47 protein-coding genes and 1 tRNA gene (2 of these 48 cut by a window edge) are annotated in these 57,466 nt (G+C 72.7%); 12 read left to right on the top strand and 36 right to left on the bottom strand.

Features of this window, described 5'->3' with window-relative positions:
* The 8 genes from AB0E98_RS17180 to AB0E98_RS17215 all read right to left on the bottom strand — a co-directional run.
* Positions 1-1,371: the 5' portion of an aldehyde dehydrogenase family protein gene (locus AB0E98_RS17180; RefSeq protein WP_361702973.1), read on the bottom strand. Its footprint begins 138 nt before the window's first position; only the first 1,371 of its 1,509 coding nucleotides appear in the window; it begins with the start codon at positions 1,369-1,371; the stop codon falls past the left edge of the window.
* A 185-nt stretch (positions 1,372-1,556) separates the two neighbouring features.
* Complete coding sequence (locus AB0E98_RS17185; protein WP_361702976.1) at positions 1,557-2,480, bottom strand: hypothetical protein; 924 nt, start codon at positions 2,478-2,480, stop codon at positions 1,557-1,559.
* A 13-nt stretch (positions 2,481-2,493) separates the two neighbouring features.
* Positions 2,494-3,051 (bottom strand): hypothetical protein, encoded by a 558-nt coding sequence (locus tag AB0E98_RS17190; protein WP_361702980.1) that lies wholly within the window; start codon positions 3,049-3,051, stop codon positions 2,494-2,496.
* Positions 3,048-4,730: a hypothetical protein gene (locus AB0E98_RS17195; protein ID WP_361702982.1), complete on the bottom strand. Its 1,683-nt coding sequence runs from the start codon at positions 4,728-4,730 to the stop codon at positions 3,048-3,050. The genes AB0E98_RS17190 and AB0E98_RS17195 overlap by 4 nt, the downstream gene beginning before the upstream one ends.
* Positions 4,731-4,912: 182 nt before the next feature.
* Positions 4,913-5,902, bottom strand: a complete 990-nt coding sequence (locus tag AB0E98_RS17200) for a malate dehydrogenase (protein ID WP_361702985.1) — start codon at positions 5,900-5,902, stop codon at positions 4,913-4,915.
* Between the two features lie 172 nt (positions 5,903-6,074).
* Positions 6,075-7,211, bottom strand: coding sequence for a DUF2690 domain-containing protein (locus AB0E98_RS17205; protein ID WP_361702988.1), 1,137 nt, complete (start codon positions 7,209-7,211; stop codon positions 6,075-6,077).
* A gap of 429 nt (positions 7,212-7,640) precedes the next feature.
* Entirely contained in the window at positions 7,641-8,525 is an 885-nt protein-coding gene (locus AB0E98_RS17210; RefSeq protein WP_361702991.1) for a helix-turn-helix domain-containing protein, read from the bottom strand.
* Positions 8,522-9,355 carry a helix-turn-helix domain-containing protein gene (locus AB0E98_RS17215; protein ID WP_361702994.1) on the bottom strand — a complete coding sequence of 278 codons (834 nt, stop codon included), beginning with the start codon at positions 9,353-9,355 and terminating at the stop codon, positions 8,522-8,524. The genes AB0E98_RS17210 and AB0E98_RS17215 overlap by 4 nt, the downstream gene beginning before the upstream one ends.
* Positions 9,356-9,687: 332 nt before the next feature.
* Here AB0E98_RS17215 and AB0E98_RS17220 point away from each other — a divergent pair, with 332 nt between their 5' ends.
* Positions 9,688-10,128: a hypothetical protein gene (locus AB0E98_RS17220; RefSeq protein ID WP_361702996.1), complete on the top strand. Its 441-nt coding sequence runs from the start codon at positions 9,688-9,690 to the stop codon at positions 10,126-10,128.
* 85 nt (positions 10,129-10,213) lie between these two features.
* Here the strand turns inward: AB0E98_RS17220 and AB0E98_RS17225 are convergent, their stop codons facing one another.
* From AB0E98_RS17225 to AB0E98_RS17235, 3 genes are all read right to left on the bottom strand, one after another.
* On the bottom strand, positions 10,214-11,440 hold the full coding sequence (locus tag AB0E98_RS17225) for an NADP-dependent isocitrate dehydrogenase (RefSeq protein WP_361702999.1): 1,227 nt from the start codon (positions 11,438-11,440) through the stop codon (positions 10,214-10,216).
* 114 nt (positions 11,441-11,554) lie between these two features.
* Complete coding sequence (locus AB0E98_RS17230) at positions 11,555-12,130, bottom strand: DUF3017 domain-containing protein (RefSeq protein ID WP_361703001.1); 576 nt, start codon at positions 12,128-12,130, stop codon at positions 11,555-11,557.
* Entirely contained in the window at positions 12,120-12,998 is an 879-nt protein-coding gene (locus AB0E98_RS17235) for a bifunctional methylenetetrahydrofolate dehydrogenase/methenyltetrahydrofolate cyclohydrolase (RefSeq protein WP_361703003.1), read from the bottom strand. The genes AB0E98_RS17230 and AB0E98_RS17235 overlap by 11 nt, the downstream gene beginning before the upstream one ends.
* A gap of 161 nt (positions 12,999-13,159) precedes the next feature.
* On the opposite strand from AB0E98_RS17235, the gene AB0E98_RS17240 reads away from it, so the two are divergent.
* Positions 13,160-13,798 (top strand): RDD family protein, encoded by a 639-nt coding sequence (locus tag AB0E98_RS17240; RefSeq protein ID WP_361703005.1) that lies wholly within the window; start codon positions 13,160-13,162, stop codon positions 13,796-13,798.
* A gap of 66 nt (positions 13,799-13,864) precedes the next feature.
* Here AB0E98_RS17240 and purH read toward each other — a convergent pair whose 3' ends face one another.
* Positions 13,865-15,412, bottom strand: a complete 1,548-nt coding sequence (purH, locus tag AB0E98_RS17245) for a bifunctional phosphoribosylaminoimidazolecarboxamide formyltransferase/IMP cyclohydrolase (RefSeq protein WP_361703630.1) — start codon at positions 15,410-15,412, stop codon at positions 13,865-13,867.
* A gap of 44 nt (positions 15,413-15,456) precedes the next feature.
* Positions 15,457-16,083 (bottom strand): phosphoribosylglycinamide formyltransferase, encoded by a 627-nt coding sequence (gene purN, locus AB0E98_RS17250; RefSeq protein WP_361703008.1) that lies wholly within the window; start codon positions 16,081-16,083, stop codon positions 15,457-15,459.
* Between the two features lie 262 nt (positions 16,084-16,345).
* Here purN and AB0E98_RS17255 point away from each other — a divergent pair, with 262 nt between their 5' ends.
* On the top strand, positions 16,346-17,131 hold the full coding sequence (locus tag AB0E98_RS17255) for a hypothetical protein (protein WP_361703011.1): 786 nt from the start codon (positions 16,346-16,348) through the stop codon (positions 17,129-17,131).
* 37 nt (positions 17,132-17,168) lie between these two features.
* Here AB0E98_RS17255 and AB0E98_RS17260 read toward each other — a convergent pair whose 3' ends face one another.
* The 6 genes from AB0E98_RS17260 to AB0E98_RS17285 all read right to left on the bottom strand — a co-directional run bounded on the left by AB0E98_RS17260 (position 17,169) and on the right by AB0E98_RS17285 (position 26,417).
* A complete protein-coding gene (locus AB0E98_RS17260) occupies positions 17,169-19,049 on the bottom strand; it encodes a DUF6350 family protein (protein ID WP_361703014.1) in 1,881 nt (626 codons plus the stop codon).
* Positions 19,050-19,254: 205 nt separating this feature from the next.
* Complete coding sequence (gene sucD / locus AB0E98_RS17265; protein WP_361703016.1) at positions 19,255-20,139, bottom strand: succinate--CoA ligase subunit alpha; 885 nt, start codon at positions 20,137-20,139, stop codon at positions 19,255-19,257.
* Positions 20,140-20,159: 20 nt separating this feature from the next.
* Positions 20,160-21,338: an ADP-forming succinate--CoA ligase subunit beta gene (sucC, locus tag AB0E98_RS17270; RefSeq protein WP_311611632.1), complete on the bottom strand. Its 1,179-nt coding sequence runs from the start codon at positions 21,336-21,338 to the stop codon at positions 20,160-20,162.
* Between the two features lie 285 nt (positions 21,339-21,623).
* Complete coding sequence (locus AB0E98_RS17275; RefSeq protein ID WP_361703017.1) at positions 21,624-22,808, bottom strand: VWA domain-containing protein; 1,185 nt, start codon at positions 22,806-22,808, stop codon at positions 21,624-21,626.
* On the bottom strand, positions 22,798-25,320 hold the full coding sequence (locus AB0E98_RS17280; RefSeq protein WP_361703019.1) for a DUF5682 family protein: 2,523 nt from the start codon (positions 25,318-25,320) through the stop codon (positions 22,798-22,800). Before AB0E98_RS17280 ends, AB0E98_RS17275 begins: the two co-directional genes overlap by 11 nt.
* Positions 25,317-26,417, bottom strand: coding sequence for an AAA family ATPase (locus tag AB0E98_RS17285; RefSeq protein WP_361703021.1), 1,101 nt, complete (start codon positions 26,415-26,417; stop codon positions 25,317-25,319). The genes AB0E98_RS17280 and AB0E98_RS17285 overlap by 4 nt, the downstream gene beginning before the upstream one ends.
* A 129-nt stretch (positions 26,418-26,546) precedes the next feature.
* Between AB0E98_RS17285 and AB0E98_RS17290 the strand changes: the two genes are divergently transcribed.
* Entirely contained in the window at positions 26,547-27,905 is a 1,359-nt protein-coding gene (locus AB0E98_RS17290; RefSeq protein ID WP_361703023.1) for an SWIM zinc finger family protein, read from the top strand.
* A 32-nt stretch (positions 27,906-27,937) separates the two neighbouring features.
* The gene (locus AB0E98_RS17295) at positions 27,938-29,554 is read left to right on the top strand and encodes a DUF5691 domain-containing protein (protein WP_361703026.1); all 1,617 of its coding nucleotides are present in this window, start codon (positions 27,938-27,940) and stop codon (positions 29,552-29,554) included.
* Here the strand turns inward: AB0E98_RS17295 and AB0E98_RS17300 are convergent.
* On the bottom strand, positions 29,532-29,939 hold the full coding sequence (locus AB0E98_RS17300) for a cobalamin B12-binding domain-containing protein (protein WP_361703028.1): 408 nt from the start codon (positions 29,937-29,939) through the stop codon (positions 29,532-29,534). The two genes, AB0E98_RS17295 and AB0E98_RS17300, sit on opposite strands and share 23 nt — an antisense overlap.
* A 357-nt stretch (positions 29,940-30,296) precedes the next feature.
* On the opposite strand from AB0E98_RS17300, the gene AB0E98_RS17305 reads away from it, so the two are divergent.
* Positions 30,297-31,196 (top strand): alpha/beta fold hydrolase, encoded by a 900-nt coding sequence (locus AB0E98_RS17305; protein ID WP_361703030.1) that lies wholly within the window; start codon positions 30,297-30,299, stop codon positions 31,194-31,196.
* Positions 31,197-31,379: 183 nt separating this feature from the next.
* Positions 31,380-33,002, top strand: coding sequence for a peptidoglycan DD-metalloendopeptidase family protein (locus AB0E98_RS17310; protein WP_361703033.1), 1,623 nt, complete (start codon positions 31,380-31,382; stop codon positions 33,000-33,002).
* Positions 33,003-33,100: 98 nt separating this feature from the next.
* Here the strand turns inward: AB0E98_RS17310 and pcrA are convergent, their stop codons facing one another.
* Both pcrA and AB0E98_RS17320 read right to left on the bottom strand, forming a co-directional pair.
* The gene (pcrA, locus tag AB0E98_RS17315) at positions 33,101-35,608 is read right to left on the bottom strand and encodes a DNA helicase PcrA (protein ID WP_361703036.1); all 2,508 of its coding nucleotides are present in this window, start codon (positions 35,606-35,608) and stop codon (positions 33,101-33,103) included.
* Positions 35,609-35,713: 105 nt separating this feature from the next.
* Positions 35,714-36,067, bottom strand: coding sequence for a hypothetical protein (locus tag AB0E98_RS17320; RefSeq protein WP_311611648.1), 354 nt, complete (start codon positions 36,065-36,067; stop codon positions 35,714-35,716).
* A 278-nt stretch (positions 36,068-36,345) separates the two neighbouring features.
* Between AB0E98_RS17320 and AB0E98_RS17325 the strand changes: the two genes are divergently transcribed.
* Entirely contained in the window at positions 36,346-37,434 is a 1,089-nt protein-coding gene (locus AB0E98_RS17325) for an NlpC/P60 family protein (protein WP_361703039.1), read from the top strand.
* Positions 37,435-37,482: 48 nt separating this feature from the next.
* On the opposite strand, the gene AB0E98_RS17330 is transcribed toward AB0E98_RS17325, so the two are convergent.
* The 4 genes from AB0E98_RS17330 to AB0E98_RS17345 all read right to left on the bottom strand — a co-directional run bounded on the left by AB0E98_RS17330 (position 37,483) and on the right by AB0E98_RS17345 (position 42,584).
* On the bottom strand, positions 37,483-38,598 hold the full coding sequence (locus tag AB0E98_RS17330; RefSeq protein WP_361703041.1) for an alpha/beta hydrolase-fold protein: 1,116 nt from the start codon (positions 38,596-38,598) through the stop codon (positions 37,483-37,485).
* 101 nt (positions 38,599-38,699) lie between these two features.
* Positions 38,700-39,395, bottom strand: a complete 696-nt coding sequence (locus tag AB0E98_RS17335) for a response regulator transcription factor (protein WP_311611652.1) — start codon at positions 39,393-39,395, stop codon at positions 38,700-38,702.
* Entirely contained in the window at positions 39,392-40,666 is a 1,275-nt protein-coding gene (locus AB0E98_RS17340) for a PspC domain-containing protein (protein WP_361703044.1), read from the bottom strand. The genes AB0E98_RS17335 and AB0E98_RS17340 overlap by 4 nt, the downstream gene beginning before the upstream one ends.
* A gap of 115 nt (positions 40,667-40,781) precedes the next feature.
* Complete coding sequence (locus tag AB0E98_RS17345; protein WP_361703047.1) at positions 40,782-42,584, bottom strand: serine/threonine-protein kinase; 1,803 nt, start codon at positions 42,582-42,584, stop codon at positions 40,782-40,784.
* Between the two features lie 135 nt (positions 42,585-42,719).
* Between AB0E98_RS17345 and AB0E98_RS17350 the strand changes: the two genes are divergently transcribed.
* Both AB0E98_RS17350 and AB0E98_RS17355 read left to right on the top strand, forming a co-directional pair.
* Positions 42,720-44,192, top strand: coding sequence for a PspC domain-containing protein (locus AB0E98_RS17350; RefSeq protein ID WP_361703050.1), 1,473 nt, complete (start codon positions 42,720-42,722; stop codon positions 44,190-44,192).
* Positions 44,179-44,403, top strand: a complete 225-nt coding sequence (locus AB0E98_RS17355) for a hypothetical protein (RefSeq protein WP_361703051.1) — start codon at positions 44,179-44,181, stop codon at positions 44,401-44,403. Before AB0E98_RS17350 ends, AB0E98_RS17355 begins: the two co-directional genes overlap by 14 nt.
* Here the strand turns inward: AB0E98_RS17355 and AB0E98_RS17360 are convergent.
* From AB0E98_RS17360 to guaA, 6 genes are all read right to left on the bottom strand, one after another.
* Entirely contained in the window at positions 44,378-44,941 is a 564-nt protein-coding gene (locus tag AB0E98_RS17360) for a DoxX family protein (protein WP_361703054.1), read from the bottom strand. The two genes, AB0E98_RS17355 and AB0E98_RS17360, sit on opposite strands and share 26 nt — an antisense overlap.
* Before the next feature lie 171 nt (positions 44,942-45,112).
* Positions 45,113-46,138, bottom strand: coding sequence for a L,D-transpeptidase (locus AB0E98_RS17365; RefSeq protein WP_361703057.1), 1,026 nt, complete (start codon positions 46,136-46,138; stop codon positions 45,113-45,115).
* Positions 46,139-46,352: 214 nt separating this feature from the next.
* Positions 46,353-47,159 carry a class II aldolase/adducin family protein gene (locus tag AB0E98_RS17370; RefSeq protein WP_361703059.1) on the bottom strand — a complete coding sequence of 269 codons (807 nt, stop codon included), beginning with the start codon at positions 47,157-47,159 and terminating at the stop codon, positions 46,353-46,355.
* Between the two features lie 74 nt (positions 47,160-47,233).
* Complete coding sequence (locus AB0E98_RS17375; RefSeq protein WP_361703062.1) at positions 47,234-47,848, bottom strand: Uma2 family endonuclease; 615 nt, start codon at positions 47,846-47,848, stop codon at positions 47,234-47,236.
* Between the two features lie 123 nt (positions 47,849-47,971).
* On the bottom strand, positions 47,972-48,532 hold the full coding sequence (locus AB0E98_RS17380) for a carboxymuconolactone decarboxylase family protein (RefSeq protein ID WP_361703064.1): 561 nt from the start codon (positions 48,530-48,532) through the stop codon (positions 47,972-47,974).
* 130 nt (positions 48,533-48,662) lie between these two features.
* Complete coding sequence (gene guaA / locus AB0E98_RS17385) at positions 48,663-50,267, bottom strand: glutamine-hydrolyzing GMP synthase (protein WP_361703067.1); 1,605 nt, start codon at positions 50,265-50,267, stop codon at positions 48,663-48,665.
* A 325-nt stretch (positions 50,268-50,592) separates the two neighbouring features.
* Between guaA and AB0E98_RS17390 the strand changes: the two genes are divergently transcribed.
* Positions 50,593-50,931, top strand: a complete 339-nt coding sequence (locus AB0E98_RS17390; protein WP_361703070.1) for a chorismate mutase — start codon at positions 50,593-50,595, stop codon at positions 50,929-50,931.
* Positions 50,932-51,572: 641 nt separating this feature from the next.
* On the opposite strand, the gene AB0E98_RS17395 is transcribed toward AB0E98_RS17390, so the two are convergent.
* From AB0E98_RS17395 to AB0E98_RS17405, 3 genes are read right to left on the bottom strand one after another with little or no spacing between them, the layout of a single operon-like run.
* Entirely contained in the window at positions 51,573-53,423 is a 1,851-nt protein-coding gene (locus tag AB0E98_RS17395; protein ID WP_361703073.1) for a GMC family oxidoreductase, read from the bottom strand.
* A gap of 7 nt (positions 53,424-53,430) precedes the next feature.
* Positions 53,431-55,095, bottom strand: coding sequence for a succinic semialdehyde dehydrogenase (locus tag AB0E98_RS17400; RefSeq protein WP_361703076.1), 1,665 nt, complete (start codon positions 55,093-55,095; stop codon positions 53,431-53,433).
* A 59-nt stretch (positions 55,096-55,154) separates the two neighbouring features.
* Positions 55,155-56,750 carry a serine/threonine-protein kinase gene (locus tag AB0E98_RS17405; RefSeq protein ID WP_361703078.1) on the bottom strand — a complete coding sequence of 532 codons (1,596 nt, stop codon included), beginning with the start codon at positions 56,748-56,750 and terminating at the stop codon, positions 55,155-55,157.
* A 259-nt stretch (positions 56,751-57,009) separates the two neighbouring features.
* Between AB0E98_RS17405 and AB0E98_RS17410 the strand changes: the two genes are divergently transcribed.
* Positions 57,010-57,082: transfer RNA gene (locus AB0E98_RS17410), tRNA-Arg, on the top strand.
* Here the strand turns inward: AB0E98_RS17410 and AB0E98_RS17415 are convergent.
* On the bottom strand, positions 57,048-57,466 hold the 3' portion of the coding sequence (locus tag AB0E98_RS17415; protein WP_361703080.1) for a GNAT family N-acetyltransferase. The gene runs 85 nt beyond the window's last position; only the last 419 of its 504 coding nucleotides appear in the window; its start codon lies beyond the right edge, outside the window; it ends in the stop codon at positions 57,048-57,050. The two genes, AB0E98_RS17410 and AB0E98_RS17415, sit on opposite strands and share 35 nt — an antisense overlap.

Consider the following 57,466-nt stretch of genomic DNA (forward strand, 5'->3'; position numbering starts at 1 on the left):
CAGGTAGGGGTGGTAGTCGTTGATCCAGACCGTGCCGTGCCGCAGCCGGCCGGCCACCCGGCGGGCCCGGCCCGCGTCCTTGGTCCAGACGGCGCCCGCGAGCCCGTACTCGGTGTCGTTGGCCAGCGCCACGGCCTCGTCCTCGGTGTGGAAGGTCTCGACGGTGAGGATGGGCCCGAAGGTCTCCTCCCGGACGACCGTCATGTCACCGTGGCAGAGGTCCAGAATCGTGGGCGCGTAGAAGTAGCCCTCCGCCGGACGGGTCTCCGACGGCTCGGGGCGCTTGCCGCCGCAGCGCAGGGCCGCTCCCTCGGCGAGCGCGGAGGCGACGTACGCCTCGACCTTGGCGAGCTGCTGCGCGGAGACGAGCGGGCCGCACTCGACGCCCTTCTCGGTGCCCCGGCCGAGCCTGATCCGCTCGGCGCGGCGGGCGAGTTCGGCGACGAAGCGGTCGCGCACCGATTCCTCGATGATGAGCCGGGAGCCCGCCGAGCAGACCTGGCCGCTGTGGATGAAGGCGGCGTTGAGGGCCTGGTCGACGGTGGTGTCGAAGTCCTCGTCGGTGGCGCAGGCGTCGGCGAAGACGACGTTGGGGTTCTTGCCGCCGAGTTCGAGGGCGAGCTTCTTGACGGCCGGCGCGGCGACGCGGGCCACCTTGGCGCCGCTGGCGAGGCCACCGGTGAAGGAGACCAGGTCCACGTGCGGGTGCTCGGCCAGCCGGGCGCCCACCGGGTCGCCCGCGCCGGTGACGAGGTTGGCGACGCCGTCGGGCAGCCCGGCCTCGGCGAGGAGCCGCACCAGGTGCACGGTCGACAGCGGGGTGACCTCGCTGGGCTTGACGACGAAGGTGTTGCCCGCGGCCAGCGCCGGGGCGATCTTCCAACTCGCCTGGAGCAGCGGATAGTTCCAGGGCGTGATCAGCGCGCAGACGCCGACCGGCTCGTGGACGACGACGCTGTGGACGTCGTCCGAGCCCGCGTCGACGACCCGGCCGCCGCCCTCGTTGATGACGAGATCCGCGAAGTAGCGGAAGGCGGAGGTGACATCGTCGACGTCGACCCGCCCCTCCTCCAGCGTCTTGCCGGTGTCCCGGCTCTCGACGAGCGCGAGGCTCTCGCGGTCGCGCTGGAGCAGATCGGCCACGCGCCGCAGCAGCGCGGCCCGTTCGGCGACCGGCGTGCGCGGCCAGTCGCCCTGGCCGCCGCGGAAGGCGCGGCGCGCGGCGGCGACGGCGGCGTCGGTGTCGGCCGCACCGCCCTCGGCCACGACCGCGAGGACGGTGGCGTCGGCCGGGTCGAGCACCTCCCGCTGCGCGCCGGACGCGGCGGCACGCCACACCCCGTCGACGTGGATGGTCTCGGCTGACGCCATGTCTTCTCTGCCTTCCGGTGACGAACGATCCCGTACGTCCCGGCCCTGTCCGGACGAGGCCCAGGGCCGGCAACGGGTCGCGCCTAACCAGAAGGGGTGAACCTATGCCTCTCCCTTCACAAAGAGTGACGCGCATCACTCGGCGTCGCGGGGTGGGGTGTTGACCGGACGGCGTCAGGACGGTGTCATCCGGTGCAGTAGCCCGTAGGGCAGAACGAGCCCACCAGTGACCGCGTGACCAGGCCCTGAGCGGCCTCGCTGCCCACGGGACCGCCCACCAGCAGGGCGTACTGCTTGCCGTCGGGAGCGGTGTAGGCGTGGATCACCACATGCCGGCCGGTGCCGTCACTCAGCGTGTACGTGTACTCGTACTCGGCGGGGTTGCCCTGCCCGGAGACCGCTCTCAGCCTGGTCTTCCGGTAGTTCTTGTACTCGGAGACGTACTTCTCGGTCTCCAGCAGCGAGTCGTACGGCGTCGCCCCCGGCGGACTGAGCGTGAACACCTGGATGAGGCTCAGCCCGTCCGCCGTCCTGTAGAAGACGCTGCCCCGGTCCGTGCTGCGCGACCAGCCCGCCGGTACGTCCAGCCGGAAGCCTGCCGGGTCCGTGGTCCGTACGAAGCCGGACGTGGTGCCCGGGGCGCCGTACGTACCGTAGGTGGTGGCCGTGGGATAGGGGTTGGGGTTGTAGGTGTAGGGGTTGGGGTAGCCCCCGGAGAGGCCGGACGTCGTGCCCGAGCTCGTACCGGACGTCGTGCCGTACGTCGTCCCGTAGGACGAGCCATAGGTGTCCGTCGGGCCGGGTGACGGCCAGGCGGTGGCGGTCGGTACGGGACCCTCGCCGCCCCCTCCGCCGCCGTCGTCCCGGACGAGCGCCCAGACGCCGACGCCGAGTCCGGCCGCCAGCACCACCCCGGCCACGACGCCCGCGAGGATCGAGGCGTGGGAGGGGCCCGTGGGCTGGTCCTCGTACGGATCCGGGGCACCGAGGGTCACTTCGGGCTCGTCCGTGTCGCCGCCGGTTCCAGCGCTCGGCGGTTCCGGCGGCGGCCGCCATCCGGGTGGCGATTCGTCCACCCACTTCTGCGCGTCCGCGTCCCAGTAGCTCATGCGTCTCGCCGCCTCACGCCACTAACCGGCTGATCGCCTCGACGACGGCGGCCAGCGACGCCAGCCCGCCGACGGCCGTGGCGCCGCTGGTCAGCAGCGTCCGCAGGCGGGTCAGCCGGCTGCGCCGGGCCCGGCCGGTCAGCCCGGCCTCCGCCTGGAGCTCCGCGAGCTCCCCGTCGACCTCGTCCAGCCCGTCGCCCGGGGTACGGACGCGGTGGGACAGCTCCATCCGCATCTCCCGGACGGCCGCGAGGAGTTCGGGCGTCACGGTCAGCAACTGCCGCGAGGCGTCGACCGCCCGCGCGTCCCTGCCCTGGGCCAGCGCGCCGCCCGACATCGAGCCGACGGCCATGCCGCCCCGGCCCGGGGCCGGCGGCGGGGGCGTCGCGGCCGCCGCCGCGGGGCGCTCGCCCACCCGCTCGGAGCGGTCCTCGGCCCGGGCGCCGTCGCCCTGGGCCACGGCGCCGCCGCTCAGCGAACCGATGGAGATGCCGCCACCGCCCTGGGTGCTCTCGCGGCGTTCCTCGTCCTCTTCCTGGTGCCGGTCGTTCCTGTGCCGGTCGTCCGTCATCGTCCCCCGCTTCCCGAGAGGTGTTTGGCCTCGGCGCCGGCGCCCTGGGCCACGGCGCCGCCGCTCATCTGGCCGATGTAGATCGCGCCCTCGCTGATCTGCACGATCTGCTGCTCGAAACGGTCCGTCTCAAAGCCCTGGGAGCGCAGCGCCTCCCGGACCCCGCTCGCGATGCGGTCCTGGACCGTCTTCACATAGCGGCTGACGTCCATCTCCTGGAACAGCGAGATCTCCTTCGCCGCCGCCAGTTCCCGCACCGAGTGGGCCGGGCCGTCCGGCGCCGAGCGCCGGGGGTCGGCGAGCCAGGTGCGGAAGCCCGACACGCCGGAGCGGACCGTGGAGACCGCCGCCGCGAAGCCCGCGGCGGGAGCGGTCAGCAGCGCCCGCAGCCCGTCGCGCAGCATGTCCTCCTCGCCCCGGCTCGCGATCACGTCGACCGCGCGGAACTCCGCCCTGACCGGGGTCAGCACGTGCGGGACGACCTCCAGGACCAGCATCCCGCCCTGGGTGTGCACCCGGACCAGCACCGACACCACTACCTGCTCGTCCCACGCGCCGACGCGCACGCGCAGGAAGTAGCGGCGCGCCTCGCCGCCCTCGTTGACGGCCTCGGCCAGGTGCATCCGCACCGTGCGCTCGTCGTAGGACACCATGGGCCGCTGCGGCCCGACGGGGAGATAGACGAACTCGTCGATCTCCAGCTCCCTCAGCCGGTCCCGGCTGGTCGCGGCGGCCGCCTGCCGCAGGGCCTCCAGCCGGGGCCGGATGAGCTCCACGACCGTACGGCCGGTGAAGGGGGCACCGGCCGCGCGACTGGACGCACCGGCCGACGCGCCATTGGCAGCGCCATTGGCAGCGCCATTGGCAGCGCCGTTGGACGCCGACGGCGACTCCTTGCCGCGCTTGAGCTCCAGGGCGAAGGACCAGGGCTCGTAGGGGACGCCCATGCCGATGAACGGCCGGGAGGGGTCGTAGATCGTCAGCCCCGCGTACTGCTCGCGGTCGATGGACCGGGCGATACGGCGGTGGTACGCCGAGTCGGGAAAGGGCCGGGACTCGGCGAAGGCCTTCCGGCTCAGCTCGTCGCGCATCACGGCCGCCACACGCGCCCGGTGCATCCACACCGGCACCACGAGCAGCAGCGGGAAGATGATGCCCGCCCAGTTGCCCGCGCCCTGCGAAAGCGCCCACAGGGCGAACAGCCAGTAGGCGAGGGTGATGAGGGGCAGACCCGGCAGCAGGGCGCGAAGGGCCCGTCGGCCGCCGCTGCCCTGGAGGGCCTCCCGGAGCGTGCGCCGGTCGACGACGTACGCGGCCGAGCCCCGCCCGGCGGCGGCGTGCGCGCCCCAGTGGAGCAGGCAGACCGCGGCGTACGAGAGGGACCAGAGGCCCCCGAACGGGGTGCCCTCCGCGCCCTCGGGAGCCGAGGCGAAGTCGACGGCGATGAAGCCCACCCACAGGCCGAGCAGGAGCAGGGCGGTCAGGGTGTCCTGACCGCGGGCGCGCAGTGCGTGGGTGAGCACCGGCACCGCATCGATCCCCAGGGACGGGGCGATGGGTCTTTCCTCATGTTCCACCAGCTCTTCGATGACACGGCGGCGGAACTCGATGTCGAGGTAGGTCCCCGCGCAGAGTAACCGGGTGGCCTCTGACGGGGATCCTTGGACGGAATGACTCATTTCGGTCCCCCGATCCGTCGAACTCGCCTTCGAACTAGCCGAGTTGACGTATTTTCGGAAGAACCCAGAATAAGCCAACGGGCCCGCCATCGACCCCCCTTGGAGGTGGATGACGGGCCCGAAATCGTCGGGCACGGGTGTACGTCAGTACACCCGTACGGCGACGGGGGTTCCGTACCGGCTCAGATCAGGCCGAGGGCACGCACGGCGTCGCGCTCCTCCGCGAGCTCCTTGACGGAGGCGTCGATGCGGGCGCGGGAGAAGTCGTTGATCTCCAGGCCCTGGACGATCTCGTACTTGCCGTCCTTCACGGTGACCGGGAAGGAGGAGATGAGGCCCTCGGGAACGCCGTAGGAGCCGTCCGACGGGATGCCCATGGAGGCCCAGTCGCCGGCGGCGGTGCCGTTGACCCACGTGTGGACGTGGTCGATGGCGGCGTTGGCGGCCGAGGCGGCGGAGGACGCGCCACGGGCCTCGATGATCGCGGCGCCGCGCTTGGCGACGGTCGGGATGAAGGTGTCGGCGAGCCACTGCTCGTCGTTGACGACCTCGGCGGCGTTCTTGCCGGCGATCTCGGCGTGGAAGATGTCCGGGTACTGGGTGGCCGAGTGGTTGCCCCAGATCGTCAGCTTCTTGATCTCGGAGACGGCCACGCCGGTCTTCTGCGCCAGCTGCGAGATCGCGCGGTTGTGGTCCAGACGGGTCATGGCGGTGAAGCGCTCGGCCGGTACGTCCGGGGCGGCGGCCTGGGCGATCAGGGCGTTGGTGTTGGCCGGGTTGCCGACGACGAGGACCTTGATGTCGTCCGCGGCGTGGGCGTTGATGGCCGCGCCCTGCGGCTTGAAGATGCCGCCGTTGGCCTCGAGCAGGTCGCCGCGCTCCATGCCCTTGGTACGGGGGCGGGCGCCGACGAGCAGCGCGACGTTGGCGCCGTCGAACGCGACGTTCGCGTCATCGGTGATCTCGATGCCGCGCAGCAGCGGGAAGGCGCAGTCGTCGAGCTCCATGGCGGTGCCCTCGGCGGCCTTCAGGCCCTGCGGGATCTCCAGCAGGCGCAGCTTGACCGGCACGTCCGCGCCGAGGAGGTGACCGGAGGCGATGCGGAAGAGCAGCGCGTAGCCGATCTGACCGGCGGCGCCGGTGACGGTGACATTGACGGGAGTGCGGGTCATGGCGATCTCCTGCGCGAGCTTTGGTGGGTGTCCCTGCCCAAGGTGTGCGGATCTCTCTCGGTATCAAGAGATCCGGCGCCAGGCTATCCGACGGGACCCGCCGTCGACCCCACCCCCGGTGTGGGACGCCTCACCGTCGCCGTTTCCCGGGGGCGGAGCCCCCGGGCACCCGTCACCCCTGCGGCGCGCTCTCCGCCGCGCGCGGCGTCGTGCAGCCCTTCCGGCCGGACACGAGCGCCGCGCAGGCCGACGCCCGGCCCGGGTCGGGGACGGGGATCATGCGGGTGTGCCCGTCGGCGCCCTTGTCGACGCGGCCGCTCTCGGTGACGGCCCGGGTGCCGGTGCCGCTTATGCGGAGGGTGTCGCCGGGCGCGGCCTGGGTGATCCGGGCCCACGCGGCGCCGCAGACCTTGCTGTAGCGGACCTCGAGGAACGACGTCCCCACCGTCGCGGAGCCCGCTGTCGTGGCGTGCGCGCCGCCGCAGCCCATCGTCTCGGGGTCCTTGCCCGCGCAGGCGGCGCCCGTGCACTTCACCCCGTCGGGCATGCTCGACGGGCTGCCCGCGCTCGGCGTGGCGATGGCGCCCCGGGCCGCCTGCCCCTCGTCCGGGCCCGTGCCGAGCAGCAGCACGCCCGCCGCGACGACGAGGAGGGCCCCCACCGCGCCGACGGCGAACAGCACCGCGTTGCGGCGCGTGGAGGCGGGGGCCTTGGCCGTCTTCGACTCCTCGGGCCCCTTCGACTCCTTGGGTCCCTTCGACTCCTTGGGTCCCTTCGGCTCCTTCGACTTCCGGACCGGGATGGCCATGTCCCGTACGTCCCGCGACTCCGGATCGCGCGGCAGCCCGGAATCCGGCATCGGAGGCGCCGTGCCCTCGTCACGTACAGCCGTGCGAACCTCCCCGACGGGATCCGGCGAAGGCTCGGCCTGCTTCCTCGCCCGCCCGGCCTTCGGCGACGGCGGCGGTCCGAACTCCCCCAGCGCCGCCCGCGCCTCCGCGACGCGGATCGCCTCCATCGTCACGTCGTGCCGCAGCTCGGAGCGGCTCCACGACCGTTCGGCCAGCTCCCACAGCGTGCCCAGATGGCCGACGTCGGTGCCCGTGACCTCGGCCAGCGCCTCGGCCGCACCGCGCGGGGGCAGCAGCCGGCCGTTGAGATAGCGCTCCCAGGACGTCTTGCTGTAACCGGTGCGGTCCGCCACGGCGGCGATGCCGAGCCCGCTGCGCTCGACCAGTCTGCGCAATTGTTCGGCGAACTCGCGCACCTGTGGGTCGAGTTCCTCCGGTAGCGCCCTCCAGCGAGGCATTGCCCTCCCCTGTCCCCCGTACGTAAGCGTCTGTCCCCGTGCCACTCGCGCCGATGTCCGCCCCTTCTCGGCCCCGCCGCGCCCGCGGCCCCGCTCTCGGCCACCCACGGGGATGCCCGAAACCAGCATGTCAGTTCCCAAAGGGGCGGCGCACGGTGGCACTTGGGGTTGATCAAGGCCATGGGGCGCACGCCCCCGGCGCACGCGGTGACCGTACGGTGACACGCCCCGGCACTTTGGTACGGAAAGGGGACCCGGTACCGGAATGGTCACACCCATGCCACAGCGGCCCGGCGGACCTTGATCCGGATTGTCGCGGTCATGATCCTCTTGGGTGAGCGGCGGGCGGTCCTCCCACGGGGGTGGAGGACCGGCCGCCGGCTCTCCTCCACCCGTCTTCTACCCACATGTCGCCCATCACACGCGGCATCACGCACGTGGAGCGGGCGATTGCGGAACAAAGCACTCCGGGCTGCCGCCCGCGGGCAGTACACAGACCCGCGCCTTGTCCGGGTACTTGGTGGCCGTCATGGCGGTCGACAGATAGACCTCCGTGTCCCGCTGGCTCGCCGCCTTGAGCTCCTTGGGGTCGCTGCCGGGCAGCGAGAGCACGACACGGTCGCCGAGCCGCAGGCGCATGGACCGCACCCACACGGCCGCGCACTTCTCGCTGTAGCGGATCTCGACCCGCTGGCCGCCGGCCGCCCGGCGCTGGAGCAGGGTGACGAGCATGCCCTGGGCGCCGCAGCCCATCTCCGTGGGGTCCGCGCCCTCGCACTCCGCTCCCCGGCAACCGGGTTCGTAGGACTGCGGATAGGAGGACGCCGCGAGGGGGTCGGGGTCCCGGCCGCCGGCCCCGGACCCGCCGCTCGTCAGGATCAGGGAGAGCACCAGACCCGCCACGGCGAGGACGGCGACGCCGGTCAGCAGCAGCACCCGCCGGGCGAAGGACGCCTTCCGCTCCGGCTCCCGCTCCGGCTGCTCCTCCGGCCGCTCCTCCGGTTGTTCCCCCACCACAGGCGGGGGCGCCTGCGTCGGGGCCTCCCCGGCGGCGGCCCGTCCGCTCCACGACTGCTCGGCGAGCTCCCACAGCGCCAGCAGCCGGTCCGCGGGCTCGTCCGCCAGCCGGCACAGCGCCTCGACGGCCTGCCGGGGCGGCAGCTTCTTGCCGTTGAGATAGCGCTCCCAGGACGACTTGCTGTACGGGGTCCGCCCGCCGAGCGCGGCCAGGCTCAGGCCCGTACGGTCCTTCAGCTCCCGCAGTCCGGCGGCCAGCCGGCCGCACTCCGCGGGGAGGAACCGTTCCCCGCTCACCGCCGCAGCTCCTGCCAGGTGTCGGGGCCGACGATGCCGTCGACGACCAGGCCGCGGGCCTTCTGGAAGGCCTTGGCGGCGTTCTTGCTCCGCTCCCCGTAGGAGCCGTCGGAGATCCCGGGATCGAAGCCGTGGTACCGCAGCAGGCACTGGGCCTCCAGGACCTCCCAGCCCGTGCTCTTGAGGTCCATGAGCGTGGTCCGGGTCGCGCTGTAGCCGGCGCGCAGGTCGCCGTCGTGCCGCTGGACGTCGCAGGGGCGCGAGCGGCCCTGGACGAAGACGAAGGGGGCCGTGGAATCGCCGCCGACGGCGTGGTCGTGTCCCGCGGTCGTCCGGTCGTCCTGCCACGGGCGGGTGACCAGCAGGACGGCGACCAGCGCGACCGCCAGGGCGACGACGGCCGCGGCGAGCACGACGGTCGTCGTACGGCGCGGACCGGAGCGCGCGCCGTCCCCGGCGGGGGGCGTCGTGGGCGCGCCGGGCGCCAGGAGGCCCTCGGCGGGCGACCCGGCCGCCCCCGCGGCCCTTCCCGCCCCCGCCACCCCTTCCGTCTCCGCCACCTCGTCCGTCCACGCCTCCGCCGCGACCTCGTGCAGGACCAGCAGCCGCGTCGTATCCGCGCCGCACACCCGGGCCAGCTCCTCGACCGCGTCACGCGGCGGGAGTTGCTTGCCGTTGAGATAACGCTCCCAGGAGGAACTGCTGTACGAGGTCTTGGCCGCCAGCGCGGCCAGGCTCAGCCCGCTGCGGTCCTTGAGCCTTCTGAGCTGTACGACGAACTGCCGCACCCGCTGATCCAGCGAGGCGGGTAATTCCTTCCAACGCGACATGTTCCACCCCATACGCGCCACAAAGAGTCCCCCGAGGCGGTGAGCCGCCTCCTGCCGCACATCATGGCGAGGCGAACGCGCCAATTCCCCCACCCGGGACCGGGAGCCGTGGTTTCCGGCCAGCCCGGCCGTCCCTCACCCGTCCCACCACGGCCTCGTGGGACCCGGCGTCCTCGCAGGTGGGGACGTGGGACGTCCCACGGTGGCCCAATTCCCGGCGATCCTTTGGCAGGAGGGGATGTGGCGCATCACAGTCAATCCTGCAAGCCGGGGACGGCACGGTCCACCCCGTGCCGTCCCCAACCGATCGTCAACGGGGAGGAACCCGGATCATGAACGTACGCAGGAGCGTTGCCGTCTCCGCCGCGACCCTGACGCTGGGCGGCGGGCTCGCCCTGGCGGCCCCGGCCGCGAACGCGGCGCCGACGGGCGCGACCGCCGTCGGCACCACGGCGCAGGCCCAGGAGCACTGGCGGAATCTGTGGAACGCCGACATCTCCGGCGACTACCTCGGCACGCACGGCCACAAGTGGGTCTCCGGGCTCTCGTCGGTGCCCCAGGGGGCGAACATGGCCCGCGGCGTCTTCACCTGCTGGGGCGGCGGCGAGGCCGGCCTGACGGTGAAGGTCTCGGGGGGCGGCTCCAACACCAAGACGGGCCAGTGCAACGGCAAGAAGCACTACGCGACCGTGGCCGCCAAGCCCGGCCAGGCCTTCAACCTGACCCTCAAGGGCGGGAAGAACACCCATGTCGAGGCGTGGGTGAACGGCTGACCCACCGCCGACCTGCTGACGAAGGCCCGGTGGTCCGTCCTCCCACGGGGGAGAGGACGGGCCACCGTCATGCCCGCCCGGGGGGCTACGCCGCCGGCGTCGTCGTCCGCTTCCGCAGGTTCTCTTCGAGGGCCGCCAGGAACTGTTCGGTCGTCAGCCACGGCTGACCGGGGCCGATCAGCTGGGCCAGGTCCTTGGTCATCTGGCCGCCCTCCACGGTCTCGACGCAGACCTTCTCCAGCGTCTCCGCGAACCGGACGACCTCGGGCGTGCCGTCCAGCCTGCCGCGGTGGGCCAGGGCCCGGGTCCAGGCGAAGATCGAGGCGATGGGGTTGGTGGAGGTGGCCTTGCCCGCCTGGTGCTGCCGGTAGTGGCGGGTCACCGTGCCGTGCGCGGCCTCGGCCTCGACCGTCCGGCCGTCGGGGGACATCAGCACCGAGGTCATCAGCCCCAGCGAGCCGAAGCCCTGCGCGACGACGTCCGACTGGACGTCACCGTCGTAGTTCTTGCACGCCCAGACGTAGCCGCCCTCCCACTTGAGCACGGAGGCGACCATGTCGTCGATCAGCCGGTGCTCGTAGGTCAGGCCCGCCGCCTCGAAGCCCTCCCGGTACTCGGCGTCGAAGACCGCCTGGAAGATGTCCTTGAAGCGGCCGTCGTACTTCTTGAGGATCGTGTTCTTGGTGGACATGTACACCGGGTAGCCGCGGTCGAGGCCGTAGCGGAACGAGGCGCGGGCGAAGTCGCGGATCGAGTCGTCCAGGTTGTACATGGACAGCGCGACGCCGGCGCCCGGGAACTCGTAGACCTCCAGCTCGACCGGCTCCGAGCCGTCCTTCGGGGTGAAGGTCATGGTGAGCGTGCCCTCGCCGGGGACCTTGAGGTCCGTCGCGCGGTACTGGTCGCCGAAGGCGTGACGGCCGACGACGATGGGCTTGGTCCAGCCGGGCACCAGCCGCGGCACATTGCTCATGATGATCGGCTCGCGGAAGATCACTCCGCCGAGGATGTTGCGGATGGTGCCGTTGGGCGAGCGGTACATCGCCTTGAGGTTGAACTCCTCGACGCGGGCCTCGTCCGGGGTGATGGTCGCGCACTTCACCCCGACGCCGTGCTCCTTGATGGCGTGGGCGGCGTCGACCGTCACCTGGTCACCCGTGGCGTCGCGGTTCTCGATGCCCAGGTCGTAGTACTTCAGCTCGACGTCGAGGTAGGGCAGGATCAGTTTTTCCTTGATGAACTGCCAGATGATGCGGGTCATCTCGTCGCCGTCGAGCTCGACGACGGGGTTGGCGACCTTGATCTTGGCCATGAGCCGGAACACCCCTTCTCACGCAACCACGGTCCTCAAGGAATACCTTGACATCAAGATATTCGTGGGGCCGACGCACCGGGCGGCCCCACGCCACGCACCTTGCCCTACGACCTACTGCACGGTGAAGTGCAGCATGTCCTCCAGGAACGGGATCTTCAGCCACGCGTGCGGCTGGGCCATCAGGGCGAGCAGCACGATCGCCAGACCCAGACCGCCGTACACGAAGAGGTCGGTGAACCGGGAGCGCACGGCGAGCATGCCCACGGACGGCAGCGTCCAGCGCAGCACCGCGCCGCCGATCAGCGCCAGCCCGATGATCAGTGCCCCCACCCGGAAGGCGTCGAAGGCCACGATCAGCAGGCCCAGGCCGGTGGCCCCCAGGACCGCCAGCAGCGGCCACTGCCGGGCGGGTGCCGGGGCGCCCCCGGGCGCGGCGCGGCCGCCGCCCTCGGGGCGCGCGGTGTCCTGGGTGACCTGCGGGGGGCGGCGGGTGGAGCCGTGCGCGTGAGCCCTGCCGGCGGGCTCGCCGGATGCCTTGGCGGCGGGCTCGCCGGACGGCTTGCCCGGCCCGTCGGCCTTTCGGGAGCCGTTGGCCCCGCTGGACCCGTTGGCCTTTCCGGAGCCGGCCGACCCGCCGGCTCCGTTCGCCGACCCGTTCGCGCCCGGTCCGGTGACCTCAGGCCGCATCGCCGCCTCCGGCGGCCTCGGCGTCCCTCTCGGCGGCATCCACCACGTTGACCAGCAGCAGGGCGCGGGTCATCGGGCCGACGCCGCCGGGGTTCGGGGAGATCCAGCCCGCGACCTCGCGCACGCCCGGGTGGACATCGCCGACGATCTTGCCGTTCTCGTCGCGGCTGACGCCGACGTCGAGGACGGCCGCGCCCGGCTTGACGTCCTCGGGCTTGATCAGGTGCGGCACACCCGCCGCGGCCACGATGATGTCGGCCCGCTTCAGGTGGGCCGCCAGGTCCCGGGTGCCGGTGTGGCACTGCGTGACCGTGGCGTTCTCGGAGCGACGGGTGAGCAGCAGCGGCATCGGACGGCCGATGGTCACACCGCGCCCGACCACGACCACCTCGGCACCGTTGATCTCCACGCCGTGCCGGCGCAGCAGGGTGATGATGCCGTTGGGGGTGCAGGGCAGCGGGGCGGGCTCGTTGAGGACCAGGTGGCCGAGGTTGGCCGGGTGGAGGCCGTCGGCGTCCTTGGCCGGGTCCATCAGGCCGAGGACGCGGTTCTCGTCGATGCCCTTGGGCAGCGGCAGCTGGACGATGTAGCCGGTGCAGGCCGGGTCCTCGTTGAGCTCCCGGACGACCGCCTCGATCTCCTCCTGGGTGGCGGTCGCGGGCAGCTCGCGCTGGATGGAGGCGATGCCGACCTCGGCGCAGTCGCGGTGCTTGCCGGCCACGTACTTCTGGCTGCCCGGGTCCTCCCCGACCAGGATCGTGCCCAGGCCGGGGGTGATGCCCCGGGCCTTCAGCGCCTGCACACGGGTGGAGAGTTCTGACTTGATCGCGGCCGCGGTGGCCTTGCCATCGAGAATCTGGGCGGTCATGGTGCACATCCTCGCGGATCGGGTGGGGTTGGTTCCACTCAGGTCGGAGGTCGTACCGCGCGACGCCGCGCGGTACGACCGTATGTCTACGATTGCGGCCGCCGTGGCCGAGGCCACGGCCGTCCCCTACGAATCAGCCACCGCTCGAAGGACACGTCCAGGTGACCCACCCGAACCCGCCCTACCCGCCGCCCCCGCCGGGCTACGGCCCGCCGCAGCAGCCGGGGCAGCCGTACCCGCAGCACCCGCCGTTCCCCCAGCAGCCCGGGGCGTACGGGGCCTACGGCTACGGCGGCCACCCGCAGGACCCGTACGCCGTGCAGCAGCGCCCGCCGCTGGCGGGCTGGGGGGCGCGCGTGGGCGCGACCCTCCTGGACGGCCTGATCCTGGGGCTGGTGCCGGTGATCCTCATGGTCGCCGGCGTCGTCATGTGGATCACGGGATACGAGGACTGCTCCACGTACGAGGACAGCCAGGGCTACTGCCAGCAGTCGACGGGAATGACGACCGGCGGCCTGGTCATGGTCGGTGCCGGTTTCGTCCTCAGCTTCGTCCTCACCTTCTGGTCCCTCTACCGCCAGGGCAAGACGGGCCAGACGCCGGGCAAGAAGGCCGTGGGCATCAGCGTCCTGCGCGAGCGCGACGGCATGCCCACCGGCTTCGGCATGGCGTTCGTCCGCAGCCTGTGCCACGTCGTCGACAGTTTTCTCTACCTCGGCTACCTCTGGCCGCTGTGGGACGAGAAGAAGCAGACCTTCGCCGACAAGATCGTCGGCACGGTGGTCGTACGGGTCCGCTGAGGCGTTCCCGGAAGGCCGCGCTCCGCTGCCGAGGGGCGCGGCCTTCTTTTTCTTAAGCGTCAAGCGTCAGTGGAAGAAGTGGCGCGTGCCCGTGAAGTACATCGTCACGCCCGCCGCCTTCGCGGCCTCCACCACCTGCTCGTCCCGGACCGAACCGCCCGGCTGGGCCACCGCCTTGATACCGGCGGCGGTCAGCACCTCCAGCCCGTCAGGGAACGGGAAGAACGCGTCGGACGCGGCGTACGAGCCCTGGGCGCGCTCCTCACCCGCCCGCTGGACGGCCAGCTTCGCGGAGTCCACGCGGTTGACCTGGCCCATGCCGACGCCGACGGTCGCGCCGTCCTTGGCCAGCAGGATGGCGTTGGACTTCACCGCGCGGCAGGCCTTCCACGCGAAGGCCAGCTCGGCCAGTTCCCCGGCGGAGAGCGCCTCGCCCGTGGCGAGCGTCCAGTTGGCCGGGTCGTCGCCCTCGGCCTGGAGGCGGTCCTTGGCCTGGACCAGCAGACCGCCCTCGATGGGCCGGGACTCGCCGTGCGCCGCGGGCGCGTCGGCGCAGCGCAGCACGCGGATGTTCTTCTTCCGGGCCAGGACCTCGACGGCGCCGTCCTCGTAGCCGGGCGCGACGAGGACCTCGGTGAAGATCTCCGCGACCTGCTCGGCCATCGCCACCGACACCGGCCGGTTGACGGCGATGACGCCGCCGAAGGCGGACAGCGGGTCGCAGGCGTGGGCCTTGCGGTGGGCCTCGGCGACGTCCGAACCGGTCGCGATGCCGCACGGGTTGGCGTGCTTGATGATCGCGACGCAGGGGTCGGCGTGGTCGTAGGCGGCGCGGCGCGCGGCGTCGGTGTCGACGAAGTTGTTGTACGACATCTCCTTGCCGTGCAGCTGCTCCGCGTTCGCGAGCCCCGTGCCGGTGGGGTCGAGGTAGAGCGCGGCGGGCTGGTGCGGGTTCTCGCCGTAGCGCAGCACCTGCTTGCGGGCGTAGGAGATCCCGATGAAGTCGGGCCACGGGCTCTCGTCCGCGCCGTAGCCCTCCGCGAACCAGTTCGCCACGGCCACGTCGTAGGCGGCCGTGTGCTGGAACGCCTCGGCGGCCAGCCGCTTGCGGGCGGCGAGGCCGAACCCGCCGTCACTGACGGCCTTGAGCACGTCGTCGTAGCGGCCGGGGTTGACGATCACCGCGACGGAGGGGTGGTTCTTGGCGGCGGCGCGGACCATCGAGGGGCCGCCGATGTCGATCTGCTCGACGCACTCGTCGGGCGAGGCGCCCGAGGCGACGGTCTCCCGGAACGGGTAGAGGTTGACGATCACCAGCTCGAAGGGGCTGACGCCCAGCTCGTCGAGCTGCGCGCGGTGCGCCTCCAGGCGCTGGTCGGCGAGGATGCCGGCGTGGACGCGGGGGTGAAGGGTCTTCACCCGGCCGTCCAGGCACTCGGGGAAGCCGGTGAGCTCCTCGACCTTGGTGACGGGGACGCCGGCGGCGGCGATCCGGCCGGCCGTGGAACCGGTGGAGACCAGCTCGACGCCCGCGTCGTGCAGCCCCCGGGCCAGCTCCTCCAGCCCCGTCTTGTCGTAGACGCTGATCAGTGCCCGGCGGATGGGCCGCTTCATGGCCTCGGCTTCGGCGGTGGCTTCGGCGGTCGTACCTTCGACGGTCACGGGATCCTTACCTTTCGTCCCTCTATGCGGTAGCCGTCGCGGGCCAGACGCCCCACGACATCGACGAGCAGCGAACGCTCGACTTCCTTGATCCGCTCATGCAGCGCGGACTCGTCGTCCTCGTCCCGGATCTCCACCACTCCCTGGGCGATGATCGGGCCGGTGTCGACGCCTTCGTCGACGAAGTGGACGGTGCACCCGGTGACCGTCACGCCGTACGCGAGCGCGTCGCGCACCCCGTGGGCACCGGGAAAGCTGGGGAGGAGGGCGGGGTGGGTATTGACGATCCGCCCGCCGAACCGGGCGAGGAACGCCCTCCCCACGATCTTCATAAAGCCGGCGGTGACGACGAGGTCCGGCTCGTACGCGGCCGTCGCCTCCGTCAGCGCCTCGTCCCATCCCTCACGGGTGGGGTGGTCCTTCACCCGGCACACATACGTCGGCAGCCCGGCGCGCCCGGCGCGCTCCAGGCCCGCGATGCCGTCCCGGTCGGCGCCCACGGCCACGACACGGGCGCCGTAGCCGTCGGGGTCGGCGGCGATGGCGTCCAGCAGGGCCTGAAGGTTCGTACCGGAACCGGAGACGAGCACGACGACACGGGCGGGGCGGGCGGGGGCGGCCACGGTGGGGCCCTTTCTCGCGGGTGAAGCGGTTTGTATGGTCGTACGAGTCGGAGGGGTCGCCGATTACGGGGGACTCTACGAAGCCGCCGACCGCCAGCAACGATACCGGCACTCCGAACCGCCCCCACGGGACGGGGGCGGGCACGGGAGGTAGCGTCGGGACCGGACCGGACGGCGGCACGGGAAACGGCACGGGAAAAAGTGCGCGTCACCGTAGGCTCGAAGGTGCAGGACGACCACACCAGGGGAAGACACACTCCACATGCCGGACCGACGCCGCCACGCGGTTCACCGCCCCCCGCAGCCCGGGCAGCCCGCCACGGGCTTCGCGTCGCGTGAGGGCCGGCCCCGGCCGTCCTCCGCCGCGGAGGAGCGGGACAACCCCTTCGCCGCCCCGCCCGAGGGCAGCCCGGACCGCCCGTGGCAGCCGCGCACCCCGGCGACCGGCAACCCCGGCGGCCCCGACAAGGGCGAGGGCGACGGTGAGAACGGTCAGGACTCCGGCTCGGGCTCCGGCCCGGGCGAGGAGCGCCCGGCCTGGGGCAGCCAGTGGAGCAGCCGGCAGCCGGGACGGCAGGGCGGCGGCTTCGGCGGCGGCCAGGGCCCCTCGGGCGGCCCCGGCGGACCCGGCGGCCTCCGCTGGGACCCCACGGACCCGGCCCAGCGGCGCGCCCGCTACGCCCTGCTCGCGGGCATGTGGGGCTTCTTCTTCGCCCTCTTCAGCATTCCGCAGGTGGCTCTGCTGCTCGGCGCCCTCTCCGTCTACTGGGGCATCAGCTCCCTGCGGGCCAAGCCCAAGCCCCGCGACCCGGACACCCCGGCCCCGCCGCCCGCCCCCGGCGGCTTCCGCCCCCAGACCACGGCGGCGGTCAGCGGCCTGGTCACGGGCGGGCTCGCACTGGCCATCGTGGCGGCGACGTTCGCTTTCCACGTCGTCTACCGCGACTACTACACGTGCGTCGACGACGCGCTCACCCAGACGTCACGCACGGCCTGCGAGAACCACCTCCCGAAGCAGTTCCGCCCACTGCTGGGCACGCAGGACTGAGCGCCGGGCGCCCCCTTCCCGCCGCAGGGGCCGGGGCCTACTCCCCCTTCCCCTCCCGCGGCTCGAAGTCCGGCATCAGCCCGCCACCCGAATCCTTGAGCGCCGCCCACCGGTGCCTTCGCGCCGAGGGTTCGTGCCAGTCCGACGCGGCGGCCCCGCGCCGCCGCCCCCGCTTGCCCCGGGGCGGCCGGTGCCGCCCCCGCTCCCGCGGCTCCGGCGGCTCCTCCGCCTCCTCGGCGGCAGCGTCCCGCAGATGCCGCGTCGGCGTCAGCGGCAACGTCTCCGGCTCGTACACGACCGGCTCCGGCTCGGGCACGGGCCGCGCGCTCCCGGGCACCCGGAAGCCGAACCACTCCACCATCGCCGCCCACGACGACCGCGAGGCCTTCGGACCGGGATCGGGGCCGGGCTCGGGATCCGGTCCCGGCCCCGGCTCGGGACCCGATTCCGCAACCCGCGCGCCGGGCTCCGAAGCGGCGGGCTCCGGCGCGGGTTCCGGCGCCACCGGTCCCCCCACCGCCACCGCCAGCCCCAGCGCGTACCCCACCCGCCGCCACCCCGTCAGCGCCTCTCCCTCTCCCCCGCCCCCGCCCTCCGCCCGCGCACCCCGCGCACTCGGCACCGCCCCCCGCCGCCACCGCACCACCAGCGCCCCCGGCAGTCCGATCGCCGCCGTCCAGGCCGCCGCTGCGCCCCCGGTGCGCCAGCACGGCGGGCCGAAGCCGGCGAGCGCGTCGTTGCCGATCGCGCCCGACGACGCGTACGTCAGCACCGTCATCAACACCCCGCACAGCAACGCGCCCAGCACCGCTGTCGCGGCGGCCTCCCCATAGCCCACTCGTGGGGCGCGCCTCGGTACGGCGGTGTGCGCGACCGCGATGCCCGCGCCGGCCGCGAGCGCCGCCGCGCCCGCCAGGACGAGCGGGCTCGCCGCGCCGGGCTCGGGCAGCGCCGCGAGCAGGGGGAAGCGCGGCAGCACAGGCCGGTCCGGCGCGGCGCTCAGCGGGGCGACCAGGCTGCCCGCGCCCACCGTGAAGCCGGGCCCGAGCCCGTACGCCACCGCCCAGACCATCGCGTTGGGCAGCAGCGCCACACTGAGCAGCGCCAGCGCCACCCGTCCGGACCAGCGCGGCGCCAGCTGAATGGCGGCGTCCTGGGCGGTCCCGGCGTGCATGACGAGCGAGGCGGCCACCAGCAGCAGGCCGCCGCCGAGGAGGACGGCCGCCGCCATCGCCCCGGTGCGGGCGATCGCGGTCAGCCGGGCCCGGGTGAACCACCGTCGCAGCCGCGTGGGCAGCACCCGCCGGACGAAGAGCGGCGCCGGGAGGCCCGGCCGCCCGTCGGCCGTCCACACCCCGGCGGCGATGAACGCCGCCGCGACGAGCGGCAGCTGGAGCAGCGTGCTCAGCGGCGCGGGCCGCACCGGGCTGGACCAGGCGTAGACGACGGCCGCCAGGGCCACCAGGAGGTAGCCGCCGAGCATGGCGGTGAACGCCGGGCGGGGCGCGGGGCCGGGGGTGTCCGGGGGCGCGTCCTCGGGGGGCTCAAGGGCGTGGCAGGCGGCGCGGTAGAGCAGGGTGCAGGGCACGAGCGCGCACAGCAGCGGGGTCAGCGCGATCGGCGCGGGCGGCCCGGCCAGCGTCTCGGTCCTTACGAGGCCGGCGCCGTGCGCGAGCAGCCACAGGTCCGCGGCGACGCGCAGCGCGCCCGCGGGGCCGCTGTCGGGGTACGGGGAGGTGATCCACATCGCCAGGACGGCCATGGCGAAGGCGCCCAGCCCCAACCCGGCGGCGAGCACCCCGCCGATGAACGCCGTGCTCGCCGACCCGGGCAGCGCCGGCGCCCAGGGCACCGGGCCCGCCTCCGCGGGCCGGTACTCCGTCGTCGGCGACGGGCCGTGACCGGCGTATTCACTCACAGGGCCATGCTGCCAATAACGCGCCTTTCGGGCGGGTAGCTGGCATTTAACCGTCGTGTCGCTTGTATGGCAGCGAATACGGTTATGAACCTTTTAGTCCAACCAGGTGCTGGTCCGACCAGGTGGGGCGAGCGAATACGGGATACGGGCGTGGGCCCGCACCCCCTGCCGGGGTGCGGGCCCACGCCGTGGAACAGAGGCGGCGTCAGCCGGCCAGCGCGGCGCGCGCGAGGCGGGCCGTCTCGGACGGGGTCTTGCCGACCTTCACGCCCGCGGCCTCCAGGGCCTCCTTCTTCGCCTGGGCAGTGCCGGACGAACCGGACACGATGGCACCCGCGTGGCCCATCGTCTTGCCCTCGGGCGCGGTGAAGCCGGCCACGTAGCCGACGACCGGCTTGGTGACGTTGGCCTTGATGAAGTCCGCGGCCCGCTCCTCGGCGTCGCCGCCGATCTCGCCGATCATGACGATCAGGTCGGTCTCGGGGTCGGCCTCGAACGCGGCGAGCGCGTCGATGTGGGTGGTGCCGATGACCGGGTCGCCACCGATGCCGACGGCCGAGGAGAAGCCGATGTCACGGAGCTCGTACATCATCTGGTAGGTCAGCGTGCCCGACTTGGACACCAGACCGATGCGGCCGGGCTTGGTGATGTCGCCCGGGATGATGCCGGCGTTGGACTGACCCGGGGTGATGAGACCGGGGCAGTTCGGGCCGATGATCCGGGTCTTGTTGCCCTTCGAGCCCGCGTACGCCCAGAAGGCGGCGGAGTCGTGGACCGCGATGCCCTCGGTGATCACGACGGCCAGGCCGATCCCGGCGTCGATCGCCTCGACGACGGCGGCCTTGGCGAAGGCCGGCGGCACGAAGACGACGGTGACGTCGGCACCGGTCTTCTCCATCGCCTCGGCGACGGAGCCGAAGACGGGCACCTCGGTGCCGTCGAAGTCGACGCTCGTGCCGGCCTTGCGCGGGTTCACGCCACCGACGATGTTGGTGCCGTCGGCCAGCATGAGCTTGGTGTGCTTCATGCCCGTGGCACCGGTCATCCCCTGGACGATGACCTTGCTGTCCTTGGTGAGGAAGATAGCCATGGTTGTGGAGTCCTCGTCCCTTACTTAGCCGCAGCCAGCTCGGCGGCCTTGTCGGCCGCGCCGTCCATGGTGTCCACGCGCTGCACGAGCGGGTGGTTGGCGTCCGACAGGATCTTGCGACCCAGCTCCGCGTTGTTGCCGTCGAGGCGCACGACCAGCGGCTTGCTGACGTTCTCGCCCTTGGACTTCAGCAGCTCCAGGGCCTGGACGATGCCCTTGGCGACCTCGTCGCACGCGGTGATGCCACCGAAGACGTTGACGAAGACGGACTTGACGTCCGGGTCGCCGAGGATGATCTCGAGGCCGTCCGCCATCACCTCGGCGGAGGCGCCGCCACCGATGTCGAGGAAGTTGGCGGGCTTGACGCCACCGTGGTTCTCACCGGCGTAGGCGACGACGTCCAGGGTGCTCATGACGAGACCCGCGCCGTTGCCGATGATGCCGACCTGACCGTCGAGCTTGACGTAGTTGAGGCCCTTGGCCTTGGCCGCCGCCTCGAGCGGGTTGGCCGAGTCCTTGTCCTCGAGCGCCTCGTGCTCCGGCTGGCGGAAGTCGGCGTTCGCGTCGAGCGAGACCTTGCCGTCGAGCGCGATGACGCGGCCGTCGGCGACCTTCGCGAGCGGGTTGACCTCGACGAGGAGCGCGTCCTCGGCGATGAAGGTCTTCCACAGGGTCACCATGACCTCGGCGACCTGCTCGGCGACCTCGGCCGGGAACTTCGCCTGGGCGACGATCTCGCGGGCCTTCTCGATGGAGACGCCCTCATTGGCGTCGACCGGCACCTTGGCCAGCTTCTCGGGGGTCGTCGCGGCGACCTCCTCGATGTCCATACCGCCGGCGACGGACGCCATGGCGAGGAAGGTGCGGTTGGTCCGGTCGAGGAGGTACGAGACGTAGTACTCCTCGGCGATCTCCGGAGCGGTCTCGGCGATCATGACCTTGTGGACCGTGTGGCCCTTGATGTCCATGCCGAGGATGTCCGTCGCGCGGGCGACGGCCTCGTCCGGGGTGGCGGCCAGCTTCACGCCGCCGGCCTTGCCGCGGCCGCCGACCTTCACCTGAGCCTTGACGACCGAACGGCCGCCCAGACGCTCAGTGGCCTCGCGCGCCGCCTCAGGCGTGTCGATGACTTCACCGGCCAGCACCGGTACACCGTGCTTGGCGAAGAGGTCCCTCGCCTGGTACTCGAACAGGTCCACGCGCGTCCGTCCCTTTTCCATGGATATCGCGGTTCGTTGTCTGCGCGGGCGTGCCGCGAGGCAGCGTGAGGGTCGCGATCTCCGCAAAGGTCCGGGGGTTTTGCGCCCCGGGGTAGCACGGGCGAGGGCGGCACACGTTCACCGTTGACGCGGCATGTCCGTCTCGCAGGTTATCCCCGAGGGAGGGGCGACCCTAAATCGCAGATCACACTCCGGCCGTGATTACGCTCACAGATCGCGACGACACCCGCACGCGGTCGGCCGCGGTCGGGGCAGCCGGGGCCGTCAGACGGCCGGGTCGGGTACCGGCAGCGGACGCTTCTCCAGGGCGGCGGCCATGACCTCCGGGAAGAGGTCCGGGGTGCAGGCGAAGGCGGGCGCGCCCAGGGCGGCCAGGGCCGCCGCGTGGTCGCGGTCGTAGGCGGGGGCGCCCTCGTCGGACAGGGCCAGCAGGGTGACGAACTGAACTCCGGACGCCTTCATCGCGGCGACCCTCTTGAGCATTTCGTCCCGGATGCCCCCCTCGTAGAGATCACTGACGAGGACAACGACCGTCTCGGCCGGCCGGGTGATCCGTGACTGGCAGTAGGCGAGCGCGCGATTGATGTCCGTGCCGCCGCCGAGCTGGATGCCGAAGAGCACGTCCACCGGGTCGGCCAGCTGGTCGGTGAGGTCGACGACGGCCGTGTCGAAGACGACGAGACGGGTGTCGAGGGCGCGCATGGAGGCGAGGACAGCGCCGAAGACGGAGGCGTGGACGACGGAGGCGGCCATCGAGCCCGACTGGTCGACGCAGAGGATCACCTCCTTCCTCACGGCTCGCGCGGCCCGGCCGTGGCCGATCAGGCGCTCGGGGACGACGGTGCGGTGGTCGGGCAGGTAGTTCTTGAGGTTGGCCCGGATGGTCCGGTTCCAGTCGATGTCGCGGTGGCGGGGGCGGGCGGTCCGCGCGGAGCGGTCGAGGGCGCCGGTGAGCGTGGCGCGGGTCCTGGCGGTGAGGCGGGACTCCAGGTCCGCGACGACCTTGCGGACGACGGCCCGCGCGGTCTCCCTGGTGGCCTCGGGCATCGCCTTGTTGAGGGAGAGGAGGGTGCCGACGAGGTGGACGTCGGCCTCGACGGCCTCCAGCATCTCCGGCTCCAGCAGCAGAGCGGAGAGCCCGAGGCGGTCGATGGCGTCCCGCTGCATCACCTGAACGACGGAGGCCGGAAAGTACGACCGGATGTCCCCCAGCCAGCGGGCGACGCGCGGCGCGGACGCGCCGAGCCCGCCCTGGCGCCGGCCGCCGTCGCCCGTCTCGCCGTAGAGCGCGTCCAGCGTCCGGTCCATGGCGGCGTCGGCGCCGGCGAGGCCGCCGCCGGGGCCGCCCGGTCCGCCCTCCGCGCCGAGGACGAGCCGCCAGCGGCGCAGCCGTTCCGCTTCCGCGGTGATGTGGGTGGTGTGCGTGGTGTGGGTGATGTCAGTGGTCATACGAATGCTCCCCCTGATGGTGCGGATCCCGGCTGCCTTGCTCGAACCCGGCCACCGCTCCCGCCCCCAGCAGCAGCCGCATCACCGGCAGGACGGCGGCGGCACGCTCCGGGTCGAGGCCCGGGCCGAAGCCCGGTGCCGCGCCGTGGCCCGGCGACCGCGGGCCGGCGCCCGGGCCGCCCCGGCGTATCCGCTCGCCGAGCGTCCGCCGCACCGCCGGCTCGAACGCGGCGAACGTACGGCGCAGCAGTGGCAGTACGCCGGTGAACGCCTCGGGCGGCACTCCGGTGAGCCAGCCGTCGACCAGACCGAGCAGCCGTTCGTCGTGAACGAGCAGCATCCCGCCGGACCCGCCACTGCCGACGAACCCCTCGACCCAGGCAGCCGCCTCGGCGGGCAGCGTACCGACGGAGAGAACAAGCCCCATCAACCGTTCCACCCGCTCGTCCGCCAACCGCCCGTCATCGAGCAACAACCGCGCGGCCCGCCCCCGTATCCCCCCGGGCAGCCCGTCCCGCTCGGCGAGCACCTTCAGGACGGCGGCCCAGCGGTCACGGAGCCCGGGCGGGGCGGCCGTCTCGGCCAGCAACGCCACCGCCCGGTGCACCCCGTCCACATGGCCGCGCATCTCCGCCGCCGCATCGGCGTCCAGGCCCGCGCAAGCGGCAGGCAGGCCGATGAAGACGCGCTCGGCCAGGCCGACGGCCACTTCCGCGAGAGCCGCCGTGTCCGTGCGGCGGACATCGCCGTAGCGCACGGAGCGGACGAGGGCGGGCAGGGCCTGGGCCAGGTGGCCGGTGTCGGGGTCGAGGGCGGCGCGGTCGGTGAGGGCTCGCATGACGACGGGCAGGGCGTCGGGCAGGCCCGCGAGCAGGCATCGTTCGGCCAGGGTAGTGATCGCGGCGAGGGTGGTGGCCTCGCGTGCCAGCGACTCCGCTTTGGCGGTCGCCGCGCTCTCCACCGTCGTGCCCCACGCCCCCGCCTCGGCGAGCCGTACGGACAACTCCGGCTCCCAGCACAGCCGCCAGCTCTCCCGGAAGGTACCGAGCCCGCCGCGCGAGGGCAGGGACTCGCCCCAGTCGACGCCGAGAAGGCGCAGCCGGTGCAGCAGCCGGCTGCGGGCCGCGTCCGTGTCCTTGCGCAGGTCGAACTCGCAGTCCCGGACACCCGCTTCGGGCTTGAGCCGCAGGGTGCGCCGCTGCCGGTCCAGGTCGCGCTGGAGGGGTGAGGCGGGCGCGGCGTCGGGGACCTCGCCCAGTACGTCGCCGACGATCAGCCGGTCCCGGACGAGGGCGAGCGGAACGTCCGAGCCGCCGCACATCACGGCGCGGATCGCGTCGACGGTCTCGGCGAGCCCGGCGAGCGGGCGGCCGCGCATCGCGGCGAGGGTCTCGGCGAGGCGTACGGCCTCGATGACGTGCGCGGAGGAGACGGGGTGGCCTTCGGCGCGCAGCAGCCGGGCGACGTCGGTCATCCAGCGCTCGACGGGCCGGTCGGGGGACCGGAAGAGGTGCCCGTACCAGCCGGGCGAGGTGACGCCGGCGCCGTAGCCGCTGTGGCGGGAGAGGCGACGGTGGGTCCAGGGCACCCAGCCGATCTCGACCTTGGCCTTGGGGAGGCCCTTGAGCGTCTGCCGGTCGGCGGCCACGGTCCGCCGCTCGGCGAGGGCGGGCACGTGCCAGGCACCGCACACGACCGCGACGGCGTCCCCGAACTCCCGCCGCGCCTCGCGGAGTCTGAGCCGCATGTGGGCTTCCCGGATCGCGTCGTGCCGGGCGTGGGCGGCGTCACCCTCCGCACCGAGGGCGGACCGCAGTTCGCCCATGGCCTCGGCGACGGCCTCGAACGGGGCGAGCGCGTCGCCCTCGCCGCGCCGGTGTTCGACGACGTCCTCCCACCAGGTCTCGGGGGCGTCGTACCCGGCGGCTCCGGCGAGCACGGCGAGCAGGTCGGTACGCGGCGTCGCGGCCTCCGCCAGGCAGAGGGCGTCCTCGGGACCGGGGGTGCTTCCTGGGCCGGGGGCGGTCCCCCCGCCCGGAGTCGTCCCTGTGCCAGCCGGAGTCGCCCCTGTGCCAGGGGGAGCACCCGCGCCGGGGCGGGTCCCCACCCCCGGGCCGACCCCCGCGCCGGGGGCGCGTCCAGGGCCGGGCCCGGGTTCGGTCTCCGCGCCGCCCAGCGCGAGCGTGTGCGCGGCGGGCAGGTCGATGAAGCGGACCGGTACGTCGTGGGCGAGGGCCCACCGCAGGGCGGCCCACTCCGGGGAGAACCCGGCGAACGGCCAGAACGCGGCGCGGCCCGGTTCCCCGGCGACGTGGGCGAGCAGGGCCACGGGCGGGCGCATGTCCTCCTCGGCGGCGAGGGGGACGAGGGCGTCCGCCTCGGGCGGGCCCTCGATCAGCACTGCCGTGGGCCGGCACCGGTCGAGGGCGGCCCGTACCGCCCGTGCCGAGCCCGGGCCGTGGTGGCGCACGCCGAGCAGCACGGGGGCCGCCGGGGCGGCGGTCCCGGTCACGCGGCCACCTCGCGGCAGGCGCGGTAGAAGTCCTTCCAGCCGTCCCGCTCGCGGACGACGGTCTCCAGGTACTCGTGCCAGATCACCCGGTCGGCGGCGGGGTCGCGGACGACCGCGCCGAGGATGCCGGCGGCCACGTCCCCGGCGCGCAGCACGCCGTCGCCGAAGTGGGCGGCGAGCGCGAGTCCGCCCGTGACGACGGAGATCGCCTCGGCCGTCGAGAGCGTCCCCGAGGGCGACTTGAGCCTGGTGCGGCCGTCGGTGGTGACGCCGTCGCGCAGCTCGCGGAAGACGGTGACGACGCGGCGGATCTCGTCGGTGCCGTCGGGCGCGGCAGGCAGGTCCAGGGAGCGGCCGAGCTGGTCGACGCGGCGGGCGACGATGCCGACCTCGTCCTCGGCGGTGGCGGGCAGCGGCAGGACGACCGTGTTGAACCGGCGGCGCAGCGCGCTGGAGAGCTCGTTGACCCCGCGGTCGCGGTCGTTGGCCGTGGCGATGAGGTTGAACCCGCGGACGGCCTGGACCTCCTGGCCCAGCTCGGGGACGGGGAGGGTCTTCTCGGACAGGACGGTGATGAGGGTGTCCTGGACGTCGGCGGGGATGCGGGTCAGTTCCTCGACGCGCGCGGTCATGCCCTCGGCCATGGCCCGCATGACGGGGCTGGGCACGAGCGCGTCACGGCTGGGGCCTTCGGTGAGCAGCCGGGCGTAGTTCCAGCCGTAGCGGATGGCTTCCTCGGCGGTGCCGGCGGTGCCCTGGACGAGGAGGGTGGAGTCGCCGCTGACGGCGGCGGCGAGATGCTCCGACACCCAGGTCTTGGCGGTGCCGGGCACGCCGAGCAGCAGCAGGGCGCGGTCGGTGGCGAGCGTGGTGACGGCGACCTCGACGATTCTGCGCGGGCCCACGTACTTGGGCGTGATCACGGTGCCGTCGGGCAGCGTGCCGCCGAGCAGATATGTGGCGACGGCCCACGGCGACAACCGCCAACGCTCGGGCCTGGGACGGTCGTCGGACGCCGCGAGGGCCTTCAGCTCGTGGGCGAAAGCGTCCTCGGCGTGCGGGCGCAGGGTATCGGTCTGGATTCCGGGCACGGTCACAAGTCCCCCTCGTCGTGCGGTTCCGGGTGGCGGGAACCACCCTGCACCACCCCACTGACAATCACCCTGACCTGCGGATTCATCCCCGCCGAGGGCCGATTGTCAGTGGGTCCCCCTACGGTCGGTGACATGAATCCGCAGGGGGAACGCTGGACGGCGGAACGCGTGCTGGAGCTGGCACCTGACGCCGCATCACGCAAGGCGGGCGCGAAGCTCGCGACGCCCGGCCCGTGGTCGGGCGCGGGCGCGCACACGGGCGCGGTCTGGGGGGAGTGCGAGGGCAGCGGCGGCAGACCGTACCGGACGGTCGTGGACCTGGCGGGGCCGGGTTTCCACTGTTCCTGTCCGAGCCGCAAGTTCCCGTGCAAGCACGCGCTGGGGCTGCTGCTGTCGTGGTCGGAGGGCCCGGGGTCCGTCCCGGAGGGGACGCCTCCGGACTGGGCGGGGCAGTGGCTGGACAAGCGTCGGCAGCGGGAGGCCGCCGGGTCCGGTGCCGCCGCTTCCGGGACGTCCCAGGGCCCGGCCGATCCGGAGGCCGCGCGCCGCCGGGCGGAGCGCCGCGCGGCGCGGATCGCGGAGGGCGCCTCGGAGCTGGAGCGACGCCTCGCCGATCTGCTGCGGAGCGGCCTGGCGTCGGCCGATGCCGCCTCGTACGGGCGGTGGGAGGAGACGGCGGCCCGCATGGTCGACGCGCAGGCGCCGGGACTCGCCGCGCGGGTGCGGGAGTTGGCGTCCGTGGCGGGCTCCGGTTCCGGAGCCGGCCGGACCTCCCGGCTCTTGGAGGAGTGCGCGCTGCTGCACACCCTCAACCAGGGGTTCCTCCGGTTGGAGGAGTTGCCGGAGCCCCTGGCGGCGACGGTGCGGGCGCGCGTGGGCATCACGCCGGACGCGGCGTCGCTGCTGGCCTCCGCCCCGCTCGTGCGCGACCGGTGGCTCGTCCTGGCCCAGCGCGACGGCGACGACGGCCGGCTGGTCACGCGCCGCGTCTGGCTGCGGGGCCGGGACACGGGCCGGATGGCCCTGCTCCTCTCCTACGGCGCGGCGGGCCGCGCGCCCGAGCTGTCGCTCCCCGTCGGTCTCGCCCTGGACGCGGACCTCGCCTTCCACCCCTCCGCCCGGCCGCTGCGCGCGGTCCTGGGCACCCGGCACGCGGCCCCGGCGCCCGTCCCCGGCCCGCCGCCGGGCGGTGACGCGGAGCAGGCGCTCCGGGCGTACGGCGAGGCGCTGCGGGACGACCCGTGGCTGGAGGGCTGGCCGGTGGTCCTCTCGGGGGTGGTGCCGGTCCCCGGCCCGGACGGCGGCGGTGACTGGCGACTGGCGGACGCGGACGGCCGGTCGGCCCTCCCGGTGGCGCCCGGTGGCGACGAACCGGCCCTGTGGCGGCTGATGGCGATATCGGGCGGGCGCCCGGTGCGGGTGTTCGGCGAATGCGGGCACCGGGGCTTCACTCCATTGCTGGCCTGGGCACCGGAGCCGGTGGCCCTGTGACAGAAGGACCTGCGATGACGGAAGGACCTGCGATGAGCACCACCTGGGACGACCTCGTCACCACCGCCCTCCTCGGCACGGACCGCCGCCCCGCCTCCCCCGGGGCGCTGCTCGACGAGGCCGCGCTGCGGACCGTGCGGCGCCGGGCCGCGCTCCTGCCGGCCGCGCCGCCGGGACCGCTGCCCGAGGCGGCGCCGGAGGACGTCCGGCCGCCATTGCCGGAGGCCGCCCGGCGCCGGCTGGCGCTGCTGCTCGCCGAGCGCGCGGCGGGCCCCGGAGGCTCCGGGCGCCGGGGCGGCGGCCCGGACCTCACCGAGCTGCTGCCCCAGTGGCTGGCGGCCGCCAACGACCACGGCTACCGCGCCCCGGAGGCCCTGCTGCCCGGGCTGCTCGACGCGGCGCGGGCCCGCAGCGACCTGCGGCCCGGGGCGCTGGCCCTGGGCGGTCCCCGCGCCCTGTGGCTGGCGCGGCTCAATCCGCAGTGGAGATACGCGCTGCGCGACGCCCCGGCGTCGAGCGCGGCACCGGCCGCGACGGGCACGGCGGAGACGGCGGACAGCGCCGCGCACCGGGACCAGGTCTGGCAGGAGGGCCTGTTCGCCGAACGCGTGGCCCTGCTGACGTCGATGCGGCGCCGCGACCCCGCCGCCGCACGGGAGCTGCTGGACACGACCTGGCCCCAGGAACGGGCGGAGGACCGGCTGATGTTCCTGGACACGCTGCGCGACGGGCTCTCCCCCGCCGACGAGCCGTTCCTGGAACGGGCCCTGACGGACCGGGGCCGCACCGTCCGGGCCGTGGCCGCCGAACTGCTGTCGGCGCTCCCCGCGTCCGCGCTCGCGGGCCGGATGGCGGTGCGGGCCAGGGCCTGCGTCGCCCTGGACCGCACCAACGGGCGGCCCACGGTGATCGTGGAGGCTCCGCACGAGTGCGACGCCGCGATGCGCCGCGACGGCGTCGTGGCCAAGCCCCCGGCGGGCCGGGGCGAACGGTCCTGGTGGCTGAGCCAGCTCGTGGAAGCGGCCCCGCTGGGGATCTGGTGCGAACGCCTCGGCGTGGCGGGCGCCGCCGAGGCCGTGGCCCTGCCGGTGGCCGACGGCTGGCGGCCCGACCTCCACGCGGCCTGGTGCCGGGCCGCCGTCCGGCAGGGGGACGCGGAGTGGTCACGGGCGCTGCTGGGCCCGGCGGCGTCCCCGCCGGCGCCCACGGGCGCCTCATGGCTGGACCCGGCGAAGCTGCTGTCCGCGCTGCCGCCCGGGGAACGGGCCGGATGGGTGGCGGAGTTCATCGCGGCGCACGGCCTGTCGGAGGCGTTCCGGCTGCTCGGTGTGTGCGCGGTGCCCTGGGCGGAGCCCTTGGGCCGGGCGGTGGTGGACGCGCTGGACACCGCGCGGGAGGCGGGCGGCTACCCCTGGAGCTTCAGCGGGGTGATGGGCATGGCCGAGCGCTGTCTGGACCCGGACCAGGCCGACCTGCTGGAGGAGCTCACCGTCCTCCCGTCCGGGCCGGAGGACGCCGCCGCGACGCATGGCGCGGCGGGCTACTGGGCGGAGGCGTATCAGCGGCTCATAGGCACGCTGCGCCTCCGCGCCGCGATGCGGGAGGAACTCTCGGACGATCCGGCCCTCAGACGGCCTGCCGGACGTTGACGTTGACCCACTCCACGATCGAGGACGTCGTCGCCCCGGGGGTGAAGATCTCCGCGACGCCCAGTTCCTTGAGCGGGCCGATGTCGGCCTCGGGGATGATCCCGCCGCCGAAGACCTTGATGTCCTCCGCGTCACGCTCCTTCAGCAGCTCCATCACCTTGGCGAAGAGGGTGTTGTGCGCGCCGGAGAGGATGGAGAGGCCGATCGCGTCCGCGTCCTCCTGGATCGCGGTGTCGACGATCTGCTCGGGCGTCTGGTGGAGCCCGGTGTAGATGACCTCCATGCCGGCGTCGCGCAGCGCGCGTGCGATGACCTTGGCGCCGCGATCATGGCCGTCGAGCCCGGGCTTGGCCACCACCACGCGGATCGGACCGGTCACTCCCATCACTGCCTCCATGTACGTGCGTGTACGTGCCGTCGGCCGCTGTATTCAGCATCCCGCACCCGGCCGTTTCGCGGTGGAGGCCGAGGGGGAAATCACACGTGGGACACCACGTTCGCTACGCACCGCTCCCGTAACCCCCGTCTCACGGGCCACATCGCCCGCTCCGACCACGAGACGCGCCGGGCCACGAGACGCCGGACCACGGGGCGGCCGCGAGGGGAGCCGCGACGAGGCGGCCGCCCCTCTGTGCCGACAGCCGCACGGCACAGAAGGGTGGCCCGCCACGCGCACAGCTGCCCATGAGGGCACACGGGGGACAGGGTCGCCGCTGTGTGCTGTTCGGGAGGTCGGTCGGCCATGGGGGCCTTGCCCTTTCTCTTTACCCTCATACGCTCCTTCACCGCGGCGCGCCCGCGCCCGTCGGCAGCGCTCGTCCGGTCCACGCTGCTGGAGCTGGCGATCCTCACCGTGCACGTGCTGCTCTACCCCACCGGGATCGCCCAGGAGCGCCGGCCGCCGCCTCTCCCCCCACCGGCCCCCGCGCCCTCACCCTCCCCCGCCGCACCAGTGGAACGGCCCGAACCACCCGAGGTGCCCGGCGCGCCCACCGGAGCGGTGGCGGCGCGCCCGCCCGTCCTGCTCCTCCACGGCTTCATCGACAACCGCTCGGTGTTCGTCCTGCTGCGCCGCTCGCTGCGCCGGCACGGCTGGGACGAGGTGTGGTCCCTCAACTACTCCCTCCTGACCTGCGACATCCGCAAGGCGGCGGCGATGCTCGGCCGGCATGTGGAAGAGGTCTGTCTCAGCACGGGCCGGGAGCGCGTCGACATGGTGGGGCACAGCCTGGGCGGGCTGGTCGCGCGCTACTACGTTCAGCGACTCGGCGGCGACGCCCGCGTCCGTACCCTCGTCACCCTCGGCACCCCGCACAGCGGCACCCTGGTGGCCCCCCTCATGACGGCCCATCCTTTGGTGCGGCAGATGCGGCCCGATTCGGACGTCATCACCGAACTCGCCGGGCCCGCTCCCCATTGCACAACGCAATTCATCGGTTTCTGGAGCGACCTGGATCAAATCATGGTGCCCGTGAAAACCGCCCGCATCGATCACCCCGACCTCCACGCGCGCAACGTCCGGGTGTGCGGCGTGGGCCATCTCGCCCTCCCCGTGCACGGGGAGGTGGCCACGGGCATCAGGCAGGCGCTGACCACGGAAGAGCCGTCGGCGGGCGCGGCGGGAGCCGCCTCGGTCGCCTGAGTTCCACAAAAACTTCGAACGTATATCGAACGTCAAGTCGACCCATCATGGCTCAGTCCACCAAAAGGCGGCTAAATGCCCGACGCTTCGGTGACCGAAACGTGGGGAAGATTGTCGCCGTCGCATACCGCCGGGTACAGTCGCCGCTAATTCTCCTGCTGCCAAGGCGAAATGGATGTGGTGGTGAACGACCGTCACCCGTCGGCGGGCCCGGCTCAGTCCGTGCCCGCTCCCGATGCCCCCTATGGGCACGGGCACTACGTGGCGTACGAGCAGCCATACGCTCCGCAGGGCTACACCGGATACGGCCACCATGCCTCCGGCCACTGGGACACGAACACCGCCGATCAGTGGGGCGCCGGCAGCCACACCCAGACCTGGGACTTCAGCGGTTACGACCTCGGCCACGACGGCACGGGCCAGTACGCCGCCCAGCAGTGGGACACCTCCGGCGGATCCGGTCAATGGGACCTCTCCGGCGCGGCCGCCGCAGCCGCTCATCCACCCGCCCAGCCGTCCGGGCAGTGGGACACGGGTGCCTGGAGCGCCGCCGGTTCGGCAGCAGGGACCTATGACACGGGCCAGCACCACTCCGGCCAGTGGGATCAGTGGGACACCACTGGGCAGAATCAATACTTCACCCAGACCGCCCAGCCCGCCGCCCAGCCGGCCGCCCAGTCCTGGGACACGTCAGGGCAATGGGACACGTCCGGGCAATGGGACTCCGGCCAGTGGGACCTGAGCGCCCAGGCGACCCAGACCTGGGACGCCGGCGCGTACGCGGCCGCCGACGAACCGCGGCCCCAGGACCACCCCCAGGCGGAGCAGCAGCAGCCCGAGGTGGGGCACACCCCCACCGTCATGGTCGACGTCTCCGGCATCCCCGGCCTCTCCGAGGCCGCCGGTGTCGCCGCCGCCGAGACCTGCGCGATGGTGATCCCCCCGCCGCCGGAGGAGACCAAGGGCATCGGGAACGCCGGAGCCACCGGGGACGACGCCGCGCCGGTGTCGTCCCGGGCACGGAACCGTGCCGAGGTCCCGCACCAGTCCCGTGGCAACCGCCGCAAAGGGGCTCCCTCCCGCGCCGGTTACCGCCCGCGTCGCAAGGCGCTGCTCACCATCGCCGTCCCCTCGGTCGCCGTCATGGGGGTGGCCGGGATCGCGGCCGCGTCCGTCATGACCGGCGGACAGAAGGACGCCCAGCAGACCACCGCGGCCTCCGCCCCGGACAACTCCGTCAAGCTCTCCGCCGCCAACAGCAAGCTGGACACCCAGCTCGCCGGCCTCAGCCAGGGCGCCGACGACTTCGCCACCCGCGCCAGCCGCACCCAGGAGCGGATCGACCTCAAGGTCCGCCAGGAAGAGGACCGCAAGCGCCAGGCCGAGGAAGCCGCCCGCAAGGAACGCGAACGTCCCAAGTTCGCCCTGCCCGTCGCCCAGCACGGGCTCAGCGCCTACTTCGGCCAGGCGGGCGTCAACTGGATGTCGGTGCACACCGGCATCGACTTCCCCGTCAGCTACGGCACGCCCGTCATGGCCGCCAACGACGGAACGGTCAGCACGCAGTACAACGTGGCCTACGGCAACATGGCCAAGGTGACGTCATCGGACGGCACCGAGACCTGGTACTGCCACCTCAGCAGCTACAAGCTCCGCTCCGGGCCGGTCAAGGCCGGGGACGTCATCGCCTACTCCGGCAACTCCGGCAACTCCACCGGCCCGCACCTCCACTTCGAGGTACACCCGGGCGGCTCGGCCATAGACCCCCTCCCCTGGCTCCGCAGCCACGACCTGGACCCGACGTAAAGAACCCCGCGCCCCAAAGGGGCGCGGGGCAGTGTCGATGTGCGGCTACCGCCGCGTGGGCGCGCTCAGCCACAACCGGCCCGCAGCCGACCGAACAGCTAGAGCTTCTCCACCGGCGCATACCGCAGAAGCAACCGCTTCGGCTTCTCACCGCCGAAGTCGATCGACGCCTCCGCGTTGTCACCGCTGCCCTTGACCGCCACGACCGTGCCCAGCCCGAACGAGTCGTGCGTGACCCGGTCGCCGATGGCCAGCGCCACGACGTCGCGCTCCTTCGCACGCCGCGTCGCGAAGCCGCTCGACGCCGGCTTGCCGCCGCGCGCCGAGCCGAAGCCGGACGAGAACCCGGACGAGAACCCGGACGTGATGCCGGAACCCGACCGGGGCGACCCGCCGCCCGCGCCCAGCGAGGACGCCGACGGCGTCGCGGGCCCGGTGCGGCGCCACGTCAGGTGCTGCTCCGGGATCTCCTCCAGGAACCGCGACGGCGGGTTGTACGCGGGCTGGCCCCAGGCGCTGCGCATGCTCGCCCGGGTCAGGTACAGCCGCTCGCGGGCGCGGGTGATGCCCACGTAGGCGAGCCGCCGCTCCTCCTCCAGTTCCTTGGCCTGGCCGAGGGCCCTCATGTGCGGGAAGACGCCGTCCTCCATGCCGGTGAGGAAGACGACCGGGAACTCCAGGCCCTTCGCGGTGTGGAGGGTCATCAGCGTGATGACGCCGGTGCCCTCCGCGTCCTCGTCGGGGATCTGGTCGGAGTCGGCGACGAGCGCGACCTTCTCCAGGAACTCGGCGAGCGTGCCGGGGTTCTCGGCGCCCTCTTCGGAAGCCCGCTCCTGCTCGAATTCCAGGGCGACCGCGGCGAGCTCCTGGAGGTTCTCCACGCGGGTCTCGTCCTGGGGGTCCGTGGACGCCTGGAGTTCGGCGAGATAGCCCGTGCGCTCCAGGACCGCCTCCAGGACGGTCGCGGGGCCCGCCCCGGACTCGACGACCGTGCGGAGCTCCTCCAGCAGGACGTTGAAGCGCTTGACCGCGTTCGCCGAGCGGGCGGCCATGCCGTAGGCCTCGTCGACGCGGCGCAGCGCCTGCGCGAAGCTGACCTTCTCCCGGAGTGCCAGCGCCTCGATCATGGCCTCGGCGCGCTCGCCGATGCCGCGCTTGGGCACGTTGAGGATGCGCCGCAGGGGCACGGTGTCCTCGGGGTTGGCCAGCACCCGCAGATAGGCCAGGACGTCCCGGACCTCCTTGCGCTCGTAGAAGCGCACTCCGCCGACGACCTTGTAGGGCAGGCCGACGCGGATGAAGATCTCTTCGAAGACACGGGACTGGGCGTTGGTGCGGTAGAAGACGGCGACGTCGCCCGCCTTGGCGTCGCCCGCGTCCGTCAGCCGGTCGATCTCGTCGGCGACGAACTGCGCCTCGTCGTGCTCGGTGTCGGCGACGTAGCCGGTGATGGTGCTGCCCGCGCCGGCCTGCGTCCACAGGTTCTTGGGGCGGCGGTTCTGGTTGCGCTCGATGACCGCGTTGGCCGCGCTGAGGATCGTCTGCGTGGAGCGGTAGTTCTGCTCCAGCAGGATCGTGGTGGCGTCCGGGTAGTCCTCCTCGAACTGGAGGATGTTGCGGATGGTGGCACCGCGGAAGGCGTAGATCGACTGGTCGGCGTCGCCGACGACGCACAGCTCGCCGACGCCCTCCTCGCCCGCCGTCTCCGGCGTGCCCACGAGCTCGCGCACCAGCGTGTACTGGGCGTGGTTGGTGTCCTGGTACTCGTCGACCAGGACGTGCCGGAAGCGGCGGCGGTAGTGCTCGGCCACGTCCGGGAACGCCTGGAGCAGGTGGACGGTGGTCATGATGATGTCGTCGAAGTCCAGGGCGTTGGCCTCGCGCAGCCGCGCCTGGTACATCGTGTACGCCTCGGCGAGCGTCTTCTCGAAGCCGTCCGCGGCCTTCGCCGCGAAGGCCTCCTCGTCGATGAGCTCGTTCTTGAGGTTGGAGATCTTCGCGCTGAAGGACTTCGGCGGGAACTTCTTCGGGTCGAGGTCGAGGTCCCGGCAGACGAGCGCCATGAGGCGCTTGGAGTCGGCCGCGTCGTAGATCGAGAAGGAGGACGTGAAGCCCAGCTTCTTGCTCTCGCGGCGCAGGATCCGCACGCACGCGCTGTGGAAGGTCATGACCCACATGGCGTTGGCGCGGGGGCCGACGAGCTGCTCGACGCGCTCCTTCATCTCGCCGGCGGCCTTGTTGGTGAAGGTGATCGCGAGGATCTGTCCCGGGTGCACATGGCGCGCGCCCAGGAGGTACGCGATGCGGTGGGTGAGCACCCGGGTCTTGCCGGAGCCGGCACCCGCGACGATCAGCAGCGGGGAGCCCGTGTGGACGACGGCCTCGCGCTGCTGGTCGTTCATCCCCTCCAGCAGCGCGACGGGGTCCACGACGGGGCGGGCGGCGCCGTCGCGGTAGAACGCCTCCCTGGGTACGGGCGCGTCGAAGGCACCGCCGAAGAGGTCGTCCGGCAAGGACTCCGGAGCCGTGTCCTCCGGAGGCGGAGGGGGCTCCTCCTCGGCAGGGGCCAGGTCCGCCAGGAAGCTGTCGTCAAAGAGGCTGCTCATCGCCTCCCGAGTCTAGGCCGCCCCACCGACAGCCGAGCCTGGATCCGCCCGACAGTGGCGGGGCCCACAACCCGGACCGTCCATGGCCGGGCGGCCCGTGGCGGGTCAGATCCAGAGCACCGCGATGAAGATGTTCGCCGCCGTCAGCGCGCCCACCGTGCCGAACGCGGCGGCCTCGACCTTCTCCTCGTCCCGCTTCACATAGACCAGGCCCAGGATCACGACGAGCAGGGCGAGCTTCACGCCGATCTTCACGGTGTTGACCGTGTCGCCCTGGCCCTGGTGGAGGCCGACCAGCGCGACGCCCGTGACCAGCATCGTCAGCGCGCCGTGCAGCATCGCCGGCACCATGCGGGCCTCGCCCTTGCCCATCGCCTTCATCTGCGTGAGGAACCCGCCGAGCAGGGAGGCGATGCCGATGATGTGGAGGCCGACGACGGCGTGAATGAGAACGTCCATGAGCACCGACCCTAGCCGGGGCCATAGCACCGCTCCGCGTCGAGGTGGGGCAGGGACACCACCTCGGTCAGTCCCCGGCACCGTCCTTCCCAGTCAGCAGGGGCGGCCCGCCAGGTGCGATCGCCAAACAGCCGATTCAGGGCAATAGCGGTCATGGCCGTTTCCCGGTGATCCCGAGGTTTAGCGTCCTCCTCCAGACGGCGGTGGCCCGCCCTCACCCCCCCTCGTGCGGGCCGCCGCCGCGCACCCCTGCCGGACGGAAGGAAGTGACGGCCGCCGTGGCCACGCACCGAAAGCCCAAGCAGCACCCTCTCGCCGGCAGCACCGCCCGTACCGCGGCCACACTCGCCCTGGCGGGCGCGGCCACCGCCACCGTGCTCGAGGGCACCGGCCACGCCGCCCCCGCGCCCACCCCCGCGCAGGCCAGGGCCCAGGTGGCCCGGTACTACCAGCAGGCCGAGGTCGCCACCGAGCAGTACAACGGGGTGAAGGAACGCTCGGACCGCGCCCGCTCGGTGCTCGCCGGGCTCCAGGACGAGGCCGCCCGCAAGACCGAGCGCCTCAACGCCGCCCGCAACGCGCTGGGCTCCTTCGCCGCCGCCCAGTACCGGGGCGGCTCGATGCCCACGAGCATGCGGCTGCTGCTGTCGACCAGCCCGGACCGGTTCCTGGAGAGCGCCTCGCTGGCCGACCGCGCGGGCCAGGGGCAGGCCGCCGCGATCTCCCGGGTCCGTCAGGAGCTGCTGGACGTCCAGCGGGTGCGGACGACGGCGGAGGCGCGGCTCGCCGAGATCCGGCGCGAGGAGAGCGCGCTCGCCGCGCACAAACGCACCATCGAGGCCAAGCTGGACCGGGCCCGGCAGCTGCTGAGCGAGCTGCCCGCCGAGGAGGCCACCGCGATCCGTACGGACGCCGGCACGGGCGTGGCGAGGGTGGCGGACACCGCGAAGGCGTCCGTCGCGAAGGGCTCGGAGGCGGTCGGCTCCGAGGCGGTCGGCGAGGTGGCCCGCGCGGTGTCGGGGCGTGCGGCGCGGGCGGTGGCGTTCGCGTACTCCGCGCTCGGCAAGCCGTACGAGTGGGGGGCGACCGGCCCGTCGGCCTTCGACTGCTCGGGGCTCACCCAGGCCGCGTGGCAGGCGGCGGGGGTGTCCCTGCCGCGCACCACCTACACCCAGATCAACGCCGGGCGGCGGATCGCCCGGGACCGGCTCGCCCCGGGCGATCTGGTGTTCTTCTACTCCGGGATCAGCCACGTCGGCCTCTACGTCGGCGACGGCAAGATGATCCACGCCCCGCATCCGGGGGCCCCGGTGCGGGTCGCGCCGGTCGACGAGATGCCGTTCGCGGGGGCGACGCGGCCGGCGTGAGGCCCCTGGGCCTGGGCCGTAGGGCCTGGCCGTGCGGCTGCCTACGGGCTAGTGGGCCACCTGCTTGGTCAGCCACTTGAAGACGTCCGGGACCTGCCGCTTCCAGACGGCCGTGCCGTGGCCGCCCGCGCCCGCCGGCACCAGGACGGTCTGCACGGTCGTCGGCGGCTTGGCCGCCTGCTTGAGCGCCTGCCCGCCCTGGTAGCCGTCGGCCTCGGCGCCGGAGACGAAGAGCGCCACCTTGGGCGGGGTCGCGGCGTGCTGGAGGATCTTCAGCGGGTTGTTGGCCTCGCGCAGTTCCGGGGTCTTCGCGGTGAGCGCGCCGGGCTCGCCGACGGGGTCGTTGTAGCCGGACAGGCTCACGCCCGCGCGGTAGCGGTCGGGGTGCGCGACGGCCAGCTTGGCGGCGCAGTGGGCGCCCGCGGAGTAGCCGGCGATCGCCCAGCCGTCGGCCCGGTCGTCGGCGCGGAAGGTGTCGGTGACCATCTTGCGGACGTCGACGCTGAGCCAGGTGTCGGCGTTGACCTTGCCGGGGATGTTGGCGCAGCCGGTGTCGGTGTCGCCGAGGAGGGTGGTGCGCGGCGCCACGATGATGAAGGGGGCCACCTCGCCCCGCTGCATCATGGGCTTGAGCTGGGTGTTCACCTCAAGGGTGCCGAACCAGGCCTTCGCCGAGCCGGGGAAGCCGGGCAGCACCTCGACCACGGGGAACTTCTTGTCCTTGTACGCGGGGTCGTCGTACTGCGGGGGCAGCCAGACGTAGACCTCGCCCTCCACGCCGGATATGTGGCCCTTGAGCTCGGTCTCCAGGACACCGGGGCCCATGCGCCTGTCGGCGGTGGGCTTGAACTTGGCGACCGTCCTCGGCGCCTGGTCGGCCGCCTTGCCGCCGGTGCCGTCCGGGCCGAGGTCGGCGGCCGCCCTGACGTGGTCGCCGGTGCCGAGGAGATCGGCCCAGGTGTCGAAGAGACCGTTGCTGTTGTTGACGACCACGAAGACCATCACGATCGCCGTGGCCTGCGCGAACAGCAGCATCAGGAAGCGCACCGCGTGCCGGACGGGCCGCGGCCCGCCTATTCGGCCCCAGAGGCCCAGCGGCAGCGCGAGGGCCACCACGACCAGGGCGATCGTGATCAGGAGGAAGGGGGTCCCCGTCAGGCTCATCGGATCATCGGGCTCTCGTTCGCGGTGCTGTTCCTGTCGCCAGTGACTAGATGGCGAGGAACTCCACGAGGTTCCGCCGATGGCCGCCCGACGGGCGAGGGTCACACCAGGCGACGTGCCGTCGCCCAGCGTGTCAGCTCGTGCCGGTTGGACAGCTGGAGCTTGCGCAGCACCGCCGAGACATGCGATTCCACGGTCTTCACGGAGATGAAGAGCTGCTTGGCGATCTCCTTGTAGGCGTAGCCGCGCGCGATCAGCCGCAGCACCTCGCGCTCGCGCTGGGTCAGCCGGTCGAGGTCCTCGTCGACGGGCGGGGCGTCCGTGGAGGCGAAGGCGTCGAGGACGAAGCCGGCCAGGCGGGGCGAGAAGACCGCGTCGCCGTCCTTGATCCGGAAGATGGCGTCGACCAGATCACCGCCGGTGATCGTCTTGGTGACGTAGCCGCGGGCGCCGCCCCGGATGACGCCGATGACGTCCTCGGCGGCGTCGGAGACGGACAGGGCGAGGAAGCGGACCGGGCTCTCCTGGCCGGTCATCAGCGAGGCGCAGCGGCGCAGCACCTCGACCCCGCCGCCGCCGGGCAGGTGGACGTCCAGCAGCACCACCTCGGGGCGGGTCGCGGTGATCACCGTGACCGCCTGGTCGACGTCGGCGGCCTCGCCGACCACCTCGACGCCCGTACGGTCCGTGGCCCCGATCTCGGCCTGCACGCCCGTCCGGAACATCCGGTGGTCGTCGACCAGCACGACCCGGACGTGGCGCTCCGCCGTCTCCCCTGCCGTCTGCTCGGTCGTCATCCGTTCTCCGCCCTCTCCATCTCCAGCTCCCATTCCGTCCCCCCGCCGGGCGCGGGTCGCACGCGAGCGGTGCCGCCGTTGCGCTGCATCCGGCCGATGATCGACTCCCGGACGCCCATCCGGTCCTCCGGTACCGCGTCCAGGTCGAAACCGGGGCCGCGGTCACGCACCGAGATGAAGACCGTACGCCCCTCGACCTCCGCGTACACCTGCACGGCTCCGCCCTCGCCACCGTACTTGGCCGCGTTGACCATGGCCTCACGGGCCGCCTGGAGCTGGGCGTCCAGCCGGTCGTCGAGGGGGCAGTCGCCGACCACGACGACTTCGATGGGCACCCCGTGGTGGTCCTCGACGCGGGCGGCGGTGTCCCGGACGGCTTCGCCGAGGGTGCTGGGCCCCTCGGCCTCCTCCTTGCCGCGGCCCTCGGGGTCGTAGAGCCAGTTGCGCAGCTCGCGCTCCTGGGCGCGGGCGAGCCGGGCGACCTCGCGGGCGTCCTCGGCGTTGCGCTGGATGAGGGTGAGCGTGTGGAGGACGGAGTCGTGGACGTGGGCGGCGACCTCGGCGCGCTCCTGGGCCCGGATGCGCATGGTCCGCTCGGCGGAGAGGTCCTGGGCCATCCGGACGACCGAGGGCCCTGCCAGCAGCGCGATGCCGACCACCATGGCGAGCGACGCCTGGAGGACCGTCCCCAGGTGCTCGACGGAGCCCTGGAGGACGACGACGCCGGTGGCGCCGACGCCGACCAGCACCACGCCCGCGCCCGCCCGCGCGAGGGGCAGGACGCGCTTGCGGCGGCCGACCTCCACCCAGTGGGCGCGGCGGGCGTTGTCGGCCTGGCGCCAGACGAGGGCGACGCCCGCGCAGATCAGCACGAGGGGCACGAGGTAGGCGTTGGCACGGCCGAGGTGGAGGCGGTCGAGGAAGACGAAGGCACTGACGACGAGCGCGACGAGAGCGGCGACCTGCCCCCGGTCGGGCTTGCGGGCGAGCAGCCTGCGGTGCCCGTCGGCGGAGACGGAGACCTCCGCGAACGGCCGGCGCGGGGCTTCGACACCGCCGACGCCGAGCGGCACGACGAACCAGAACACCGCGTAGAGCAGCGCGCCCATCCCCTGAGCCATCATCAGCGCCACGAACACCAGCCGCACCCAGGCCACCGGCACGCCCAGATGCCCGGCCAGCCCGCGCGCCACGCCGCCGAGCATCCGCCCTTCGTCGCTGCGGTAGAGCTTGCGCAGGGGCGGGCCGTCGGGGTGCGGAGCGGTGGTCATGCACTGATCGTCACATGGTCGGCCCCGCGCGGACATCAGGGTCGACCCTGACCGGACCCGGGGATTACCGAGGGTGACGGGAGGTCAGGCCCGGCCCGGTCCGGCCGGGCCCCGGTCAGAGCTGCTTCCCCGTGCGGAAGCCCTCGCGGACCACGTCGAACACGGGCCGGTGACGCTCCCAGTCGGCCTTCGGGGCGGACAGGTAGATGGCGTACTCGGCGCCGCCCTCGCGGCCGAAGCCCAGGTCGACCGCCTGGAAGTCCCGGACCCGGCCGGACCAGGTGAACTCCCAGATCGCCGCCGGTTCGTCGCGGAAGGTCGTCTCCTGGAGCCGGCCCCGGCGGTAGTTCCTGATCTCCGAGGAGGCCTTGAGCTGCTGTTCGACGTCCTTCCAGTGCTGGACGTGGTCACGGCCCGCGAAGTCCAGGACGTTGATCTTGAGGCCGACGAGCCCGGTCCGGTCGATGTAGTCGACCTCGCGGGAGGACTTCTCCTGCCGGGTCCAGCCGTCGGGGACGGGGAAGGAGACGCCGAGCCGCTTCTCCTCGACGAGGTGGTAGCCCTGGGGGACGGGCGGGTAGGTCGGCGGCGGCTTCGGCGTGGGGGTGGCGCTGCGGGCCGGGGCCGGCGTCGGGGTGGTGTCGGGCCGCTCGGCGGAGGTGTCCTCGCCGCCGCCCTGGGTGAGGACGTACGCGCAGGCGGCGAGGGCGCCCGCGACGACGGTCGCGGCGACCGCCCACCACCAGCGGGCCGCCCGGCGGCGGGGCTTGACGGGGGCGGGCGCGGGCGCGGTGGACGAGGGCGGAGTGGACGAAGGCGGGACGGCGGGCCCGACGGTGGGTGCGGCGACCGTCGGCGCGGTCGCCGGGACGGTCGAGGCGGTCGTCGGCGCCGTCGCCGTGGCGTCCGGCCGGGGCGCGGGGGCGGGAGTGGGGGCAGGAGTGGGGGCGGGGGCTGGGGTGGCTTCCGCGCCGGCCCGCTGCCCGGCGGACGGGGCGGCGGCCGACTCCGGGCCGGGCGGGGCAGGGCGGGGCGCGGGGGGCGCCGGGGGCGCGGCGAGTCCGTGGGGCGTCCGATGGGCGGCCGTGGTGGCCTCGGCCGCCGGCTCCCGGAGGATCTGCTCGACCAGCTCGGCCGGGGGCCGCAGGGCCGGGTCCTTGGCCAGCAGCGTCTCGATCAGCTTGGTCAGCGGCCCCGCGTGCCGGGGCGGCAGCAGCGGGTCCATGGCGATGGCGTACGCCGTCTCGACGGCGGTGTCCCGCCGGAACGGCGGGCGACCCTCCAGGGCCTGATAGAGCGTGGCGCCGAGCGCCCACAGATCGGAAGCCGGCCCCGGCTTGGCACCCTTGACGCGCTCGGGGGCGATGTAGTCGATCGAGCCGACCATCTCGCCGGTCTTGGTGAGAGTGGACGTACCGGTGGACTGGGCGATGCCGAAGTCGGTGAGGACGACCCGCCCGTCGTACCCGAGAAGGACGTTGCCGGGTTTCACGTCGCGGTGCAGCACCCCGGCCGCGTGCGCGGCACGCAGCGCGGCGGTCATGCCGCGCCCGATGCGGGCGGCGTCCTCGGGGCCGATCGGGCCGCGCTTGAGGACGTCGCCGAGCGTCGTGGACGGCACGTACTCCATCACGATGCAGGGCAGGCCGCCGTCCTCGGCCACATCGTGGACCACGACCACATTGGGGTGGGCGATCCGGGCCGCGCTGCGCGCCTCGCGCCGGGTGCGCTCGTAGAGGGTGGCGAGCTCGTCCTCCTCCAGGCCGGGGTTGACGTGCAACCGCTTCACCGCGACCTGACGGGCCAGCAACTCGTCCTCGGCGCGCCAGACGGTGCCCATGCCGCCCCGGCCTATCCGCTCGGCCAGGCGGTACCGGCCGGCGACCAGCCGACCCGCCTCAGGCGCTGCACCGTGCACCGCGCGACCCCCTCCGGTTCCCCCGCCATATGTTCGATGCGCCACCATAACCGGATCGATCTCAGGGGTGATCTCAGGGAACGTCCAGGGTCGCCACGGGTGCCGTACATACATTCCGGTTGACACCATGTCCTTATGACCGACGCGCCACCCACCTCCGAGCCCGCCGCCACACCACCGCTGCGGCGCAGCCGCGAGCACAAGCTGATCGCCGGGGTCTGCGGTGGGCTCGGGCGCTGCTTCGACATGGATCCCGTCATCTTCCGGGTGGCGCTCGGCGTGCTGGGCGTCACCGGCGGCCTCGGCCTGATCGTCTACGGCTTCGCCTGGCTGCTGATCCCCCTGGAGGGCGAGGAGGAGAACGAGGCGCGCCGGATGCTCTCCGGGCGTGTCGAGGGCGCGGCGCTGACCGCCGTGCTGTGCGCGCTGGTGGGCTCCGGCCTCTTCCTCTCCATGCTCAACAACAGCGGTGTGATGTCCTTCGCGCTGATGCTGATCGTCACCCTGAGCGGCGCCGCGTACTGGTCGCAGCACCGCCGGCTGGCCGAGGCCGGGCCGGAGGACACCGCGGGGGCTGAGGGCACGGCGGCCGGAGCGGCACGGACCCACAAGACGCTCAAGGCGCACAAGGCCATGGAGGCCCCGCCGGAGACCCAGGCCCCCCCGGCTCCGGGCGCCCCCTCCTGGTGGCGCGACTCCGTCCGGGACTCCGCCCCGGGCGCCCCCGGCACGGGCTACCTCTGGGGCCCGGACCACGACGTCCAGGACACCGCGGCCCCGATCCGGGACCGCGTCGCCAAGTGGGCGCACGGCTGGGCCGGAACGGTCACCGGCACCGGGCCGTACTCGACGGCCGGCCCGGCCCATGGCGCCCGCCCGTCCCCGGCCTCCGAGCGCGTCTCCGAGCGCGTTACCGGACCGGCGTCCGGGGCCGGGGTCAGTGCCGGGTCCGGGGCAGGGGCAGGCCAGGGCCCATGGCTGGGCGGCTGGACGTTCCTGCTGGCCCTGGTCGCCTTCGGCCTCGGCACCGGTCTGACCTGGCATCACCGCCCGCTGAACACCTCCCTGGAGTTCGGGCTGGCCGCCGCCCTGGTCGTCTTCGGCCTGGGCATCGCGATCAGCTCCCGGTACGGCCGCACGGGCGGCGGCACGGTCGTCGCGGCCGTGCTCACCGGCGCCCTGCTGACCGGCGCCGCCGCGCTGCCGAAGTCCGTGACCGCCGACTGGTCCCGTACGACCTGGCGCCCGGCGAGCCAGGCCGAGATCCGCGATCACTACGAACTCGGCACCGGCGTCGGCGTGCTCGACCTGACCGGCGTGCCTTGGTCCGGGTCCGGCGGGGCGGCGCCGTCCGGCGTGAGCGCGGAGGTCGGGGCGGGCAAGCTCCAGGTCGTCCTGCCGCAGGACGTCACGGCGGAGCTGAACATCCAGGTCGGCCTCGGCGACATCCAGCTCCCGGGCGAAGGCCCCCAGGACGTCGACGTCCAGCCCGGCGGGCACCGCCGGACCACACTGTCCCCCGGCGCCGGGCACCCTTCGCACGGCACCCTGCGCCTCGAACTCAAGGCCGGCATCGGCCAGGTGGAGGTGATCCGTGGCGCGGCATGACTTCGAACCGGGAAGGCTGGTCATCGGCCTGGTGCTGCTGGGCGGCGGCCTGGTCTATCTGGCGGCGGCCGACGGCCGGTGGCACATCCCCTCCTATCTGCTGCTGCCCGTCCTGGCGGGCGGATTCTGCCTGGCGGGCCTGGTCTCCTCCCTCTCCTTCTCCGTACGCCGCCGCCGGGCGCGGCTCACCGACCGCGACGGGCAGCCGTAGCGACTCGGCTGAACGGCACCCCTCCCCGGGCGCGCCCCCTCCGCCGGCCGGCCAGCACCGCGTCCGCCGAGAGCAGGGGTGCGCCCGCGAGTATCAGCGGCAGCCAGGCCATCAGATAGACGAGGTCGTTGCCGTAGTAGTAGGGCGTGGCCGCCCAGCTGACGGTCAGCCAGAGGCTGAGCGATATCAGGGCGCCTCCGGCGGCCGTGATCCGCGCGAAAAGCCCCAGGAGAGTCCCCAGGCCCACCGCGAGCTCGCCGAACGCGATCGCGTAGCCGAAGCCGACGGGACTCTTCAGCGCGAGATCCACCAGGCCCGGGAGCGCGGCCGTGCCACGCACCGACTCCATCAGGGCGCCGATGGAGCCCTGCCCGTCGCCGCTCGTCAGAAAGGCGGAGTCGGTGAGCTTGTCGAGGCCCGCGTAGACGAAGGTGATCCCGAGGAAGAGGCGCAGCGGGAGCAGGGCATAGCGCCCCAGATCCCCTCGTGCCCTGTATGACGGGCCCGACCCGTATGCCGGGCCCGCCTTGTGTGACATGCCGTCGGCCATCGCCGCCCTCGCCTTCCCTCGCCGTCCCCCGCGCGTCGTACTCCGACCATACGTACGGAACGCGCGACGCGTTCAGCCCTGTGGACAACCCCGGCCGGGAACGGCGGGGGTTGTCCACAGGGCTTGCGCGTCATGGGGACGGCGTGGTGGGGATATGCGTCAGGCTCCGGAGCGGACGCCCAGCGCGCTGCCGTCCAGCCACTGCTCCCAGGTCAGGTTCCAGTCGCCGTAGCCGTTGCCGAAGTGGTCCATGGGCTTGGGCTTGGTGCTGCCGGTGACCTGGACGACGTCGCCCTTGAGGGTCAGCTCGTACAGCCACTTGGCGTCGGTGGTGGACATGCCGATGCAGCCGTGGCTGACGTTCTCCTTGCCGAAGGACTCGGCGTTGTCGGGTGCCGCGTGGACGTACTCGCCGCTGACCGTCTCGCGCATGCTGTAGTCGTACGAGCCGTAGAAGCCGTCGGGGTGGTTGCGCGGGATACCGATGGAGAGCGAGTCCATGACGACGCGGCCCTCCTTGGCGAGGATGGTCTTGACGCCCTCGCGGGTGCCGAAGCCCTTCGATTCGTCGCCACCGCTGACCGAGATGGTGCGCAGGGTCTTGCCGTTGCGGACGACGGTCAGCTTGTGGGTCTTGAGGTCCACGGTGTTGACCATCGAGTCGCCGATGGTGAAGGAGATCGTCCGGTCGCGGTCGGCCGCGGTGCCCTCGGCGAGCTTCACGCCCGCGAGCCGCGCGTCGAGAGTGACCTTGGTGCCGGCGGGCCAGTACTTCTCGGGACGGAAGTGGACGCGCGTGTCGCCCTTGGACTCGTTCCAGTGCCAGGCGCCGGGGACCTGCGGGGAGGTGGAGACCTTCAGCCGTCCCTCGATGCCGGCGCGCAGCTCCTTGGCGACCTTCTGCTGCTTGAAGACGATCGCGATGGGCTGGCCCACGCCGACCTTCTCGCCGTTGGCCGGGGCGATCTCGGGCCGCACGACCTTGGCGGCGCCCTTGAGCAGCGCGGCCTCCGGTGCGGGCTTCTCCGTGACGGGGGCGGGGCTGGAGGGGGTGGCGGCGGACGAGGCCGGCGCGGAGGACTTCGCGGGCCGCTCCTCGGCCTCGGCGCCACCGCCGCACGCCGTGACGGCCAGCCCGGTCAGGGCGAGGGCGGCGGACAGCCCGACGGCACGGGTGAGGCGCATGGTTCTCCTACCGGTTCATGACACGACAGAGCCGAGGCGGGCCGCCTCGGCTTCCGACCATCGTAAACAAGGTAAAAGAACTGCAAAGACGCCCAAAAGAACGAGCCACCCCCGCCGAACGGCGGGGGTGGACGACCCGGCCGGGGCCTCGTTCCGGAGCGGTCCTGATCAGGCCGGATCGGATCAGGCCGGATCGGGCCGGGATCGACCCGGCTCAGTCCAGCAGGTCCGGCTCACTGCGGGTGATCTGCTGATACAGCGGCTGGTAGTTGATCCACGCCACCAGGTCGCTCCCCAGCTGGTCACGGGTGTGCTCGGCGCTCTTCGGATCGATGAGCACGGGCTTCCCGGCGGCCTTCGCCGCCAGCTGCACCTGGCAGGACCGTTCCATCGTGATGAACCACCACGCGGCCGCGTCCACCGAGTCGCCGACGGTCAGCAGCCCGTGATTGCGGAGGATCACCGCCTTGTGCGGCCCGAGGGCGGAGGCGATGCGCCGCCCCTCCTCCTCGTCCACCACGACGCCCGTGTAGTCGTCGAAGAGCGCGTGGTCCTGGTAGAACGCGCAGACGTCCTGGGTGATCGGCTCCAGCAGCTCCCCCAGAGTCGACATCGCGCGTCCGTAGGTGGAGTGGCTGTGTGCGGCGGCGACGACGTCGGGGCGGGCGCGGTGGATCTGCGAGTGGATCGCGAAGGCCGCCTGATTGACGTGATGGCGGCCCTGGACGACCTGCCCCTTGTGGTTCACCAGGATCAGATCGCCGACGGCGATGTGCTTGAAGGACATGCCGAACGGATTGACCCAGAAGTGATCGGTGAACTCCGGGTCCCGCGCGGTGATGTGGCCCGCGACGCCCTCCTCGAACCCGAACCGCCCGAACAGCCGCAACGCGGCGGCCAGCCGCTCCTTGCGATACCGCCGCTCGTCCTCGACGGAGTCGTGCTTGGGGGGCATGGCGAAGTGGAGCTGGTCGGTGGGTATGGGGGTGGGGGGCGATGCGCTGGCGCCGGCCTCGGGCATGGTGCGGCCTCCTCCGTGATCCCTGGCTGTCAGGAAACTACCGCCGGGCATCAAAGGAGGCCAGGGCCCGAGACTCAGCCGCCCTGCACGGGGCGACGCCGATTGATCGCGGTGAGGTCGATGTCGATGCGAAAGGGAACGCTCAGCGTGAGCTTGTCGTGATAGATGCCGGTGAGGGCATAGGACTTGGCGACAGGGGCGAGTTCATAGACATATACGACGGGCAACCCGTCGTTCTTCTCGACCAGCCAGAAGTGCGGGATGCCCGCAGCCGCGTACTTACGAGGCTTGACCTCACGGTCACGCTCGACGGAGTCCTCGGAGACAACCTCGATCGCGAGAATCACGTCTTCCGGCCTGACTCGCGTCTCCTTTGGCCCTGTGTCCACGTCGAGTGGCACCACCAGGACATCGGGCTCCGGCCGGTTTCGGTTGTTCAGCCTGACACTGAAATCCCGGAGAACGTCCAGTTCGTCCGGCGCCTGGTCCAGGAGGGTGTTTTCCAGCAACCGCATGGTCCGCAAGTGGAACTTGATCTGCGGGCTCATGAAGACGAGGCTCCCGTCAATCAGCTCAGTACGCCTGGGCAGGTTCGGAAGCCGGTCGAGGTCGTCCGCCGTCCAGCCACCCGGCGGCGGAACCGGATAGTTGTACTGCTCATCCAGCTCGAACTCGGGTGCGGCGCTCATCATTGCTCCCATACGACGGAGTCTCGCCTCTTCGGCCAGCCTACCCACCCCAAACGCCGCTGCCGCCACCCGAACGAATGACCTATGGCACCGACGTACGACCGGATCAAGCGCGCGGAAACGTCACTCCTCCCGTCGCGCCCCCGGCCCGTTCGCGTAGCCGTGGGCGACGACCCGGTCCGCCATCTGCCGACCGTACGACGCCGGGTCCGCCGGAAGCGGAGCCGCCAGGCCGTCCACGTAGCGGTTGTACATGCAGAACGCCGCCGCGATCAGCACCGTGTCGTGGATCTCCACGTCCGTGGCGCCCGCCTTGCGGGCGGCCGTGACGGACTCCTCGGTGACTTCCTTGCCGCCCTTACGGACAAGGCCGGCGATGGTGAGCAGAGCGCCGATCTTCTCCGGGAAGCCGGAGAAGTCGTGGTCGTCCAGGACGCGACGGACGGCCGGCATGCCGCCTTCGAGTTCGCGGGCGGCGACCTCGGAGTGCCCGCCGGTGCAGAAGGCACAGCCGTTGCCGTGCGAGACATAGGAGGCGATCAGTTCGCGCTCGCCCCGGGAGAGCGGACCGGGAGCGCGGAGCATTGCGTCCGCCAGGTCGTTCAGCGGGTCGGCGGTCTCCGGGCGGAACCGCATCAGGCCGATGATCCCGGGCGCGTCGTTCCCCACGTCTATGTGCGGCACAACGTCTCCTCTCACTGGCGTGGATCCACCAGCATTCCGCACCGGAAGCACGCCGCATAGACAGCGAAACGGCCGTGCCGCCCACTCCACATGAGGAGGGGCGGCACGGCCGTTTGTCATCGCGTGGGGATTACTCCCACTCGATCGTCCCCGGCGGCTTGCTGGTCACGTCCAGCACCACACGGTTGACGTCGCGCACCTCGTTCGTGATGCGCGTGGAGATCCGCGCCAGCACGTCGTACGGCATGCGCGTCCAGTCCGCCGTCATGGCGTCCTCGGACGAGACCGGGCGCAGCACGATCGGGTGGCCGTACGTACGGCCGTCGCCCTGCACGCCCACGCTGCGGACGTCGGCGAGCAGCACGACCGGGCACTGCCAGATCTCGGCGTCGAGGCCGGCGGTGGTGAGCTCCTCGCGGGCGATGGCGTCGGCCTCGCGCAGCAGGTCCAGGCGCTCCTGGGTGACCTCGCCGACGATGCGGATGCCGAGGCCCGGGCCCGGGAAGGGCTGGCGCTGGACGATCTCGGCGGGCAGGCCGAGCTCCTGGCCGACCATGCGGACCTCGTCCTTGAAGAGCTGGCGGAGCGGCTCGACGAGCTCGAACTCCAGGTCCTCGGGGAGGCCGCCCACGTTGTGGTGGGACTTGATGTTGGCGGTGCCGGTGCCGCCGCCGGACTCGACGATGTCCGGGTAGAGCGTGCCCTGGACGAGGAACGCGACGTCCTCGCCGCCGGCCGCGCCCTCGGCGACGATCTCGGCCTGCGCCTGCTCGAAGACGCGGATGAACTCCCGGCCGATGATCTTCCGCTTGGTCTCCGGGTCGGAGACGCCTGCGAGCGCGCCGAGGAATCGCTCCTGCGCGTCGACGACCTTCAGCTGGACGCCCGTGGCGGCCACGAAGTCCTTCTCGACCTGCTCGGTCTCACCCTTGCGCATCAGGCCGTGGTCGACGTAGACGCAGGTCAGCTGGGAGCCGATGGCCTTCTGCACCAGGGCGGCGGCCACGGCGGAGTCCACGCCGCCGGACAGGCCGCAGATCGCGCGCTTGGTGCCGACCTGCGCGCGGATCGCCTCGACCTGCTCCTCGATCACGTTGCCCGTGGTCCAGGACGGCTCGATGCCCGCGCCGCGGTAGAGGAAGTGCTCCAGAACCAGCTGGCCGTGCGTGGAGTGCATCACCTCGGGGTGGTACTGCACGCCGTAGAGCTTCTTCTCGTCGTTCTCGAAGGCGGCGACCGGCACCAGGTCCGTGGAGGCGGTGACGGCGAAGCCCTCGGGCGCGGCCGAGCAGGCGTCGCCGTGCGACATCCACACGGACTGCTCGACGGGGGTGCCCTCGAAGAGCGTGGAACCACTCTTGCTGACGCGCATCGCGGTGCGGCCGTACTCACGGGCGCCGGTGTTGTCGACCGTGCCGCCCAGCGTCGTGGCCATCAGCTGGAAGCCGTAGCACATGCCGAAGACGGGGATGCCGGCCTCGAAGAGGGCGAGGGCGTCGTCCAGGCGCGGGGCGCCTTCCTCGTACACGGAGGAGGGACCGCCGGAGAGGATGATCGCCTTGGGCTTCTTGGCGAGCATCTCAGCGACGGGCATCGTGCTGGGGACGATCTCGCTGTAGACCCGGGCCTCACGGACACGGCGGGCGATGAGCTGGGCGTACTGCGCGCCGAAGTCGACAACGAGCACCGGTTCCGCGGTGTTGTCGTGGACGGCGGCGGGGGGTGCTGCTGACACGGGAGCGGCCTTCCGGCGGTCGGGAGGGGGTCTGTATTTGTCGATTCTACCGGGGAGCGGGGGGTTCCTTTTGTCTCACCATCCGAATACCGGCCCGGGGCGCGTTGGCCACGGGGCCGTTCCCGGGCCATACTGGGCGCCATGCGCAAGCACCTGACCTTCGTCTTTACCTATGGCACCCGGCCCGTCCGGCTGCCATGGTCGTGCTGCTTGAGCAACTGACAAGCGACTTCCCAGGCGCCCCGGGCCGACAAGGCCCGGGGCGCCTGTCGTTTTCCCGGACCTGTCCGCCTCCGGGGGCCCCGGCCCTTTTGGAGAATCCGACATGACCATGAACGCGCTCGGCGCCATCGCCACGACCGCCGGCACCACCGCCCCGGCCACCACGACCCCCGCCGACACCGGCGCCCGTACCCCCGAGGCCGCCGGAGTGATCACTGACGCCCGGGGGCGGATCGACGATCTCGACGGCCGCATCATCGGTCTCGTGCAGGAGCGGATGGCCGTCTCGGCGGTGATCCAGCGCGAGCGCATCGGCTCCGGCGGCCGGCGCGTCAACCTCTCCCGCGAGATGGAGATCCTCGGCCACTACCGCGAGCAGCTCGGCCGGCCGGGCACCGCGCTGGCCATGACCCTGCTCGAGCTGTGCCGGGGCCGCGTCTGAGGGGCTCCGGGGGACGAGGCCGGCGGCCCGCGCCGTCAGCCGGACGGGCGGGGGCCGTCACCCGTACGGCGCCGTGACCGGCGGCTGATCATCTTCGTTAATACCGGTGACCGCACCAGCCAGGAGCGGTCCTCTTGAAATCCACGCGTGGCTTCCGTCCCTGTCGGCCTGGGCGCCCGGCATCGACAGGGCGGATCCGCCGGAGTGGGAGACGCGCGAGCACGCGTGTCGTGGGACCCCCCTCCGGTGGCGAGGCGACCGGTCAGCAGGGGACAGCAGCCCGGCCGCCGCCCAAGGGACGGTCGGTTCCGGGGACGCCTGGAACCGACCGTATCCGGTCGAAACGGTTGCGCCCGGGAGGCGCATCCCCCACGATGCCAAGGGGGACCGCAAGTCCGCACCAATTCGCTTGCGTCCCACCGCCATTGGTTCAACCATCCGGTTCAAACCTCTGGTTCAGGTATCCGGTTCAGATATCCGGTTCAGTCATCCCCACAAGCCCGCGGCGCTCCCCCCGGCGCCGCTCCGCGGCACCGACCCTGCCCTGAACTCGGTGCCGGCAGTCAAGGGCCCCGTGGCCGCCCGCACGCCCCCGCGGAGGCGGCCCGGGGCCCTTCGCCGTGTCCCGTGCGCCCAGTACGTCAGGAATCCCGCGGCACCCTCGGCACCGGCAGCAGCGGCAGGCGCAGCGCCGCGAAGGCGTCCTTGGGCACGGCCGGGTGCCGGGGCTCGACGGCGGCCGTGCGCTCGTACACCCGTCCCTGCTCGGGGCGGGGGTCGGTCTCCCCCTTGTTCGGCCAGAAGGACATCGCGCGCTCGGCCTGCGCCGTGATCGTCAGGGACGGGTTGACGCCGAGGTTGGCGGAGACGGCCGCGCCGTCGACGACCGAGATGCCCGGGTGGCCGTAGAGCCGGTGGTACGGGTCGATCACGCCCCCGGAAGCGTCGGCGCCGATCGGGCAGCCGCCGATGAAGTGCGCGGTGAGCGGCGTGCCGATGAGCTCGCCGACGTTGCTGCCCGGGAAGCCGTTGATCTCCTCCGCGACGAGGGACGCCGCCCGCGCCGCCTGCGGGATCTGTACGGGGTTGGGCTCGCCGTGGCCCTGCCGGGCGGTGAGCAGGCCCTTGCCCGGGCCCTTCGGCCGCCGGTACGTGGTGAGGGAGTTGTCCAGCGACTGCATCACCAGGCCGATGATCGTGCGCTCGGACCAGCGGCGGTTGGACAGTGACCGCAACAGCAGGACGGGGTGGCGGACGCACCGTCCCGCGAAGGCCACCGCCCGGGGCGCCCGCGTCCCGACGGGCACCTGGAGGACGGACAGGAAGCCCATCGCGTTGGAGCCCTTGCCGTAGCGGACGGGCTCGATGTGCGTGTCCGCGTCCGGGTGGATCGACGACGTGATCGCGACGCCCCGGGTGAAGTCGGGTCGCCCACCGTGGCGTTCGCGGTAGCGACGGTCGGTGGTCTGGGCGCCGACCAGCGCCTCGGAGTTCGTCCTGGTCAGCATGCCGAGCCGGGGGGAGATCCCGGGCAGCAGGCCCTTGTCCCGCATCGTGTGCAACAGCGTCTGCGTGCCGTACGTACCGGCGGCGAGCACCACGTACCGGGCGCGCAGCGCCACCGGGCGCGCCCGGTGGCGCCCGTGCCGCCGGTCCGTGGGGACGGTGACGACGCGATATCCGCCGTCACGGTGCTCGGTGACGGCCAGCACCGTCGTCATCGAGTGGATCACCGCTCCGGAGCGCTCGGCGAGGTGGAGGTAGTTCTCGCAGAGGGTGTTCTTCGCGCCGTGCCGGCAGCCCGTCATGCACTCGCCGCACTCGACGCAGGCCCGCCGGTCCGGCCCGGCGCCCCCGAAGTAGGGGTCGGGCACCTCCTCGCCGGGCCGGGCGCGGCGCTCGCCGTCGCCGTCCCGCCCGTCCCCGAAGAACACCCCTACCGGCGCCATGTGGAAGGTGTCCCCCACTCCCATCTTCTCGGCGGCGGCCTTGAGATGGACGTCCGACGGGGTGGTTGTCGGGTTGATCCGCACCCCCAGCATCCGCCGCGCCTGCTCGTAGTGCGGGCGCAGCTCGCGCTCCCAGTCGGTGATCCCGGCCCACTGCGGGTCGTCGAAGAACGCCTTCGGCGGTACGTAGAGGGTGTTGGCGTAGTTGAGCGAGCCGCCGCCGACGCCGGCGCCCGCCAGCACCATGACGTTGCCGAGCAGGTGGACGCGCTGGACGCCGTAGAGGCCGAGGACCGGGGCCCAGAGGTAGTTCCGCAGGTCCCAGGAGTTCCTGGGCAGGGTGTCGCGGGTGAAGCGGCGGCCCGCCTCCAGCACGCCCACGCGGTAGCCCTTCTCCGTCAGGCGGAGGGCGGATACGGCACCGCCGAAGCCGGATCCCACGACGACGACGTCGTAGTCGTACGGCGCGTCGTGCGATGCCTCATGCGGTGCGTCGTGCGGTGCCTCGTACCGTGCCTCGTGCTCTGCCGATGCCATAGCCATCGCCTCCTCAGCGCAGCCGGAGCGCCTTCAGGGCGCGCAGCCCGCCCGTCATCAGCCGTGCGTACGCCTCGTCGTCCAGGCCGAACGCGGGTCCCATCGGCACCAGCCGCTGCTGGGCTATCGTCTGCGCCTCCGTGTACTTGAGGATGCCCTCCGCGCCGTGCCGCCGGCCCAGGCCGGAGTCGCCCATGCCGCCCATCGGCGCGCGGGCGCTGCCGTAGGCCGCCGCGTACGCCTCGTTGACGTTGACCGTGCCGGCCCGCAGCCGGGCCGCGACCGCCCGGCCCCGGCGCCCGTCCGCCGTCCACACGCTCGCGTTGAGGCCGTACGGGGTGGCGTTGGCGAGGCGCACCGCCTCGTCCTCGTCGTCGAAGCGGTAGACGGAGACCACCGGACCGAACGTTTCCTCGGTGCAGACCGCCATGGGTGATTCCACCCCGTCCAGGATGGTCGGCTCGTAGAACAGCGGTCCTATGTCCGGCCGGGGGCGGCCGCCCGCGAGGACCGTGGCGCCCTTGGCCACCGCCTCGTCCACGTGCCGGGTGACGTTCTCCAACTGCCGCTGCGACACCAGCGACCCCATGTCGGCGCCGTAGGCGAGGCTCGTGCCCAGGCGCAGGGCCTTCGTACGCGCGGCGAATCGCTCCAGGAAGAGGTTTGCCACGGAGGAGTGGACATACAGCCGCTCGATGGAGACGCACAGCTGGCCGGCGGAGGAGAAGCAGCCGCGGACCGCGCCCGCCGCCGCCTTCTCGACGTCCGCGTCGCGCAGCACCAGCATGGCGTTCTTGCCGCCCAGTTCGAGCGAGCAGCCGATGAGCCGGGCCGCCGCGCCCCGGGCGACCTCGCGGCCGGTGCGGGTGGAGCCGGTGAAGGAGACGTAGTCGGCGTGGGCGACCACGGCGGGACCGACGACCGGGCCCTCGCCGAGCACCACCTGCCACACGTCTTCCGGAAGCCCGGCCTCTATCAGCAGCTCACGGGCCCACAGGGCGGTCAGCGCGGTCTGGGTGTCGGGCTTCATCACCACGGCGTTGCCCGCGGCGAAGGCGGGCAGGGCGTCCCCGACGGACAGCTCGAAGGGGTAGTTCCAGGGTGCGATCTGGCCCACCACGCCGCGCGGCACGCGCAGTTCGGTGACGCGGGTGAGGGTGGGGAGGACGCCCAGGTGCGCCTTGGGCCGCAGATAGACGGGGGCCCACCGGCCGTAGTGCCGGGCGGCGACGGCGACGGCCTGCACCTCCTCATGGGCGTGCAGCCGGGCCTTGCCCGTCTCCAGCTGGATGAGGTCGAGTATCTCGGCCTGGCGGGCGAGCACGAGGTCGTGGAAGCGCAGCAGTACGGCCGCCCGGCGCCGTACGGGGGTCTCCGCCCAGGCGCGGCGCGCCTCGCGGGCCCGGGCGAAGGCCTCCGTCACGTCCTCGGACGAGGACTCCGGCAGGTCGGCCAGCTTCCACCCGGTGAAGGGGGCGTGGCTCGCCGTGCGGCCGCCGGAGCTCACCACCGCACGCGTGAGCCGGGCGACGAGCTCCGAGGTGACGACGTCGGCCGCGACGCGGGCGCACGCCGGGGCGACGGGATTGCCGTCGGGGGAAACGCCGCCATCGACGGCGTCGCCATCGACGACCGGCTTGCCATCGGCGACTGTTCCAGTGTCCTGCGTGTCCGTCATGCGGGTGAGCGTATGCCGGGCGGGTCGCTTTGAATACCCGGCGGTAATCAACTCTCTTGTCAGGGGGAGGAGACGGGCCTCGTCCGTACGAAGGTGGACAGCGCCGTATCGAAGTACCGTTTGCCCTCGTCCGCCTTTCCCACCGGCGAGGACACCCATACGTCGTACATCTTCTCCCCCTCCTCCCAGGCGAGGTCGTAGGTGTGCCGGGAGCCGGCCGGGGCCTTGTTCTCCTTCTCCTCGAAGCCGTCCCAGGTGAACTCCCAGGACGCCGCCCGGTGGCCGCGCAGTTCGGTCCGTTCGACCTTGCCGTCCCGGTAGCCGGGATAGCGGTCGGGGGCGAGGGCGGCGGAGGCGCGCATGACCGTGATCGGACCGCCTTCCTGGACGTCCTGGATGAGGAAGCCGATGCGGAAGTCCTTGCCGGGCGAGTAGTAGAAGACGCGCGGCGGCTCCAGGGAACGGGTGAATCCGTCGGGCACGGCGAAAGCGAAGCCCGCCGGGTCCTGGACGGAGCGATATCCGGCGGGCGCGGTGACTGAGGCACTGGCGGGTGGTGGCGGTGGCGTGGACGGCGACACGGACACCGCCGCCGACGCGCCGGGCGTCAAGGGTGCGGAGAAGGGCGGTTTCCCGTCGGCGAGCCCCCTCTTCGCGCCGTCCTCGTTCATCAGCAGCGCCGCCGCCCCGGCGCCCATGCCGGCCAGCGCGACCACGGTGAGCGCCACCATCAGGGTCGTGCGGGCGTGGTTTCCGGACAGCGCCGGGGTGTGGGGCGAGAGCGGGAGGGCGGGCCGCGTGGGCAGCCGGTCCGGGGGCAGTCGGCCGGCCTCGAGAAACGCCCTGAGCAGCGCCTCCGCCTCGTCCGCGCTCATCCGTCGCGCCGGGTCCCGCTCCAGCAGGCCGCGGACGACCGGGAGCAGCGGACCGGCCGCGGCGGGCGGCCGGATCTCGTCGTAGACGACGGCGTGGAGGATGCCGCCCAGCGAGTCACGGTGGAAGGGCGACTCACCACTGAGCGCGGTGCACAACAGGACGCCCAGCGACCACAGATCGGACTCCGGGCCCGTGCTCCCGCCCGACATCCGCTCCGGCGCGGTGTACTCGGGCGAGCCGACGAACGCGCCCGTCTCCGTGATCGTCGTGACGCCCGAGACCTGGGCGATGCCGAAGTCGGTGAGCACGACGCGGCCGGTGGTCTCCTCCAACAGGACGTTGGGCGGCTTGATGTCCCGGTGCAGCACGCCCCGCGCGTGCGCCGCGCGCAACGCGCCCAGCAGCGCGATCCCGATCCGCGCCGCCTCCTGGACGCCGACCGGCCCCTCCGCCGACAACAGGCCCGACAGGGAACGGCCGTCGATCAGCTCCATGACGATCCAGGGCCGGCCGTCCTGCTCGACGATGTCGTGCATCACGATCACGTTCGGATGCCTGATCAACGCGACCGCGCGCGCCTCGCGCAGCATCCGTCCGTACTGCGCCCGGGTCTCCCGCTCGGACGGCTGCTCGTCCACGTGCAGCTCTTTGACCGCGACCTCGCGCGCCAACAGCTCGTCCATGGCACGCCATACGGTGCCCATACCGCCGCGCCCGATCTTCCGGCCCAGCCGGTACCGCCCGGCGATGAGACCGCCGTGTGCAGCGAAGGTGCCCATGAGCCCATATTGCCCCACCCCCACCCGCCCGACCGGGCCCGTGCCGGACGCTTCACCCGGCGGCACGCCCTGGGTATCGCTCCGGCGTTTCCCGGCGCGCGGGGGCGCCAGGGGTGGGGATTTCCGCTGGCGCAACATTTGCCCGATTCGCGAACTTCGTCCGCCTGCCCCGCACCGGCCGGAAAAACCACCCTCGACATTCATGTACAGTTGTTCCCGCAACGCCGACCGGCCAGCGGAAACGCCACCGGGACGCCGAGCGCTCGTAGCTTAACGGATAGAGCACTTGACTACGGATCAAGAGGTTGCAGGTTCGAATCCTGCCGAGCGCACTCTCTTCGACGGGAGCCAGACATATCGAATGTCCGGCTCCCGTTCTTCGTTTCCGGAGCCGTCCGTACGCTCCGCCGCCGTGAAGCCGTGGCGCTCGTAGAAGCGGTGGGCCGGGGCGTTGATCTGGAAGGTCCATAGCTCCAGGCCCTCGGGGCGGCGTTCCTTGGCCAGCCCGACGAAGCGGTCGCCCAGGCCCTCGCCCCGGTGCTCCGGGGCCAGGTAGAGCTGGTCGAGGTGGCCGTCCTGGAGGACCATCACACCCACGATCGCCCCGGCTTCCCCTTCCGCCACCCACGTCTCGCGCTCGGGCACGACCACATAGCGGAACCACGCCCGTACCTCGTCGTCCGTGTGGGCGCGGCGGACGGTCGGGAGGGCGGCGT

Source organism: Streptomyces sp. NPDC037389, from assembly GCF_040636475.1.
Taxonomy (GTDB): Bacteria; Actinomycetota; Actinomycetes; order Streptomycetales; family Streptomycetaceae; genus Streptomyces; species Streptomyces hesseae.

Coding starts and splice junctions, on each gene's coding strand:
- AB0E98_RS17320 (WP_311611648.1), bottom strand. CDS start 36,067: ATGGACGTTCTCATTCACGCCGTCGTCGGCCTCCACATCATCGGCATC.
- AB0E98_RS17300 (WP_361703028.1), bottom strand. CDS start 29,939: ATGGGAGTGACCGGTCCGATCCGCGTGGTGGTGGCCAAGCCCGGGCTC.
- AB0E98_RS17275 (WP_361703017.1), bottom strand. CDS start 22,808: ATGACCACTGACATCACCCACACCACGCACACCACCCACATCACCGCG.
- AB0E98_RS17390 (WP_361703070.1), top strand. CDS start 50,593: ATGACCATGAACGCGCTCGGCGCCATCGCCACGACCGCCGGCACCACC.
- AB0E98_RS17340 (WP_361703044.1), bottom strand. CDS start 40,666: ATGACCACCGCTCCGCACCCCGACGGCCCGCCCCTGCGCAAGCTCTAC.
- AB0E98_RS17395 (WP_361703073.1), bottom strand. CDS start 53,423: ATGGCTATGGCATCGGCAGAGCACGAGGCACGGTACGAGGCACCGCAC.
- AB0E98_RS17405 (WP_361703078.1), bottom strand. CDS start 56,750: ATGGGCACCTTCGCTGCACACGGCGGTCTCATCGCCGGGCGGTACCGG.
- AB0E98_RS17335 (WP_311611652.1), bottom strand. CDS start 39,395: ATGACGACCGAGCAGACGGCAGGGGAGACGGCGGAGCGCCACGTCCGG.
- AB0E98_RS17365 (WP_361703057.1), bottom strand. CDS start 46,138: ATGCGCCTCACCCGTGCCGTCGGGCTGTCCGCCGCCCTCGCCCTGACC.
- AB0E98_RS17220 (WP_361702996.1), top strand. CDS start 9,688: ATGAACGTACGCAGGAGCGTTGCCGTCTCCGCCGCGACCCTGACGCTG.
- AB0E98_RS17350 (WP_361703050.1), top strand. CDS start 42,720: ATGACCGACGCGCCACCCACCTCCGAGCCCGCCGCCACACCACCGCTG.
- AB0E98_RS17195 (WP_361702982.1), bottom strand. CDS start 4,730: ATGAGTCATTCCGTCCAAGGATCCCCGTCAGAGGCCACCCGGTTACTC.
- AB0E98_RS17205 (WP_361702988.1), bottom strand. CDS start 7,211: ATGCCTCGCTGGAGGGCGCTACCGGAGGAACTCGACCCACAGGTGCGC.
- purH (WP_361703630.1), bottom strand. CDS start 15,412: ATGAAGCGGCCCATCCGCCGGGCACTGATCAGCGTCTACGACAAGACG.
- AB0E98_RS17305 (WP_361703030.1), top strand. CDS start 30,297: ATGGGGGCCTTGCCCTTTCTCTTTACCCTCATACGCTCCTTCACCGCG.
- AB0E98_RS17400 (WP_361703076.1), bottom strand. CDS start 55,095: ATGACGGACACGCAGGACACTGGAACAGTCGCCGATGGCAAGCCGGTC.
- AB0E98_RS17360 (WP_361703054.1), bottom strand. CDS start 44,941: ATGTCACACAAGGCGGGCCCGGCATACGGGTCGGGCCCGTCATACAGG.
- AB0E98_RS17225 (WP_361702999.1), bottom strand. CDS start 11,440: ATGGCCAAGATCAAGGTCGCCAACCCCGTCGTCGAGCTCGACGGCGAC.
- AB0E98_RS17235 (WP_361703003.1), bottom strand. CDS start 12,998: ATGACCGCCCAGATTCTCGATGGCAAGGCCACCGCGGCCGCGATCAAG.
- sucD (WP_361703016.1), bottom strand. CDS start 20,139: ATGGCTATCTTCCTCACCAAGGACAGCAAGGTCATCGTCCAGGGGATG.
- AB0E98_RS17230 (WP_361703001.1), bottom strand. CDS start 12,130: ATGCGGCCTGAGGTCACCGGACCGGGCGCGAACGGGTCGGCGAACGGA.
- AB0E98_RS17185 (WP_361702976.1), bottom strand. CDS start 2,480: ATGAGCTACTGGGACGCGGACGCGCAGAAGTGGGTGGACGAATCGCCA.
- AB0E98_RS17255 (WP_361703011.1), top strand. CDS start 16,346: ATGCCGGACCGACGCCGCCACGCGGTTCACCGCCCCCCGCAGCCCGGG.
- AB0E98_RS17290 (WP_361703023.1), top strand. CDS start 26,547: ATGAATCCGCAGGGGGAACGCTGGACGGCGGAACGCGTGCTGGAGCTG.
- pcrA (WP_361703036.1), bottom strand. CDS start 35,608: ATGAGCAGCCTCTTTGACGACAGCTTCCTGGCGGACCTGGCCCCTGCC.
- AB0E98_RS17375 (WP_361703062.1), bottom strand. CDS start 47,848: ATGAGCGCCGCACCCGAGTTCGAGCTGGATGAGCAGTACAACTATCCG.
- AB0E98_RS17190 (WP_361702980.1), bottom strand. CDS start 3,051: ATGACGGACGACCGGCACAGGAACGACCGGCACCAGGAAGAGGACGAG.
- AB0E98_RS17370 (WP_361703059.1), bottom strand. CDS start 47,159: ATGCCCGAGGCCGGCGCCAGCGCATCGCCCCCCACCCCCATACCCACC.
- AB0E98_RS17215 (WP_361702994.1), bottom strand. CDS start 9,355: ATGTCGCGTTGGAAGGAATTACCCGCCTCGCTGGATCAGCGGGTGCGG.
- AB0E98_RS17330 (WP_361703041.1), bottom strand. CDS start 38,598: ATGAGCCTGACGGGGACCCCCTTCCTCCTGATCACGATCGCCCTGGTC.
- AB0E98_RS17200 (WP_361702985.1), bottom strand. CDS start 5,902: ATGACCCGCACTCCCGTCAATGTCACCGTCACCGGCGCCGCCGGTCAG.
- AB0E98_RS17295 (WP_361703026.1), top strand. CDS start 27,938: ATGAGCACCACCTGGGACGACCTCGTCACCACCGCCCTCCTCGGCACG.